Below are 57,671 nucleotides of genomic sequence, written 5' to 3'. Positions count from 1 at the left end.
CAATATATCCCTTCGCAACTAGTTCATCGAAAGCCATTACAATTGTGCTTCGATTCACACCAAATGTATGGGCCAAATCTCTTTGTGAAGGTAATTTCGTTCCAACGGTCCATTCTCCATTAACGATCCTTTCTTTTATATACGTTTCTATTTGTTTATACAGCGGCGTCGCTAGAGACATATCCGGTTTCCAAACGAATCTTTCCATCATATCACCTTATATTCTTTTTGGTTGGTAACCTCCCCAACCATATGGATGGATACAAATTTTCATTTCTTCTATACAATATACACTATCATAATGAATTAAAATAGGAGGTAATATGATGAGTGAAGCAATTATTCATGGTATCATTCTTGCATTTGGACTTATCATTCCATTAGGTGTACAAAATGTTTTTGTCTTTAACCAAGGTGCGAGCCAACCAAACATTTGGAGGGCAGCCCCTGTAGTATTAACTGCCTCTATATGTGATACGTTACTCATATTGATTGCAGTGCAAGGTGTCTCCCTTGTACTCCTTACTTTTTCTTGGCTAACTAACTCATTATATATAATTGGATTTTTCTTTCTCCTATACATGGGCTTTGTTATTTGGAGAAGTAGCCCTTCCAACGATGTAACACAAGAAAAAAGTATGCCCTTAAAAAAGCAAATCCTTTTCGCAGCATCAGTTTCGTTATTAAATCCACATGCTATTTTAGACACAATCGGTGTAATTGGAACAAATTCTATTCAATACATAGGAAGTGAAAAATGGGCTTTCACACTTGCAACTATTATCGTTTCTTGGATTTGGTTTATAAGCTTAGCTTTAGCGGGGAAATTTCTAAAAAGACTAGACTCAACCGGAAAGACAATTTTATTATTAAATAAATTTTCTGGTCTCATCATATGGGGTGTCGCACTTTATATGTTAAAACAAGTTATTTATTCTTAATGAACGAAAGAGAATTGCATGTTACTCAAAACATCATGCAATTCTCTTACAAATTATGAAGTAGGTTCCGGTTTCTGTTTTACCGCCTTTGCATCCTTTGCTGGTTTAATCCAAATGATTGCTATGGCAGCACCAATGGCAGCGAAAATACTAGTCAAATAAAACACTTCATGGTCCGCCCCTTTCATGAAAAAAGAATATAAAGGTGGTCCAGCTGCTACACCGATAAATCGCATTGAACTGTAAAATGACGTAACTGTTCCCCTTTGCTCCTTTTCAATTCCTTGTGTAATGAGGGCATCTAAACATGGGAGTGCCATACCAATCCCTATCCCCATAATAACGAGACAAAGAAGTAGTAAATAAATCCCTTTTATAAATAAAGGAATAATGACTGATGCAGCTGCCATTAAAAAACCAATATAGATACACTTCTTCATAACATTTTGATTATCTCCAATTTTTTTACCGGCCATATATGAACTAAGTGACAGTACAAGTAACGGGATAGCAAGCACACACCCTTTCCATATACCATGAATGTCATACTTTGATTCCAGTATAGTCGACAAATAAAAGAGAATTCCGAATAAAATAAGCATAATAATTGCACCTAATGCAAAAATGGCAATTAACCATCTTCCTTTTTCTCGAAACGTAGACAGAATAGATTTTATAAACTCTTTAAGTGGTGGTACTTCTCCTTCTTGTTTCTTTGCCTTTACTAGAACAAGTAATAAAACAATTGATACTACGCATAAAATTGGAATCGCCCAAAATGGTAAGAACCATACAACGGCAGCAAGAGCAGACCCTAAAATAGGGCTCAGCACTTTCCCAAATGTATTGGATGTTTCTATGATTCCTAAACCTGTACTAACTTGTTTTTCGTCTTTGTATAAATCACCAACACACGGTATAACAACTGGCATTGCACCAGCAGCACCAATACCTTGAATCGCTCTACCAATCAATATCCAATTGTAGGGATTATCAACTTTCCAAGATACCCAACCAGTTATCGCTCCTCCTATAGCTGCAATCAGCAAACTCGGAACCATTACCATCTTTCGTCCCCATCTATCTGATAAATAACCAGCAATCGGTATAAGTAGAATGGCTACGATAGAGTAAATTGTAATAATCATGGATACTTGAAACGATGAAATATGTAATTTCTTTTCAATAGTCGGCAGAATTGGGATGAGCATTGAATTCCCTAATGTCATAACAAGTGGAACTGATGCAAGCGCAATTAAACAACAGTTTTCTTTTTTTAACATGTTGGCTTCGAAACCTTTCATCATATATTTCTTACCATATAATAGCCCCGCTGGAACGTAACTTTTCATTCCACCAGGGCTATTACATCTTTACTACTTCCCATTCACAACAAAAGAAATTGGGGAAATTATAGTATTATTCCTATTCTTTGAATCCAGTTCACAATATATCCATACCAATTAATTGAAAAAAAAAGAAAGGAAGAATCCTTCCTTTCTCCTATAACCTTCTACAATTAGCGAGTATATCCGCCACCAAGTTGTTGTTCTGCCATCGCTACAAGGCGTTTTGTAATTTCACCGCCTACAGAACCGTTTGCACGTGAAGAAGTATCAGCGCCAAGTTGTACACCAAACTCTTGTGCAATTTCATATTTCATTTGATCTAAAGCTGCTTGTGCTCCATGTGATGCTAATTGATTAGAATTACGATTTCTAGCCATTACCAATCACCTCCTTATTTATATATAAATTGTGTTAAATTCAAATTAAAATACATGGAAATTTTTGGTTATTTTTTACCATAAAAAAAGAGCCTCTAAAACGAGACTCTCACATCATTTCACATTACGAAGTTACTACTTCTAATTTTCTATTTATTAATACTTTCATTTCTTCTTTTAATATCTCTTTTGCATTATGTCCAAACCATTCTAAGGAAGCAAAAAGATCCGTACCTCTCACTTCCTGAATAATCTCATCATAATTTACAATACCTTCAAATAACGGAACCATACCAATACGACTTCCTGCTGCAGCATATACATTGTTAGGTTCAAACACATGCAAATAATCCGCTGAAGATATATTCTTAAAATGGTAATGTAGTGTCCACGGCTTTAATCGATGGAAACTGTCTATTGGATCTGCGCCAGACTCCCATATATGAAGAAAATCAAGATTTATTTTTAAATTCGGATGATTTACTTCTTCTAATAGTTCTATAGTAGAAGGCAATGTGTCCGTTAGTGTATTGGGATGTGTTTCTAACAGCACATACATATTGTGCTGAGCAAACACATCACAAATCTTACGTATTCGCTTCACATACTCTTTTCTCTCTTGTTCCGAGAAGTCCTTGCTCCCTTTTTGCCCAGCAAACGTGCGAATTTTATTCGTATTAAACCAATTAGCTAGTACTACAAGTTGTTCACTTTTCTCTATCGTTTTTTCAAAATCTGCTGATAATGATATATTTAAGTAATCACTTATCATCGTAATTTCTAAGTTTTTATCCTTTAGAAAAGTCAATTCTCGTTCTGTCGTTTCGCGTTCTTGTATATACAAATTTTGTGCATGAGTCCCCCACAATTCAATTCCTTCAAAACCGTTTTCATATGCAAATTGAACAATATCAGTAAATGAAATTAATTGATGACGAAATGAAATGGTACATAGCGAATATTTCATAGCATTAAACTCCCCTATCTTAAATTCAGTTAGCTTATTAAAAAGTTGCGACAGACTGATTTGTTTTCATACCTTTCCATGATAGAAACTGTCTCTCTAATTCCTTCTTAATTTGCAGTTCAATTGCATTCATTTCATCCAGTTTTTCAATAATCGATACTAGCATACCTTTATTATTCGTCATTGCCATTTTAATTGCACGATACTGTACATTTGTAAATCCTTGTACAATATCCTCTACCCGATCACACCAATAATCAAATTCTTGCTCCGAATATTGCAACGTTTCACGGAAGTATGCAAAGGCATGCTCATAACTATATTTACGAATTGCAAGTACTGGTATTTGTTTTACTGCTGCTACAAGACCAGAAAGCGCATATCCTTCTTCCTCATTTGCCATTTTTACAATTAAATTTTTCAGTTCCATAGTCAGTTCATTGTCGTTCTTTTTGAATGTTTCTGTGAAATAACTAGCTACTGTTTCTTGCGTTGGCTCCCCAATTCCTTCTATATCAATGAAATAACCTCCACCAAATGGGTTATCTTGAATAGAGTGAAGTACTTTTTCTCTTTCCATATTTCCTTCCCAACGAAAATCAGGATCTAGCATGAACCACTCTTCTTCTTTCTCTGTTTTTGATATCATTAAATAATGTGGAAACGGTTTTTGATGAAATTTATTTTCCCTCTCTGGTAATAGAGACATATCAACCATTACAATGACATAACGATTTCCCGGCTTGTTTTCTACTAATTCTAAAAACGTTTCTACATTGCTATCTTTATCTTTTGCATGATCATACCATTCGTTTACTTTAATACCGTACAATTTTTCAAACCAAAGTAAATAATGATCATGGTTAATGTTTTCAGAGTGATATGAAATAATTCCGCCTTCTGTTATATCAAAATCTCCATCCCATAGTCCAAAATAAAATGGACGAAAATCAATGTCGCTACGCCTTTTTATAATTTCACAAAAACAACTCACTAAACAGTGCACTTTTATTGAAGTCATACTCTCATCCACTTTCCTAAAGGTTAGTTATTCACATTTACTTCTTGTAACTCCTCCATAAAATCAAGCAAAGATCCTACAGTAAGAAATGCCTTTGGATCTACCTCATCCTCTGGAACGCATAGCTTTATATCCATTTCTATGTATACAATAAGCTGTAACATCATTACCGAATCTATATATAAATCTTGATTTAAGCGCATCGTTTCTTCTAAATGCGTTACATTTTTCAGTTCCATTTTTTCTATCATAATTTTTAACACGGCATTCTTTAACGCTTCCCGTCTCATGTTGTAACCTCTCCCATCTCTAGTAACTTTCTACTTACTTTTCCAGTTTTATTTTTAGGAATTTCATTTACACTTTCAATTTCATGGGGAACTTTATAAGAAGGTAAGTGCTGAATACACCATTCTCTTATTTGTACTGGATCAACATGAGAGATCACTTTCGCTTTAACTATTTCGCCCATGACAGGATGTTTCCCTCGATATACAATTGCCTCTTGAACACCTTCCAATCGAAGCATCGTTTCTTCTACCTCTATAGGAAAGACTTTTAATCCCGAAACATTAATTACATCGTCCATACGCCCCATAAAATGAATGCCACGCTCAGATTTATACCCTAAATCTTTCGTGAAGATTTCCTTATCATTCATTTTCACGACGATTTCTTCCGGTGCATTTTCATCTGAACCTATGCTTATACTCGCATGAGGTAAAGGGTTTCCTAAATCTAAATGGCTCTTCATATCATGACATATACTAATACAACCTGCTTCAGAACAACCGTATTGCTGCATCATATATGTTGTCATTTCTTTTAGTTTATAAAATAGTGCTTCTGGCAAAGGCGATCCTGATGTCATAATTTTATGAAACTGGAACGTTCCTAATGGAAAACTCCCCATAATGTGTAACATAAGTGGTACTGCATATATAATATGTTTCTCTGTATTGCGAACTATATTTAATGCGAATTTAGGATTTTTATTCGTAATGATTACAGGCTGGCTCCCCCTCTTAATTGCTGATAAAGTACCACATATTAGTCCGTATGAATGTGAAACAGGAGCCATAACGATTGGCACTTCATCTACTTCACAGTTTAAAGCTTCATTATAAGCGGTAATTTCCGTATCAACTTCCGTCCATGCTCTACGAATTAGTTTCGGTTCCCCTGTAGTTCCAGAACTATATTGCAATAAAGAAGGCTCTTCTAGTAAAAAGTTCCCTACTTCTAATTTTGTAAAATCGCCATATTCTCCATATAAAATTCCTACACAATTTGCACGCTTTGCCATTTCAATAGCTGTTTCTTTTGGTGTATCTTCATGTATAAGTAATACTGATGATTTCTTTTCTTTTAAGAAAAACACAATCGTAATAATATCGAATGGATCTTTCAGACAAAGTGCAAATCTATTTCCTTCTGCTTCTTTAAATTGTTCCATTTCCTCATAAACTTGTAATCTCGATTCAAAATCACTTTTGCTATACTCTTGTTTATTAACGATTAGCATAATTTCCCCCTGTAACAGCTGATTTTTGTTTCATAAGTTGTCTTACTCTATACAATGGATTTGGAACTTCATGAACAAGCCATTCCAGATCCATATATAATCGACGTTTCGTTAATTGTTCAGCATAGAATGTAGGTGCATATAATTGAATATTTTCAAATCTACCTTTCAAATGTGGATATATTCTTAAATGATTTTCAATTTCTTCAACAACCATCATCCAAAAATGTTCTTCTTTCAATCCATATTCATCCGCAAGTACGAATGCTAATTCTCCTAAATTAAACAGGAATAGTGCATCTAACACCATCTCTTGCAAACATTCAATGCGATCCATTTCAAAGAAATCATTCATTTTTCCATTCGCATATGTTTTATGCATTTTAGTAAAGTCGGGACATTTGTCAACCGTTTTCAAATATGGACGATAAAACTCAAGCCCTTCATGAAAATCCTTTAACGCAATACGAACAGGCACCCCTTCTTTATGGACTAGAATCATATTTTGTCCATGTGATTCCAGTGCGATGCCATGCTCTACAACAAGATGTATAACTGGTATTATCGCTTTTTGAATAAGTAATTGTAGCCAATCCTTCATTCCATATTTATTCAACCACGCATCAATAATTGGTGTACCATTTTTCTCTTTAGCGTATAAACCATTAAAAGGAATTGCATCTTCTTGTGCATCTAAATACTTATGAATGCTTTCGCGCCAAATACATCCTAATGAACCATATATAGCTTTTTTATTCGTGTCATACGTTACACTGGAAAACTCATTTAACAAGATTAAACGTGCTTCATCCATTAAATAGGCGTCATTACTTACAACATCATTTAACCAATTTGATATTGCTGGTGCACTCACAACAGAGTATGGTTTCAGCGTACGAAGTGTTGAAGTGTTGAGTAAATTCATCGATAATTTAACGTACGGTTTCTTTGGACTCGTAATATTTCTTAATGTTCTCATTGACTGTTGCGCGCAATAATCGTCCTCAGATGTTCCTAAATAAATAATAAATTTCCCCTGTATATGATCCGCATAATTTGAAATGATGAAATTCACCCACTGCCATGGGTGAACAGGTATAAACACGTACTGTTTTGGATTACATCCCTTATTACGAATTCGTTCCATAAACTCTTCTAATTTACGATCGCCAATCTCCTCTTTTAAAAGGTTGTTATACATCACTTCATTCTCATAACCTACAGTCGCATAATTCTTATGCGCTGCAATCCATATGAGTTTTATTGGCTGCATAAATTCATAACCATATTGAAAATTGTCACGATATTGAAATCCAACACGTGCTTTATAACTAGGATGATATGGATGGCCGTCTATTAAATGGCTTTCAAACTCATCGTAAGATTTTTGAGTATATTCTCTCTTATTATTTCTTTCATATTGTGCAATCGTGTCTTTAAATATTGTTTGTTCTAATTCGTGTATAAAAGAATCTAATTTAGCTTGTTCTACACTAGTAACCCGAAAAACTTCTTCTAGAAATTGCGAGACAGATTGTATTTCTTGCTGTTCATCTTGAACTCTTACTATTAATGAGTCTAACGAAATACGTCCAAATGTCATCCGTTTCCTGCCATAGCATTTGTACGTGACACTTTTGCCTTCTTCATCAAGTCCTTGTATTAGAAAAAGAAGTTGTTCTTCTTTTTCTATGCGAACCGGTGTAATAATCCCCTCATAAATTAACGATTCTACTAATTGACGTAGCACTCTTCTTCGTACTGAAATGTAATCTTCTGATTCGAGCGCCTTCAATACTTTCGTATGATACATGTCCACTCTCATAAAACCCTCCACCTTATGACAAAATACCATTATTTGTATTACGTGAAATTTTAACGTTATTTATGAACGAACAGCCACTTCTCTAACGAGTGGATTATGTACTTGCACATAAATAGCTTGCTCCAATGGATTACTTAACTCATCGACATCGAAAAATCTCGTTAGTAAATTTGCTTTACACGCTAACTTATCTTCGTCCAATAATTCTCTTAAAAATGTAGAAGGTTCCCGGTTATATGGAAGGAATGATTCAAGTACAGACCTTAATTCCGAGAGAAGAATTTCCTCCTTAATTAATCCTGCTGTGCCAAAACCATTAATGAGGCCAAACATATGATTGAAAATTAAGTAGTAACGAAATCTCTCATCCACAATATAGTCGTCATATAAATTTCCAGTACGTTCTCCAATACCAGCTAATTCATTATTAAGCATCTCTTTCATTGAATTACAGAAATAAAATCCTTGATTATCACGGAAATAATATTTGACCGGATAACCATCTTTTAGCTGAACAACGCTATTTTGCTGATGAGCTTCTAATGCAACACCATACTGTAAATACATCCATACCATTGGCTTTAAAGAAATATTCATATATCGTCTAAACCACTCTAAGCTTACTTCTTCACAGCTTTTACTTTCTAAATCTGCTAGGCGATGAATAATATTCGATAACCGCGTACGCTCCCCAGGTATAGCGTCTTGAACTAGCCCAGCAATTAATGTTGCGTCGTTTGCATGTTCACTATAAAAAGGATTCTCACGAATAATCACTTCAAATCCAGATTCTTGTGTTCCATAATTTAATGTAATAAAGGCTGGATCACAAATAAAATCAAATCCTGGAAATCTTTCTCGTACTTCACCAATAGCCGTATTTAACATTTCCTTCCCTTCAAGACCACTCTCAAGTTCTTTCAGTTTATTAATACGCATTGAATTCGTTACTTTCACCGGAAATGAAAACTTAAGCATATACTTCGAATTGGGATGATATAGCGTCCTTAGTGATGATGTTGCCATATAATACTTACCTACAGGACCAATATACTCAAGCAATTCTTGAATTATCCAATCTTGTACGTAAGCTTGATGCAAGAGCCATTCTGCCTGAAGCGGATGAATTGGAATTAATGCATATTGATCTTCCTTACAGTACTTCGCTATAAATTCCTTACTAACCATCTCATCATTACTTAATTCTTCTTTTATAATCGTTGTTGTAGAATCTGATAATAATGATTTTTCATTTACTATACTTTTATGTGCCCGAAAATAATGAAGCTGACATTCCCCTTTTAATTCTGGAGAATACATTGCACTTTTCCAATCCAATATCCCCTGTCTACTCTTTGGTGTAGGATGAGTTAAATGCCCAAATAATAAAGACTGCTCCGCTTCTATAAAAGTTGTATGGAAACCGTATAATGCGGATGTATCTTCTATTCTCTCTTTTGTAAATTCCTCAATATTTTGACAACTACGGATAACTCGAAGCATAAGTTCCGCAGGATTCGTTCCTTCTCCGTAGTTGATCGACATCTCTTTTATTAAAAACGTAATAACTGTAACGTAATCTGCTGTAATAACGGAATTACTATCTCCAATTTGATAATAAAATTGTTCTCCAAACAAATGGCGATCTGTTGATGATTTATATATAACTTCTCCATACAAAGTAACGTTCTGTGCCGATAGCCGACAACATAAATATGTGGGGACTGTATCTTTATTCAACGTATTACTGAAGATACTTTTCATTCTTTCATCCTCTGTAATCCATTCTCCACTCCCTGTTTCTCTTAAATAACAGTTTAAAAAGCTTTGTAATGTTGCATGTTCTGCGATTTGTTTCGCATGCTGCATACTGGTCCTCCTCTTTATATTAAAGCTATCGAAATTTTATATAATAAACGATAATTGAATATCGTTATCAATTATGATTCTAATTGATAATGATATTCAATTCAAGAGTATATTTCAGAATTTTTTTATCAAATTAAATTTTTATTTTTTTCTTTCTTTTCTTTAATCTAGTTAAAAGTACACTAGAAAATTTCTTGCTTTCAAACTAATTACCTACTATTTTTTATTAATCCATTTTTTGATGGATTAATAAAAAGGTACACCAAATGAGGTATACCTTTCCCTATGATATGTTTACATAATATTATTATATGTATAAATCTATATAGCTGTTTGTTTTTGTAACAAATTTAAATCTCTCCAATAATACGCTGTTTCTTCTACCCTTACTCTCTCTAAAAATTTCGTATCAATTTTTTCAGGGTTAAATTTTTCATAAAACTTTTTAGAAGGATTATTCGTAACAACCCAAACTAAAAGTGATTGCATATCACTGTTTATACAATCCGATAATAAAGCTTGAAATAACTTTTGTCCTATTTTCATTCCTTGATACTGTTGTAAAAGGTAGATTGCATATAATTCTCCATCACAATTATATGTACCAGTTCTTTCTACTCCCCCATCGATGAATCCAACTATTTCTCCATTTAAATTCTCTGCTACAAATCTAAATTGATGATTACCTTCTTTTTGAAAAATATCTTCCCATTGTTTTTCTCGTTTCTCATATGCTATATTATCTAGAATTTCGTCAGCAAATATCCCTTTATACGCTGTCTTCCAACTATCAACATGCACCTTTGCTATACCTGGTATATCATCCTTTATTGCTCTTCTAATATGTATTCCCATCATTTCTCCCCCCTTATTACTCATCATTATATCAATTTCATTCCTTAAAAATCCAAATAAAAAAGAGTGAATTTGAACTTCACTCTTTTTTATCACAATTATCTACTTTCCACTTCAACTGAAACTACTCGATCAATCTCTTTCAGGGAACTATATAACTCTGTTGTATATAAATCTTCTGGAGCTAAAATAACCATCTCCAGTTGCTGAAATGCTCCACTATCTATATCTTTAATTTTCACGCGTTTCACATGCATGCCTAAATTTTTAATTTGCTTAAATATGCCATCTAACTCATGATGCTCTTTAACAGTAATTTTTATAGATAAATCCTTTTGTCTTAATGAATACGGTCCTGCAATTTTCACAAGTTGCGGAAGTACATTAATCGCTAAAATAATTAAAACCATAGCAACTGTCGCTTGTAAATAAAATCCTGCACCAATTGCGATCCCTAAAGCTGAAGCAGCCCACACCATAGAAGCTGTTGTTAATCCAGAAATAACGTCATTACTTCTTCGTAAAATGACACCTGCGCCAAGAAAACCAATTCCACTAACAATTTGAGCGGCCAGTCGCATCGGATCCATATTTGTATGTCCTGGAACAGAATATACATGCACAGATTCAATTGAAACCATCGTAATTAAACAACTTGCTACAGAAATAACCATACTTGTTTTCACACCCAGTGGTTTATTCTTTAGCTGCCTATCTATCCCGATGAATAATCCTAAAAAGAGTGCTAAACCTAATTTGAGTAAAAATTCATATGACATATTCCCATTCTCCTTACTTTACAATGTTTCCCTTAGAATAACTCACTATAACTCTTTTATGATATCAATTCCAGTCTTTTCTATTCATTTAACGTAAAAAACCGAAAAAACATTTATAACGATGTTTCTCCGGCTTTTTATTACACTTTAGATTCTTCTTTATTTCTGATCTTTAATCTTAATTTCTGCATCTTTGTAGAATGCTAATTTACTGTCATTATACTCTTTTGTAAATTTGTTAAACTGCTCTTTCGACTTTTGTGCTTCCACATTTAATTCATTAACAGTTTTAACTTTTTCACCGATTTCTTTTAATTTCGTTTCTTTTACTTTTAATTTTTCATACAGTTCTTTTTCAGTCGCTAACACTTTCGTGTAATTTTCATTCATCTTTTGGAATGCATCATAACGATTCTTATACGACTCTTCTACTGCTTTTGCTTGTTTTTGTAACTTCTTATCTTCAATCTTCTCTATATTACTTTGAACAGATTTCGTTTCCTTCTGTGCTTTTTCTAGCATTTCTTTCTCACTTTTCAATACTTTTTCACGATCATCTACATTTGCAGTAGCTTGCTCTATTTTCTTCACAACTGCTTCATTATGATCTTTACCTTCTTGCAAAATTTGAGCATATAATTCTTGCCCTTGTTTCTCTAACTGCTCTAATTTTTTTGCTTCATCCACTAAAGATTTTTCTTGTGTTGCTGCTGTTTCAAAAGCTGTATATAGATTTTCTTCTGGCTTTTCACCGAAACAACCTGTTAAAAGTCCTACTGATAATGCTCCAACTACTGCTACTTTTCCATACTTCAACGTTCATTCCTCCATTACATACGGTTATCATGCCAGAAGTTCACTGGGAAGTGACTTTCTTCATGATAAGCTTCGAACTCATAACCTTTTTCTTTTAGCCCTTTTAAAATTGCTGGCACAGCAGCAACTGATTGCGGGTGAATATCATGCATTAAAATTACTTCTTGTGGTTTTGTTGCGTTTGTTAATACATTTTGAGCAATTTGTGCTGCAGCTGCATCAACTGGCATTTTATTGTATTTCCAATCTAATGAATCAATTGTCCAATCCCATACTTTAAATCCGCCTTCTACCACTTTATTTCGAAGACCTTCATTTAATCCAGGCATCGAACCATATGGAGGACGTGTTAATTTAGGTGATTTCCCAATAATATTAGCGATTAAACCTTGATCTTCTTTCATCTCATTTACATACTCGCCATTTTTATATAACTTTGCGAAATTATGTGTCATACTATGCATGCCTACATAATGACCCTCAGCATTTTCACGTTTCACTAAATCAGGAAATTCTTTTACATTCGCTCCAATTAAAAAGAACGTCGCCTTCGCATCATGTTGTTTTAGCGTATTTAATAATTCAGCCGTATATTTCCCTGGCCCATCGTCAAATGTAAGATAAGCAACTTTTCTTTCTTTTCCATTAAAACGACTTGGTGCCGTTTTATTCATTTCAACTTTCGGCTGTTCACTTGCAAGCTGCACTACATTTTCTTGTTTCGCAACAGCTTTTGCTGGTGAAGTAATTGATTGAAACATGTAATACCCAATAGCTACTGCGGCAATCGCTATTAAAACGACTACTATTTGTTTAATTTTTAAAGCTTTTTCCATTCTATCGAATTCCTCTCCCTATTAATCTTATATATAAATCGCCCAATATAATTATACATCTATTTATTTTTATTTCACCATATAAATAGATTTTATTTGTATTATAATGGGAGTTTTATCAAAATTGTTGTTCCTATTCCTTCTTTGCTTGTAACACTAAGCGCACCGCCATGAAGCTCTACCATTTTTTTAACGATAGCTAAACCAATACCTGCACCTGCAGCATGATTATTAATTTGGTAAAATGATTGCTCAATATATGGTAAATGTTCTTTAGTAATTCCAATACCTTCGTCTCTTACCTTAATCACTGCTTGTCCTTCTATTTTAGTCGCTTCAATGTGTATTGTGCTTTTTTCATGTGAATACTTAATTGCATTTTGAACAATATTCAAGAAAACTTGCTTTAGCCTATTTCGATCTCCCATCAATTCAATTCGGTCTATAGTAGTAATAAATTGAATTTCCTTCTCTTCCGATTTAGGAGTTAATTGCCAAATCGTCTCCTCTAGTATATCGTACAATTGCACCTTTTGTTTATATAAATTAAAATGATTTGATTGTAATCTTGAAAAATCTAGCAATTCTTCTACTAAATGAATCAACCTATCTGTCTCACCTGAAATAATGCCCATACCTTGCTTTATTTCTTCTTCTGTTAAATGATCTACTGTTTTTAACGTCTCACTCCAACCTTTAATTCCTGTTAAAGGCGTTCGTATTTCGTGCGAAATAGAAGCAATGAATTCATTTTTCATCTGCTCAGCCTTATCTATTTTATAGGCCATATAATTTAAACTATGTGCCAAGTCACCTAATTCTCCAGGATAATCTTCTTTAATTTTTTGCTTTAATGTGCCTTCTGCAATTTGTGAAGAGGCTTGAATAATGGATTCAATTGGCTCAACAAATGAATTTGCCAAACGTCTACTAATTAAGAAGGCAACTCCTGAAATAACAATACCTACAGAAATAGTAAACGTAATAATTTCAATAATCTTTTTATTTACATTTGTTAAAACAGTCGTGTATTTTAAAACACCAATAGTTTGTCCTTGATGTATAAGTGGGCTTAGCACCTCTAGTTGTTTTTTATTACCTTTCGTAGTAACTTGATTATACATTTCACCTTCTAATAATGATTGTGGAATATTCACTTTACCTTCTACCTTTTCACCACTTGAAGATTGTATAACCGAGCCGTGACGATCAATTAACTGTAATTCTGTTCCTTCTAATTGAAAGCTACTAATTATGTCACCACTATATTCTTGTAATCGAATAAAGTATAGTGAATTGTATTCTGAAAAAAAACGTGTACTCGTTTTCGCATGAGACTCTATATATTGCACAATACCATTATAATAGTATCGATAAATTGAAACTGAAAATACAACTTCAAATAATACAAGCATAAGTGTAATGACCGTCATAAAATATAGAGTCACTTTCCGTTTCATCTTATACTTTCCTTCCACACATATCCTTTTCCCCACACCGTAAGAATAAATTCAGGTTCTGATGGATTACATTCTATTTTTTGACGTAACCGTCTCATATTTACATCTACTACTTTCGTTTCACCTACGTAATTGGTTCCCCAAATCATATTTAAAATTTCATCACGCGAAACTGGCTTTGAAGCCTGATTCATTAAATACTGTAATATCATATACTCTGTAGGTGTTAAATCGACTAATTGTCCATCTTTATACAATCTTTCTTCTATAATATTTAACGAAAATGGACCTGACGTAACAATATTCGTTTTTTCTTCATGTACTTCTATTCTTCTTAATAAAGACTGTATACGTGCAGTTAATACTACTGGACTAAACGGTTTTGCAATATAATCATCTGCACCTATTCCTAGTCCTTGCACCTTATCTTCATCTTGTACACGTGCGGTTAACATAATAATACCCATTTTTTTATTTTCTTTCCTGATAGCCTTACAAACTTCTAAACCATCAATCCCCGGTAACATTACATCCAGCAGTGCTATATCAACAGTTTGTTCACTCAAAATCTGTAACGCTTCTTCTCCAGTAGTAGCTTCTATTACATAAAATCCAGCACGTTTTAAATTTAAAACAATAAAGCTACGGATTGTTAATTCATCTTCTAAAACTAAAATTTTTGACATAATTCCCACCTCCTACTCTTGTTGATAATCCGCTAGCGGTTTTATATATGCTTTCACTTTTTCAAATTTCGATTGCTTCGGTACTGCATATACGTGAGAAGCTGTTTTAATTGCTGCGCTGTAGCCTTTTATATTGAACCATTCTTTCCGCTTAAAAATATGAACTTCAAGCCATATTTCATTTGTTCTTGTATCCAAAAACTTTTGAGAATTTGATTCTTTTTGCTGATCTGGTATTGTAATTTTCCCTATTAACTCTTTAGGAATTTTCACATAATACCCTTTTTCTATATCTATATATCGTTCTTCAATTGGTTTAATTCCAGATTCACTCCACTGTATGTAACGTTCAAAAAGCGGACTATCACCATGTGATTTATCTTCCCAACCTTTTGGACGTACAGTACGAACAAATTCAATAATGCCGTCTTCATTAACATCTTTACTTTCTACAACATATTCATTAAATAAATCTTCTTTCTCATCTATAGGTAATACTTCATAATGATCCTGATCAAATTTTGCTACATAAGTTATACCTGAATGAGCGCCAACTCCTGCATCAATTACTACCGCCTTTAGTGATTTAGATATACGACCCATTTGTATTCTTTGAATACTATTTATAAATGGATCGTATGACACTTCAGATAAAGTCTTAAATTGTTCCATGAACTCAACTGTCAGCTTCTCATCTTTTTCAAATGTAACAAGGCTTATATCTTTCAGTCCATTTTCATTTAGATCCTCTATGAATAACTTCGTATAACTTCGATTATATATTTCCTTCATATCTTCATTTTCTTCCGAAAAAACATACATAACATGTTCTAACGATTCACGATTTACAGAGATTCCGATTAACAACTCTCTCTTCCCGTTCCCTGTAAAATCACCGACTTCAACGATATCTACATCTCCACCATCAAATTTATGTGTGGACTTTATTCTCCAGCCATTTCCGATTTCTTCATATACGGCTAAATATACGCTATGATCTTCATTCGGCAATTTATAAAATAAGATGGCTTCTTTCTTATTATCTTGTTTAAAATTCATTGACCAAATCATCTGTTTATCTTTGTTAGACATTGGAGTAAGTAAGCGATAATTAACAGGTAAATCTTTATCAATTTGTTCCTTTAATTCATTAATCCATTTTTCATTTGTAGGAGCTTCCATTAGACTTGTTGGAGCCTCAGACATTTTACATCCAGTCAATATAAAGATAATTCCCATCATGCTTAACCATTTCTGCATATGATATCTTTCCTTACCACAAATTTTGAATATGTCCTTTTACTTTTTTACCTATCCATTATACTCATACATATGAGTATAATTTTTCTAAACTAAAAAATCGTTACAGAAAAGTTACAAATACATTCCCATAAAAAAAGATTGGCAAAAGCCAATCTTTTTTTATTATTCGTTTCGGACTGATTTTGGCGTTACACCTAAATGATCATTTAATTTTTTGGAAATGTCTTTTACATTTTTTTCATTTGGAATGTAATAATAAATACCACCGATACGTTTATCTGTACCTTCTATTTGCATTTTTTCCATTTCCAAATTAGATCCTGCCATATTTTTTGTAATGGCCAGCATATCGTCAAATGTTAAGTTCGTTTTCATATTTTTATCAACCGCATCCAGTAAAGAGCCCATTTTGCTAATTGATTGAACAGACATCGCTTTTTTAGCAATTGCTTCTATTACAAGTTGCTGTCTCTGTCCACGCATTGCGTCACTATCAATTTTACGCGTTCTTGCAAGTGCAAGTGCTTGTTCTCCATTTAAATGTTGGTAACCTTTTTCTAAATGGATCATACCAGCTTGGTCTTTACTATCTTGTTCAGTGAAAGTAACTGGTACATCAATATCAATACCACCAATTGAATCGACAATTTGTACGAATGATTCAAAGTTAAACTTCACATAATAATCAACAGGGACATTTAAAAATCTTTCCACCGTATCACGTGTGCTTTCTACGCCACCAAATACGTGAGCATGAGTAATTTTATCTAATTTTTTTCTAGTTGGAATGTAAACACGTGAATCACGTGGAATACTTACTAGCTTAACAGACTTATCATCTTTATTAATTGTTGCTAATAAAAGTGCATCTGTTCGAACTGCTTCGCCATATTGGCTTTTTCTCATTTCACTTCCATCTACACCCATGATTAATATTGAAATATTATCCTTTAAAGGTTCAACTTCTTTATCACGCTTTGATGACTTATCAATTTTTGCATACGCATCATTTACAACAGCTTTTGCTTTATTATATATAAACGAACCATATCCTACTCCTCCAAAAATAAGTAGGAAAAATGGAATTAATATGAACCATTTTATTGACTTTCTTTTAGAACGCTTTTTATTACTTCTCGTATTTTGTTCTAATTCAGAGCTCATACCCATTCGCCTCTCTTTCTCTTTACCAAGTATAATGTAAGTCTATTTATCTTCATATTGAATTTCCTTTCACTAACCTTACAATTTTGTAAGGTTACTACTTAAACCCAATACGTATTCCATTTCACATTATACTCTCGTACTTATTTTTGGCAAGTCACTATTTACCAATTTCAAAAATTTAGCACTTCGCAACATATGAATTTACAAATTTATTAACTCTTTCATTTTAAATTAGGATGTCTTTTTCTTAACAAACGATATGAATAAAGAATCCAGCTAATTATAAAATCTCTATGAATACAGTATATTTGACGTTATTATTTCTCAAACGGCGTATACACGCTTTTCTTCCCCTGATTATCAATGTAAGCCGACTTTGCTTTTATTTTCGTTTTTTCTACTTCCATGTCTTCATTTGAGAAGTTCACAATGATTTTAATATCTTTTCCATAAGAAACAGATTGTACTAGCTTATCTTCTGACAAATACGCAAAATTCGTCATCTCTTCTTTTACTGCTTTTTCATGAACTTCATTCCAAACTTTTAGATGCTCTGTAATTTCTTTTTTATGCTTATTCCACTCTACTTCATCTAAATGGTACAACGGAGGAACATTATACAATAATTCAGACAGCATTCGATTTCCAACTTCATCTTTTACCTTTAAACTTCCCCATTCCCAATGATGCGTTGTAATAACGGAATCATTGTATACTAATTTATATAATGGTACCGAATATACTGGGTTTAAATATACTTGTTTATATTCTTCTTTCAATGGTACTTGTTTTGCATATTTTTCAGGCACATTTTGATTTGGTGACCAATATCCACCTACATAATACGGACTTGTTTTATTTTTCCGCATATCTTCATCGTCCCATTTAATAACAGGTGTTTCAATTCCATGTGCAAATGCAATCGTACTACTAGCAAAATCATTTCCGCCTTCAGAACCAACGACCATACCCTTTTCTTGCGCAATGTAGTCCATTCGTTTTAAACGTGCTTTTAAATCTTGCTCTTGTGTCGTTATATGTTTCGCTGAATAGTCATCGTAAATTTCACCTGTCGCATCACAATCAATAAACCATGAATTATATTTAGGACCATTTTGTAATATATCATTCATGCGTTCCTTTACACTAGGCAGCGATAAAGTCGGATTTAACTTGCGACCTCTTCCTAAAAAGCCTTGCACCTTTTCTCCGTTTTTCTTCGTTACAGTAGCCTCTTCGTATAATGACGGGTCATTAAAGGATGCTGTGTTCCAATTTTTATCACTTTTTTCGTGAATGGAATGATACGAATCATACGGACCAACTAAATACCCCATTTCCTTAGCTTTTGTCACGAAATTAGGTTGCATAAATCCTTGTTCCCAGTTCGGCAGACCAATCCACGCTTTTTCTATTCCTGCCTCTTTCATTTCCTTTAATATATCCGTTCCATCTGCATTACCCCATTTACTTACCTCTTCAACCGCATCACCAAGTAGCGACTTTAATAAATGCTTATTTAAGCTATACAATTCTGTATTCGTTAAGTGACCTACACCTTTCTTTAATAGCACACTAGCTTCCTGATTAACGTTTTGAAAAATATCCTCTTTATAAAATTCCTTCATCGATAATACTTCGTTTATATAACGTAAAATAACATTTTTTTGATACTTATCAATGAAATCTTGTTTACTTACTTGATCCAATACATTCAGTTCCCCAGGCTCGGAACTATTCTTTTGAATAAGTTCTTTTATATGACTAAACAGCGGGCTATTTATTTGCTCCCTTAGTTTTGGCCAATTTATATTATTTTCTAATAAACCATTTTGATTCCAAAAATAAAAATGCGCCGCTCCATATAACTTTTCGATTTCTTTATTTTTTCTAGCCTTTTCTTGTAATGTTTTAAATTCACCTTTTCGAACAATATCATCCTTATACAGTTTAGCAATGCTTACCGCATCATTATTTGTCACATATAATTGAAATCCATATGTTTTATTTTTATTTATGCTCGGAAATTCATGTGTAAAATCAAATCCTATTTTCGGATCCGAATGAAATTTCAATTCATTATTAAACATATTCGTTGCAATATATACAATTGAATATCTCGAACCATTTAATGCGAAAAACTTCATAGAAAATGATTCAGCAAATGAATATGCATCATCCTTTAAAAACTTCTTCCAATTCTCATCATTGCTCGGAATTTGCTTACCCTCCCATAACGGAAGTGTATAATTTTCAGCTTCTACTTTCGGCCATGTAAAGCTTTCTGCACCAGTCGATTCCACTTCAATGTTTAAGTGGTCTTTTTTCTTTTCTAATTTTATTTTTACTTTTTGATCTGGATATTCCCACGATGTACGATCCTTTTCTTTTTTTACATTCGATACCTTCATTTTCGGTAGGGGGTGTGATGCCTGTTCCTTTGCCCCCTCATGTTCTACAGTTAATGTGAATGTTTCTGGATTTACATCATAAGTAAAATCTTTATACGTCGCTTTCTTTATTTTAGACTCTTGTACAGCATTACTACCTTTTACGTCACAACCGACTAAAGTTGAAAACGACATAGTTGTAAGAAGACATATCGCTATCGTTTTTTTCATCCTCTGCACCTCCACCAATGAATATACAGATGCTTTGTTACAGGAATGTGGCAAAAAATAATAGAGCTAGCATTTTGCTAGCTCTGTTTGGAGTATTAAAAGTTGATATGAACAACTATAATTCGCTTAGAAGATATGTAATACAGTAACTGCATTTTTTCTCAACAATTATGAAACTAAACAAATCAAAATTTTAACAAGCATTCTTCAACTGAAAAAATAAGTGTATACAATGTATCCTAAAAGTAGTACTAAAATGATTATTCCTGTACCTTTCCAATTCATACCGCCCGCTATATCAACTGGACTACCCGTTTCCGCTCTATTGAATCCGTCACGTAAAGAACCCGTAGGATTACTTTTTAATTCACTTTGTCTCATACGCTCTCTTTTTTCTTCTGGTGACTCTTTATTCATTTAATCACCTCCAAAATGAATGCACTCTTTACTTACATTATTCAAAATCAACATTTGTTTTATATTTTTTCCAAAAAAACCTAATTTAAAATAGGTTTGCAACGTAAAGAAAGCTAGCCATGCCAGCTTTCTTTACGATCCAATATGCTCTTCCTTATTTACAATAATACCTTTATGGTCGATTTCAAGCTCACATACTTTCATATCTGTAAATACTCTCGCTAATTGCTCAGCGATTTCTTGACGTTTCTCATATGGCGTTAATATAAAAATAGATGGCCCTGCACCGCTAAGTGCTGTGCCGTACGCACCAAATTCTTTTGCGCATTTACGAATAGATGGTAATAATGGTACGAGTTCTAAACGATATGGTTCGTGAAAATGGTCTCTCTCCATCATTTCACCTACAACTTCCCACCGCTTTTGACATAATGCAGCTACTAATACGTTACTTATCGCACTAGCTTTAACTGCCTCATGAAACGGAAACATCTTTGGTAATACAGATCGACTTTCATCTGTATTTAATTCTGCATTCGGAATGAGAGAAATTACACCCAATTCCTTGCTCTCAATTCTTACAACGGAAACATCCTTTCCATCAAGTGCTCCAATTACAGTTCCACCTAATATAGAAGCAGCAACATTATCAGGATGTCCTTCAAAATTTGTAGCAATTTGAACTTTTTGATCAGCAGTTAAATTCAAATTGCCTAGTTGATTCGCAAGCTCTATCCCAGCTACAATCGCTGATGCACTACTTCCTAACCCTCTCGTTAATGGGATATTACTAGTAACTTCTATTATATGGGGTGATATAGAAGGACATACTTTACATGCCGTGCTAACGATTAAATTTTTATCGTCTGTCGGAATTGATTCTTCAAAGGAATGGATTACTTGCCATTTATCAGCTTTTTCTTTAACCACCACACCTAAATACAATGACAAAGCTATTCCAACTGAATCAAATCCAGGACCAACATTCGCCGTACTAGCAGGGACACGAACGCTAAATGGTATCACGCCATAATCACCCCTTTAATATGATCTTTAATTTGTTCTATATCATTTGACACACTTGCGATGTCTAGTTGATTTGAAGAAATAGCGATATCAGGATCCTTCAAACCATTTCCAGTTAATACCGCAACAACTGTTTCTCCCTTTTTGATTTTCCCAGATTGAACATGTTTAATTACGCCGGCTAATGAAGCATTTGATCCTGGTTCAGCGAAAACTCCTTCAGTTTTTGCTAATAACCTATACGCATGTAAAATTTCTTCATCTGATACCATATCTATTTCACCACGAGACTGCTCGGCAGCCTCTACTGCATACGACCAACTTGCTGGGTTACCGATGCGAATCGCTGTTGCAATTGTTTCAGGCTCTTCAATTACATGTCCTTTTACAATTGCAGCTGCTCCTTCCGCTTCAAAGCCATGAATTCTTGGCTTTTTATAACCTTTTTCTTTCTCATATTCACAGAAGCCTTTCCAATACGCTGTAATATTCCCTGCATTCCCAACAGGGATAGCTAGAACATCTGGTGCATTTTGCAATTGGTCACAAATTTCAAACGCTGCTGTTTTTTGCCCTTCAATTCGATAAGGATTTACTGAGTTTACTAACGTAATCGGCTCTTCTGCAGCAATATTTCTTACAGCCTTAAGCGCATCATCGAAATTCCCTTCTATTGAAATAATTTCGGCTCCATAAGCAACCGCTTGCGCTAATTTTCCATGTGCAATCTTTCCTTCTGGTATTACGATAATGCATTTCATCCCAAGACGTGCCGCATATGCTGCAGCTGATGCTGATGTATTACCTGTTGATGCACAAATGATTGCTTCTGAACCTTCTTCTTTCGCCTTAGCAACTGCCATGACCATACCACGATCTTTAAAAGAACCTGTCGGATTCGCTCCTTCGTACTTACCATATAGCTGAATCCCTAATTGTTTTGATATATTTAATAATGGAATAAGTGGTGTGTTTCCTTCCATTAAGCTGACATCAGGTGTATTTTCATTCACCGGTAAATAAGACGCATATTGTTTTAATAGTCCTTTATACATATTGTTTTTCCTCCTCAATAATGTAGTAACTGTTTATTTCACTTGCGACAGCTTCTATCGCTTCTAAAACTCGTTCAAATTGATACTTGGAAGTTCGATGTGTCACAACAACGACTTCTGCCAGTTCACGGTTTAAAGGTAATTGAATAACCTCTTTTAAACTTACAGAATAATTAACGAAACATTCTGTTATTTTTTGTAACATCCCAGGCTCATCTTGTAATGAAATGCGTAAGAAATATTTCGAAACTACTTCTTCATCACCTTGTAATTCATAAGGAACTGGTTCTTTTAACGCACTTTTATTTTTCGGAACTTGATTCATATTTTTAACGATTGAAATAATATCACTTACTACAGCAGAACCAGTCGGTAACTTCCCAGCTCCGGGTCCATAAAACATCACTTCTCCTACCGCTTGGCCATGGACATACACCGCATTAAATTCATTATTCACATTTGATAATGGATGCTGGCTCGGTAAAAGCGTCGGTTCTACACTTAAATGAATGGCTGGTCCTTGTTTTTCAGCTTTACCAATTAACTTCATAGTAAATCCTAACTTTTCAGCCATTTGTAAATCTTCTTTTTCGACCTTTCGAATCCCTCTTACTTGCACATCATCTAATGAAACATTCATCGAAAAACCTAAGTTTGCAAGAATTGCTACTTTTCTCGCCGCATCTAGTCCATCTACATCTGCTGTCGGATCCGATTCTGCAAAGCCTAATTTTTGTGCTTCCTGTAAAGCCTCTTCATAAGACCATCCATTTTGACTCATTTTTGTTAACATATAATTTGTTGTACCATTTACAATTCCCATTATTTTTTCAATTTGATCTGATGCTAACCCATCAGTTAGTCCTCTTAACACTGGAATACCGCCCGCTACACTCGCTTCGTAACATAAATCACAATCATTATCGTTCGCCAGTTGAAGAAGCTCTGCACCATATACAGCCATTAAATCTTTATTTGCTGTTACGACATGTTTTTTATTTCGTAAAGCCTTAACAATATGCTGTTTTGCTTCTTCAATTCCGCCCATTACCTCTACTACAATATCAATATTTGAATCATTTAGAACTTCATCTGCATGACTTGTTACTGCAATTCCATCAATACAAACATCGCGTTCTTTTTCCAAATCACGTACAACGACTGTTTTCACTTTCACTTCGTATCCTGTATCAAGTGCGATTTTTTTATAATGTTCTTTCAAAATATGAACAACACCACTTCCGACCGTACCTAAACCTAATACCCCAACATTTATAACGTTATTCATCTTCTAATCTCCTCCTAAAAGTTTAATTGTTACATCTATAAATCACCTTACTCTGCTTTTTTGTCATGCAGGTGGTGGTTATTTCCGTACTTATAAATCGTTTCATATTACCGCACCTCCTTTCAAAGTAAAAAAACACACCCATCCCTAGGAAAGGGACGAATGTGTTTTCGTGGTTCCACCCTTGTTCCAATCTAGACGTATTTCCTCCTAGATTGCTCAAGTTCAGATAACGGCTGATACCGCCAATAATTACTAGATTACTCGTTCACTATTGAAGTTCAAAGGTGGTAAAATCATTTCTCGTGTTAGGAAGCTCACACCCTTGGCTTCCCTCTCTGTAAACCGTAAAAATGATTTCGTGTCCTTATCGTTACTTTTTCGTTCATGTTTATTTGTTAACTCATTATACTCGCATAAAAAACAAAATCAATACTATTTTTTAATTATTTTAAATTTTCAATCTCTTATACCATAAAAAACACACTCATCCCTAGGAAAGGGACGAATGTGTTTTCGTGGTTCCACCCTTGTTCCAATCTAGACGTATCTCCTTCTAGATTGCTCAAGTTCAGATAACGGCTGATACCGCCAATAATTACTAGATTACTCGTTCACTATTGAAGTTCAAAGGTGGTAAAATCATTTCTCGTGTTAGGAAGCTCACACCCTTGGCTTCCCTCTCTGTAAACCGTAAAAATGATTTCGTGTCCTTATCATTACTTTTTCGTTCATGTCTATTTGTTAACTTATTATAGTTATCAAATTTTTAAAAAGCAAGCCTATTTTTACTAACTATTTTCAAAATAATTTTTTATTATATTTCACAATAGCATTATGCAACTGCCACTCAATTTACCTATTTTGTCATTTCTCCAGTTTATAAATCAACGGTTCATATATAAAGTGAAACTTTAATCAGTGAGGATTTTGTTCATCCCCACTGATTATTAGCCTTCACCAATCGGGCTTTTACGGGCAGTTGATCCCCACCTAACTTCTTTGCTTTCGCTGAATTTTGAGGTAGGGGTGTTACTGCCCGTTAATGCGGGATAAATCCCCATTCTAAAACCCGTACATACTCACCTTACAAAATTATATCAATAAAATTTTTAATACAATCTTTTTGTATAACTTTCTTCTAAAGAACGTGCAACATCTTCTTCTGAAGCATTCACTTTCGCATGCTCTAACAACATTTTTGCTGCTGAAGGTAACTCTTTTTTATTTAACCAAGATTCTGGATCCCATATCTTCGAACGAATAAACGCTTTTGCACAATGAATGTAACACTCTTCTATTTCAACAACAATTCCAAGCAACGGATTACGTCCATTCGCCTGCATTTCTTTCAAAATTTCTTCGTCGTTTGTAATATACGCTCGGCCATTTATTCTAAGTGTCTCCCCAAGACCTGGAATAAAAAAGATTAGTCCTACACGTGGATTTGAAATAATATTCAAAATAGAGTCTATACGACGATTTCCTGGCCTTTCTGGAATGATAATTTTATTATTATTGAGTACGTATACAAATCCAGGTGCGTCTCCTCTCGGCGAGGCGTCACACTCCCCCAACTTATTTGCAGTAGATAATACTAGAAAAGGAGATTTAGAAAGGAAATCTACACAATGGTGGTCTAATGATGAAATAACTTTTTTCAATGCTCGCTCACTTGGTTTCCCCAATATTTTCCGTAACTCTTCCTCTGTTGAAATAATCGATTTTATTTCCATACGCTCTATCTCCACTTATAATCGCCCCTTTTTCTTTATTTTCCCAAAATTCAATACGAATATTGTATAATAAAATTTGCAGAAAGGGGAATTAAAATGACAGAGTGGTTAACAATATTTGATTCTGAAAGAAATACACTTGGGAAGAAATTACGCGATGAAGTGCATCGTGACGGTGATTGGCACGAAACATTTCATTGTTGGTTTGTAGAAAAAGATGCTAAAGATATATTCTTATATTTCCAATTACGCTCTAAAAATAAAAAAGAAGCTCCACTTATATGGGATATTACTTCAGCTGGACATATTATGCATGATGAAGATGTACAAATTGGTGGTCTTCGTGAAATCGAAGAAGAATTGGGGCTTTCCTTTCAAACTACTGATTTAGTATACAAAGGAATCTTTAAAATAGATTATGAAATTTCAAATCTTACTGATCGTGAATTTTGTCATATGTATTTTCACAATGTCATCAATCCACTTCCATTCGCACCAGGTGAAGAAGTAGACGATGTGATGAAAGTACATGCAACTTCTTTTCTACAACTATTAAATGGTGAAATTTCATCTTTTACAGCTACTTCTGTTTTGAGCAATAAACCGATAACGATAACTTTTGATGATATTTATCCATATGATCTTGCATACTATGAATTTGTTGTTGAACAAGGAAAAGACTTACTAGAAAATAATAGTTTATAAATAAAATAGGACTCCTAGCATTATATTGCGTGGAGTCCTATTTTTCATTATTGCTCAAGTGCCTTCAATCTTTTCTCTACTCGTATGAATAAGCGAATGATTAGTACTAGCATAAAGATCATTATAGCTAACGTTGTATGGGAGTATCTAAACAGTATACTAATAACACTTCCAATTAACATCATGATGAATCCATTTTGCTTCATCACTTCTGCACTATACCTGTTACCCGCACCCCATAATTCCTTATTTTTCATAGATCGTTTCGTACGATAACCATATGCCGCATTAATATCGGTCGGTGGATTCTTTTGAAGAATAATTGCCGCAAGTACAAAAATAATACCAATCAATATGCTTATTCCTATGTTTACTAGTGCATAAATCAATTATATCCCCCCTAACTTACACTTTCATTATACGACATAAACCTTATTTTCCCAATTCATAACACATTCACTTTCTTTCTTTTGATGTCTGGAACATACTTGGAAGTGTTACAAAACGTGCCCCTTTCGTTTTTAACTGCGGAATGATTTTGTCTAGTGCATCTACAGATCCTTGTAAATGCCCACCTGGTGTTGAATGTTGGAGGATGACACTTCCAGGAAATGAATTCCCTAACACATTATTTGTAATCGTATCAGCACTCACACCTTTCCAATCAACCGTATCAACACTCCACTGTACAATCATAAAATTTTGCTCTGTGGACCATTTTAATTGATTTTCAAGTATTTCACCGTATGGCGGACGTATAAACTTCGGTGCATAACCAGCTAAACGATTTAATATTTCTTCCGTTTTTATAATTTGATTACGATACTCAGCATCATTTACTTTCGCTAAGTTCGGATGACTATACGTATGATTACCAATTACATGCCCTTCATTTGCAATACGCTTTACTACGTTCGGAAATTTTTCTGCGTTTTCACCAAGTAAGAAAAAAGTAGCTTTTACATTATGTTGTTTTAACTTATCTAATATTTTTGGCGTGAATTCTGAATCTGGTCCATCATCAAATGTAAGAGCTACTTCCGCTTTATTATACGGTCCTGAAAATGCGTACGCATATTTTTCAACCCATGAAAATGGTGTCCACGATCCACGATCATCTGCTTTCATTTGTACTTCATAGCTTTGAGGGATATATGCGTATGGCAATGCGCTTATATATTCTCCATAATAAAGTGAGTTATATGGCATATAAGCATACGAAACATCTCGTTCTAGTCCCCATTGATATGGAGTAAACATTTGTGGCGAATAAAAATAATACATGATAAAAAACCTCCCTAAATTTTCATATGTGATTCATCTGCACTTTGTTAGAGAAATTGTTATTCATAAACAAAAATAAGACTGTCCTTAATTAGGACAGTCTTACTGCTTTATATTATTAATAAATTGATGTACTATCTTTTGGCAAAGTTTTCACATGTTTTAAATAGTTCGTCACTTTATCATCATCTTCTTGCGGATATTGATATTCATACGTGTTAGCGATTTCGTTCGCCACTTCCCTAAATAAATCACTCATGACAAAGAATGACTCCCATATGTTTTCATATTCAGCATTAGAAAATGTCCTTTTAAATTGCTCCCACATATCTTCTTCAATATATTGCTCGAAATGCTTTCCAAACTTCCCTGTATTAACTGTAAAGTCTGTTTTCATACCAATATGCCATTCTAGCATTACGATGAACATATCTCGCACTGGTCCTTCAAGCATTCCTTTTGCATAAGAAAGTTCCTCTCTCCATAACCCTTTTGCCACATTTGTACTACACCACCAAAATTCATTACAGCAATCCAAAAACTCTTTTTCTGTAGGCTTTTTTATTAAGTAATCCTTATCGCTTGCTGGCGGGAATCCTTCCATACAATTATCTTTATCAAGAAGCAGTTTACTTAAACTATCTTGTCCAACGAACTTTTTTATTAACTCAACTGGAACTAGCGTTAAATCAATCCGATTCCCATCCATGAACTGCATTAAATATGGAAACTTCCCATCTTCATCTGGTTGAACTAACGACATTTCTTCTGGCATTTGTACTATCATTATTTCTCCAAATCTATGAACCCAATTATGATTAGACGTAAAAGATTGTATATCATTTACAACATACATAATATCATAGTCTTGAAAACAATCTCTTTTCACATTTGGATTTACACGCGATCCATTCATGATAACTGCTCGAATTCTTTCATCCTCTTTTGCTATATTTATAATTACGTCTAACATTTCTTTTTCAGTTCTCATCTACTTATATCCTCCAATTTTTTAATATATAATATAGTGTTATGTATATTGGAGGTCCACGAGCTAATCTCGTTATACACGATACATGTTATAATTTTTGAAACTTCTTTTTCATCCCTTTTTCCTCCTTACATCACTCTTTTACAACTGCCATCCCTTTCAATTTCCCAATGCTTTCTACCATTCACTTTTAATTATACCGAAAATTCTGTCTCGAATACAAAAAATAAAGAAAGGACATCTACCCCTTACAGAATAGATATCCCTTCTTTTAAAGTTAAATTTAATTCCTATGGATTAGTAGACCAAAGCCCAGCAGATTTAATAAATGTACGTTTATTTAATTTCAGCTGCGCTACGATAAATTCTGCAATATCTTCTGCTTGCATTACTTTATCAGGGTTTCCATCAGTTAATCCTAAATCTACAGCCATATCAGTTGCTACTGTACTTGGAGTTAAAGCTGTTACACGAATGTTATGTTTGCGAACTTCCATCGCTAACGATTCTGTTAAGCCAAGGACACCAAATTTAGAAGCACTATATGCACTTGTTACAGGTGCACCTTTTTGTCCTGCTGTAGATGAAATGTTAATGATATCACCAGATTGTTGTTCAATCATGCTCGGTAAAGCTGCACGAGTTGCATAGTATACACCCATTAAGTTTACTTGAATGATTTTTTCCCAATCAGCAACGTCTAGTTCTAAAAACTTACCGAATTTAGAAATACCAGCGTTATTAATTAAAATATCGATAGATCCTAAACCATTTTTTAACGTTTCAATCGCAGTTGTTACTTCTTCGCATGAAGAAACATCAGCAGTTGCAATAACAGCTTTTACACCTTCTGCTTCTACTTCTTTTGCTACAGCTTTTAAGTTTTCTTCTGAACGAGCTAATAAGCCTACATTTACGCCTTCTTTCGCTAATGCGATTGCTACAGCGCGACCAATCCCTCTACCTGCTCCTGTAATTAAAGCATTTTTACCTTGTAATAATTCTGCCAAGTATAACACTCCTTAATCATCTCAGTTATGTATTATATTAAAATTGTATCTATGTTTATGTAAAAAGGCAATGATGCACTTTCATGTGCGTAGGTTACTTGTAGGTAACTATAGAAAATTACTATGCATTCATTACACGTATTTATCATTATTCATGCAAAATAAAGACACCCTCCTCATAAGAGAGTGTCTGCGTATGAAATAAAAAATGGTTCTTTATCACTACACTATTTTTCTTCATAATTAGGAATACGCACAATAAATTCTGTTCCATTCCCTTCCTCACTCTCAACTTTTATTTCCCCATGATGAAGGTCGATTACTTTCTTTACAATAGCTAAACCTAAGCCACTTCCTCCATAGGCACGATTTCGTGAAGAATCCGCTTTATAAAAACGCTCAAAAATATGTTGTTTCTGTTCTTCTGATATACCAATTCCTGAATCACGGATACGCACTTCCACTACTGTCTCATGTTCCTTTAACTGAATAGTAATCGTACCACCGCTTGGAGTAAATTTAATACTATTATGAATTAAATTAATCCACACTTGACTCATACTTTCTTGGTCAGCAATAACATGTACTTTTTCTAAATCTAGTTCTAACTCAATTTCTTTTTCAGCCCAGAGTGGTTCACTATTTAACACAATTTGCTTTAATTGTTGATCTAATCGATAGCTCACTCTTTCTGGTATATATTCTTCTGATTCTAAAAGAGTTAGCTTTAGTAAATTTTGACTTAGTTTAGATAATCTCGTTGTTTCAGTTTCAATAATGGTAAGATAATGCTTTCTTTTTTCCTCAGAAAGATTATCGTCTTGTAGTGCTCTAGCAAATCCTTTTATAGAAGTTAATGGTGACTGTATTTCATGAGAAACATTTGATACAAACTCTTGTCTCATTTTCTCCATCGCATTCAGTTCATCTGTCATATCATTTATACTTTTTACAAGCACGCCAATTTCGCCATCATACTTTTCTTCATTTCGTATTTTTACGGAGAAGTCTCCTTTTGCAATTTTTTGTATCGGTTCAATAATAGTCCAAATCATTGCCTCTCGTTTTGGCCTCATTAATATTCCAATCAATGTCCAAATAAGAATAATAAATACAAAACCGACCATATTACTAATTAGAAAGGCAACAAACGGCGATACGTTTACGTCAAAAGCATTCAATATACTAGTTACTACATAAAATGCGATAGACCAAATTATAGTAAGAAAAGAAAAGAGCGCTAATACCGCTCCAAATACTTTCAGCATCTTCAACTTACTCATTCGTTTTCTTTTTCTCATTTACTTACCTCTAAGCGATACCCTAATCCTCTTATTGTTTTAATACTAAATTTCGACTGCTCTTCTTGAAACTTCTCACGTAACCGATTAATATGAACGTCTAGTGTACGTTCATTCCCTTCAAAATCATATCCCCATATTTCTTCAATTAATTGCTCTCTCGAACAAGTTCTTCCCGATTTAGACCCTAAAGTAAAGAGCAGCTCAAATTCTTTTAACGGTAATGTAACCGTTTGTTCTCCAGATGTAACTTCGAATGTTTTACGATTTAATAATACATTTCCAACTTGAATCGATTGGGAAACTGTAATTTGGTAACGTTTCAATAATGCCTTTACTCTCACTACTAATTCTATAGGGTCAAATGGTTTTACAAGATAATCATCTGTCCCAAGGTGAAATCCTTTTACTTTTTGTGATGTTTCCCCTTTGGCAGTTAGCATCAGAACCGGGATATCATAGTATTTTCTTAATTCAAAACATACATCAAATCCATCCATATTTGGCATCATGATATCAAGAATAACCATATCGACTTTTACGTCATCCATTTTCTGAAGTGCATCTACTCCATCAATTGCCTCATATGTTTGAAAACCTTCTCGTTCTAAAAATACAGAAACGAGTTCTCTAATGTGTGGATCGTCATCTACTATTAAAATTTTAGGTATCAAAGGAACCATTTCCTTTCTACTCAGCATCTAATATATTGTTTAAAAATGAATCATCAGTGGAGTAAACTTCCCACTGATGATTCATTTTATAATGCACCCTCTTTAATTTTCAATTGCTGCGTTGCAAACTCACGATACATATCATGCGTCTGTAATAATTCATCATGCGTACCACTACCTGTAAGATTCCCTTTTTCAATAAAGACAATTTTATCTGCATCTACAACAGTAGAAAGTCTATGCGCAATCACTAACGTTGTTCTGCCTTTCATTAAGTTATTTAACGCTTTTTGAACGACAGACTCAGATTTACTATCTAAGCTTGAAGTCGCCTCATCTAGCATAAGAATTTGCGGATTTCGAAGTAACGCTCGGGCAATGGCAATTCGCTGTCTTTGTCCCCCAGAAAGCTTCACACCGCGTTCTCCAACTTCTGTTGCATAACCGTTTGGTAAGTCATGAATAAATGCATCAACATATGCCATTGCTGCTACTTTTTCAATTTCTTCATCCGTTACTTCGCCCTCGACGCCATAACAAATATTATCACGAATTGTTCCATCAATTAACGGACTATCTTGTGATACGTAACCGATTTGACGTCGCCATGACTGTAATGAATAACTCGTAATTGATTCTTCTCCTAATTTAATGGCGCCACTAGTTGGCTCATAAAAACGTTCCAGTAATGAGAATAACGTTGTTTTCCCACTACCACTTGGTCCTACAATCGCTGTCACTTTTCCAGATTCAATTGTGAAATCAATATTTTTCAAAACTTGCTCTTCTTCGTTATACTCAAAATGTACATTTTCAAGAACGATCGGTTGCTTAGCATTTGTCACTTTCACACCAGTTTCATGATCTTCTACTTCATATTCTAAAATCGTACTAATTCTTTCCGTTGCACCAATTGCCTTTTGGAATTGTGTAAAGAACATAGATAATTGACTCATTGGCATTACAATTTGAACTAAATACAAAATAAACGCTACAAGTTCACCGGTTGTTAATGCACCGCTAGAAACTCGCATCCCGCCATACCCTACGATAATAACAAGTAGTGCCATTAAAACAAACGACATAACTGGCGAAATTAATGCTTGCACTTTTCCTTCTTTTAAACCAAATTGTAATAACTTTTGTATACCTGTATTACCCGTTTCATATTCTCTCTTTTCTGTATTTGAAGATTTCACTAAACGAATTTCTGATAACACTTGCGTTAACACACTTGTAAAAGATGCAGTTTCATCTTGGAGCGCTTTTGAAATCTTATACATTTTTCGTCCAAGTGGAACTAAAATTAACACAGACAACGGAATAACCGTTAAAAGTAACGCAGTCATTTTCCAATCTAAAACAAATAATACAATTAACGATCCAACAATTGAAATACCACCTGTTAATAAGTTTGACAAATGCTCAGAAATTAACGTTTTCACAACACCTGTATCATTCGTCATACGGCTAATCGTATCACCTGTTCTATTTTGATCGTAATAAGATACCGGCAAGATAAGTACCTTTTTCCACAAACGTTCTCTTAGTCCCGCTACAATCTTCTGCCCAATATAATTTAGTAAATATATAGACAACCCTGCCGCAATAGTTTGCATTACAAAGAAAGCAATTAACCCAACAATTTGTCCTGCACTAATTGAAGAAAGCGAAAAATTATCTACTAATCCTTTTGTCAGCATAGGAATAAATAAACTCGCTCCCGTAGAAAGCAAACTCATTAACAACGCAAAAACTAAAATTCCTTTCGGAGGATTTGTATCTTGAATAAGGCGTAAAAACTGCCTCCAACTCCCTTTTTTCTTTATTTCATTTCTAACTTCCATTCCTGTTCATCTCCTCATGTTAAACAAAACTGTTCTTTCTAAAATTAGAATACGATACAAATGTAAACTGAATGTAAACACACTTTTTCTATTTTTACAAAATATACATAAAAACTCATCTTTACAACAGATATAAACATCTGATATTATTACCTGGTACTTAATATTATTCTATGTAAATTATAGATAAATAATTTAAAACACGATATAAATCTCCAGTTAGTGAAAGGAGTATCCTTTTTGCAAACAAATATACATTCTGAAAAGGAAACAATTATTTTTATTCATGGATTAGTTGGTAATCGTCGCGCCTTCAAAAAAGAGCAAAAACGATTTTCTGCCTCCTACAACATTATAACTTATGACTTATTAGGTCACGGTGATGATAAAGGAGAAGCAATCGACTTTTCATTACAGCGCCTCGTAGATCAATTATTAAACTTATATGAACAAGAAGGTATTAAAAAAGCACATATTTGTGCGCTAAGTTACGGCTGTTACATCTCTACAATTTTTGCACAAATGCATCCAGAAAAAGTATTAAGTATTTGTCATATTGGAGGACATTACAATAACCCTTCTCGTTTATATAATGTATTTCAAAATTTTTGGGAGAAGCGAGGAGATGAATACTCTAAATGGCTCTCTCAATACGCAAATACTATTTTTCCAAGCGGTATATTAAAAGCAAATCCGTTCGCAGTCATTTCAAGAAATATTTACTACCGTTTCGGATTACAATTACATTCATCCATAATTGCCCAGTCATTACGACATCGGTTAGAATTCGATTTAAAATCTAAATTAAAATCACTTCCTCACCCTATACTATGGGTAATGGGAGAGCATGATCATCTCTATAAATCTTGTCTATTTGATTTAAAATCTATTTTGCCTAACGTTCTATATAAGGAAATACCGTTAGCGGGACATGCAGCGAACTTATTTCGTCCTAACTATTTCCATGACTTATATGATCGATTTTTAAATGGAAAGTTAAAATAAAAACTATTAAACTTCCAATTTATTCAACTATAAAAAGGCTTCCCAAGTTTCCTTGGAAAGCCTTTTCTCTATACGAAAAGTATATAAAACTACTTTTTCTTAGTATGCTTTTGTGTAACCTAATAGGTGCTTGCTCCAGTAAGAGTTACTTACAGAACTAATACGTACACCAGTTGCATCTGTTTCTGCACTAATGAACTGACCGTTTCCTAAGTAAACACCCATGTGAGAAGGACCTGATTTATAAGTATTTTGGAAGTATACTAAATCACCTGGTTGTGGATTGCTAGTTTTTGTTTTAGAGCTCCAGTATCCAGCAACTGTTTGACGAGCGCCTTTATGACCAGTTTGATTTAATACGTAGTGAATGAATCCACTGCAGTCAAAACCAGCAGGTGTTGTACCAGCAGTTCTGTATGGTGAACCATTTAAAGATCTAGCGAATCCAGCGATTGAAGATGTATCTCCACCTGTTGTTGGTTTTTGTACGTCTTTACCTGGTTGTTGAACGTTATTTGTAACATTATTGTTATTTGTAACGTTGTTTACTCCGCCTTTTACAAACTTAACGAAGTCTGCACTTACGTAACCTGTGCGGCCGTTATGGTTAATTTTGTACCAACCATTTTCAGCACCAGTAACGTTTAATACTTTACCATTTGTTACTCCACCGATTACAGCGTTGTATGTAGCTGGGCCTGTACGTACTTTTAAGGCACCAGTGTTAACAACATAAGAACCACCAGTTTGAACTGTTGTAGTATTGTTGTTTGTAGTTGGTTGTTGTGTTTCGTTAGATACAGCAGAACCACCTTTTGTTACGAAGTCTTTGCTTACGTATCCAGTTCCACCATTGAAGTTGATTTTAAACCAATCTTGTACTTCACCTACAACTTGTACTGTTTTACCTTTGTTTACAGAACCTAATACTGTATGAGATGTACTTGGGCCTGTACGTACGTTAAGTGAAGAAACGTTTACTGTGTAAGTACCTGTTCCTTGTTGAACAGTCGTTCCTGTTTTGCCACCAGTCGTTACGAAGTCACCACTTACATAACCTGTTTGACCATTTACGTTTACTTTGAACCAACCATTTTCTTGTCCAACTACTTGTAGCACTTGGCCTGATTTTACTTTAGAAATAACGTTATGTCCTGTACCAGCACCTGAACGAACATTTAATACATCAGCAGTTACTGTGTATTTTAATTCAGAAGTTGTTTCTACAGTTTTTGTTTCAGTTACAGTCGTTTGAGTTTGAGTTTGAGTTTGAGTTTGTCCATTAATTTCTTTTAGCGCTTCATTTGAAACTTGTGCATGAGCAGAATCCATTCCTGGAACTGCAACGCCAGCTACAGAAGCTGCTGCTAAACCTGCAATTACTTTTTTCATAAGTTGTCTTTACTTCCTTTCCCTACTATCCTCTTAAAAAAAACTAAAACTTTAATACTTTACAATATTATCAAAGTAAAATATTCATCCAGTTCCATTTTTTAGCAAGAGTTTTATTTTTCACACAGAGTTCATTTTAAATGAACAAAGTGAAATCTGTGTGAACTTCATGTGAACTTTATCATTAAACACAGTGTTTTTGCAATGGTTTTTTCAAATTTCTTATATATCGCATGAAAATTCGACATTCTATTTAATATTTTAATATAAAATATCCCTTTTCTATCTATTATAAAAAATTCTATTAACCTAATACAAACTCAAGTATGTATTTCCTTATAAAGCTCCTTACATGAAGTATACTTTCATCATGACAAAAATCACTCTATTTATCAATAGTATAATATTTTTAGAAAACTAAATTTCTATACTATCTACAATTTTGAAATAATTTGACGAATTGTAAGATTTATTTCACAAAAGCCATTTCTCCTTTAAAGAAAACACACACTATATCAACTGTTCTCTTTTTCTTATAATGGAATTTATAGGATATTTATAGTATTATATACATATCTTAATAAACAAGAATTTTAGCGAATTAATTAAAGTTTCATTCCCTTATAAAATGAAACTTTAATCAGGAAGGGTTTTATACATCCTCCGCTAATTATTAACCCTCACCACTCGGGCTGCCCATTAATGCGGAGTTTTATTGGAATAAAAAGAGGAGGCATATTTGTGAGAAATATAATAGATGATCCAATACAAAAAAACATAGAGCTATACTATGCTTTTATTCAATTCGTTTCAATGATAACATTACAAAAAGTATCAGCTATTGAAACACGTAAAAACGAATTAAAAAATCAGATGAAAAATGCCGGACAAAAAAAACCTTATTACGTATAAAAAAAGGTGAACAGGTTATATTCCTGTTCACCTTTTTAAATTATTTATAAATTTTCACACGGTCCTCTAGCGGTTGGAATTCTTTTTCACCAGCATGTACTACCGGTTTACCAAATGGCATTTGCGCAATAAGTTTCCAATTCTCTGGAACATCCCACTCTTTTCTCACTTCTTCATCAATTAGCGGATTGTAATGCTGTAACGTAGCACCAAACCCTTCAATTTCTAAAGCTGTCCAAATTGCAAATTGTAACATTCCTGATGATTGCTGAGACCAAGTTGGGAAATTATCTTTATATAATGCAAAGTTAGCTTGAAGGCTTTCCACTACTTCACTGTCTTCAAAATATAAAACCGTTCCATAACCACTTTTAAATGCATTCATTTTTTCTTCAGTAGGTGCAAAGTTATTTTCAGGTACAATTTTTCGTAACGTTTCTTTCGTAATATCCCATAATTTATCATGTTGTTCTCCTAATAAAACAACAACGCGAGCACTTTGAGAATTAAAAGCTGAAGGTGTATGTTTTACAGCATGATAAATCACTTCTTGAATTTTCTCATCAGAAACTACTTGCTCTTTACTAATTGCATAAATAGATCTTCTGTCTTCAATTGCTGAGTAAAAATCTTTTGCCATCATAATTCCCTCCAATTTTCAATTGAGGCTATTTCATATGTATATATCATATTACGCCCCTCAAACTTATTATTAATAAGCTTATAACTTTATAATATCACAGCAACAAACAAACTCAAATAATAACACTTATATTTAGAAGCTTTTTCCTTTTTAAAATAAAAAGACTGTTTGTTGTTATCTAAAATTAGTAACAACAAACAGTCTTACTTATGTAGCGATCTAGATTCGTATTTTACTTACTTAATTAACTAATCCAAATGCATACGACATTAACTTATTTGTCTCTGTAAAACGTTTTGTTTTACTGGATGTCCCCATGACCACTGTAATAATTCGATTATCACCTTGCTTTGCAGTCCCAGTAAAACAGTATCCTGCACTATCTGTAAATCCAGTCTTTAGTCCGTCCATTCCTTCTATATATAAACTTTTATTATTTTTGTTTAACATGTCGTTTGTGCTTATAACATTAATATTATTAAATGCTAGCTGACTTTGGCGTAAGTGAGTCACTTCTAATATTTCCGGATAATCTTTTATAAGATGATACGCCAATTGTGCTACATCACCAGCCGTCATTTTTGTTTCACTTCCATCTGGCTCTTGTAATCCAGAAGCATTTGCAAATTTAGCATGTTCCGACATTTTTAACTGTTTCGCTTTTGCATCCATAAGCTGAACGAAATCTTTCTCCGATTTTGCCATATGTTCTGCTAAAGCCACAGCCGAATTATTAGCTGACTCAATCATTAATGCATGATATAAATCTTTAACAGTTAATGTGTCATTAACTTGTACTGGGATTCTCGCTCCTTCTGTTTGTGCCGCCTTCGCACTCATTTTTACTGGATCTTCCCAGCGAACTTTCCCGTTATGTATACTCTCTAGTAAGAGATACGCTGTCATCATCTTAGACATACTAGCCGGTGCAAAAGCTTCATTTTCATTATATTGATAAATAATATCTCCATCACTCGCATCGATAATCATAGCTGCTTTTGCGTTAATTTCTGGTGGGATGTACTTTGGCGGGACTACTTTTTCAGTAAATCCTGCTTTAGGTAGTTCTGCCACTTGCAAAGGTTGTCCCTCTACATTCGCTATGCTCTTTTGATTTCCTTGGAATAAGAACCAACATATCCCTAAAATAATAACTAATAGGACTGTCATCCTTCCCCATTTTAACCGATTCATTTCAAAACTCCTTTAGCAAACCTTTTATACACTCACATTTAACCTTAACAACAATTCCTTTATATAGTCAAGGTAAAAGGTATATTTATTCATATACAGCAATGATTATTTTAATTTATTTATGTTAAACTTACAATATTGAAACGTAAGAATATTCAATAATAAAATCTCGTAAATAAATCGAAACTTTAATCAGCCCCACCAATCGGGCTACCCGTCAAATAGCGAGATAAACTATTTAATAGAAGGGATTCATACAAATGCTACTTCCAAAATCATTAAAATACGGAGACACAATTGGGATCTACTCCCCTTCTTCACCAGTAACCTACACTTCTCCAAAAAGATTTGAACGAGCAAAATCTTACTTACAACAGAAAGGGTTTCATATATTAGAAGGTTCATTAACAGGTCGATATGATTTTTATCGTTCTGGTAGTATACAAGAGCGTGCTGAGGAGCTAAATGTCTTAATAAGAAATCCTAATATTTCTTGTATTATGTCAACAATTGGTGGGATGAATTCAAATTCAATATTACCTTATATTGATTATGATGCTTTTCTAAAGAACCCTAAAATAATGATTGGGTATTCAGATGCAACTGCTTTATTACTAGCAATTTACGCCAAAACAGGAATCCCTACATTTTATGGACCAGCTCTCGTCCCTTCCTTTGGCGAATTTGAACCTTTTGTTGATTGCACATACAAATATTTTGCTGAAACTTTACTACATGATCATTCTCTTCCTTATCATATAAAACAACCATTATTTTGGTCAGATGAATTTATTAATTGGGAAGAAAAGACGAAGGAGAAAGAACTTCGACCAAACGATTGGATTTCAGTAATTGATGGAAAAGCTACTGGGCGTATTATTGGCGGGAATTTAAACACGATACAAGGAATTTTGGGTAGCCCCTATATGCCACATATTCAAGAAGGCGACATTCTCTTCATTGAGGACAATTCAAAAGATGCAGCTACTATTGAAAGAAGCTTTTCATTACTTAAAATTAACGGTGTATTCGATAAAATTTCAGGTATCATTCTTGGAAAACATGAGCAATTTGATGATTGTGGTACAAATCGAAAACCTTTTGAAATACTATTAGAAGTACTTCAAAATCAAAGAATTCCTTTTCTAGCTGACTTCGATTGTTGTCATACACATCCCATGATTACCATGCCTATCGGTATTCAAGTAAAGTTGGATGCAACAAATAAAACGATACATGTTGTAGAACCTTGGAAAAAATGAATGCATAGCTTCTATTGTTTTACAATAAAAGCCATGATACTATATAATTTGGAATGTGAAAGATTAAACAAAATACGTTCCAATATCTATTATTAGGAAAAGATAGATATATATTTATATGTAAAAGAGAGTGAATAAATGAAACCAACTATTAAAAATTACGTATTTTTACATGTAGCTTTTTTGATATATTCTATCATTGTGGTTTACATGAAATGGGCAGCTAAGTTTCCCATTGCTTCCATCTCATTTTTTATTGCTTATTTCGGACTAGTTGTACTTTTATTCGGATATGCAATTTTATGGCAACAAGTAATTAAGCATTTCGAAATATCGAAAGCATATTCACATCGCGGAATTATTATACTGTGGTCAATGCTTTGGTCAGTAGTTCTATTTGGAGATACGATACAGTGGAATCATTTACTTGGTGCGGCTATTATTATCGTCGGAATTGTGGTGGTGACAAAAGATGAATAGTTATATGTTGTTATTGATCTTTGGAATCGTATTGGCCAATTACTCACAAATTTTATTAAAAAAGGCTACTTTACAGCAATATGATTCTAAATTAAAAGAATATGTAAATCCATATGTAATCATCGGTTACTCTTTATTTGTACTTAACGCAGGATTCAATATTATCGCCTTAAAGGGACTGACAATAAATCAAGTCTCTGCATTAGAATCATTAAGTTATATCATCATATTAATTTTCGGTTGGTATTTTTTAGGTGAAAAAGTAACGAAAAGAAAAGTAATTGGGAATACTATCATTTTAATGGGTGTTGTGGTGTATTTTATTAAGTAATCACTTATACAAAAAGCTCCGTTTATCACAAACGGAGCTTTTTACTATTGACCTAAATTTTGCACTTTATCTTTCAAATCTCGAACTTGATCTACCGTCTGCATAAGCTCAGAGTTTTTAAATTGCTCTACATCCACTTTGCCTTCTTCTATCTTTGTCTTCGCCGTATCAATTAACGTATTTAACTTTTCGTTATATCCGACGATTTGTTGATGAAGATCCTTTGCTACATCAGGTGGCGTTAATTCATTGAATGCGGGTATATCTTGTTTAATTTCACTAAGCTTCGTTTCTAATTCTTTTCGAGCCTCGCTATCATTAACGGCCTTTTCTGCTAATGCTGGTGCATCATTTGCAAATGCACTTATTTCATTTACATAGTCTGTCGCCTTTTGAGCATAATCTATGGAGTTCTTTCCTTCTTCCACTATTGAACATCCCATTAAACCAATTGAAACTATGAATACTAATACAATTGATTTTATTTTCATTTTAGACCCCCTTCGTCCTTATAATTGTCTGTAATTTTCTCTATACATAACTTCTAGCTAAATTGTTTATAACCTTTTTCAAATAGCTATTTACCCTCTTACATGCCCTATTATCGTTACAACATCTATTTCTATATGCACGCTGATAATATCTTCAATTATATCCATATACCCTTGTCCTATAGCTGTTCCATAGTGTAATGTAAGCCCCTTCTTTTCATACACTGACTTTGGCACTGAAAAAATAAATCTCCTCAAGTTTCTTTCATCAGCTGGTTCCATAATTAAAACAATCCCATCCTCATCAAACATATACGCTCGCCCTCCAACTTTACATTCACTATGGCTCAGTATTGCCTTGGTCAGCAAAATTTAAAACATAATAAGTTAAGATACACTCTGCTCTATCATAAAGTGAAACTTTAATTAGCCCTCACCAGTCGACTCTTTATCGGTAAATAGCGGGATAAAAATAAAAAGCATTCATTCTTTTTTGTTAAGAATAAATGCTTTTTAAAAAATCAATTTCTAACTCTAGCATCTTTTTTTGACGAGGTTTTACTTTCCTTACGGGAACTCCAGCGTAAATATACCAATCATCTAAACTCTCTTTTACCATACTCATCGCGCCGACTGCCGTACCTTCTCCTACAATTACATTTGGAAAAATAATAGAATTAGCACCAATAATCACATGTTTTTTTAAAATAACTTTTTCTGCTTTCACATTCCTATATTGATTCGGGACGGTTGGCCCCATTAATGTATTTCCACTGAAATCATCAAGTACTGCATATACGATTGTTTTAGCTGAGATGTTTGCAAAATCATGCATTTCAATCCCAACTTCCCCTCCATATAACGCTGTATACGCTGATATGTGCGAATAACTTCCAATTGTGATTTTACCACTTAAAATGCAAAAATCATCAATTCTTACATGATTGCCAACTGATATAGCACTCGGATTATATATACTTGCTTTTTTACTAACCAATACATTTTTCCCAACAGATAAAAATCCAATTTTCTTTAGTTCTTCTTGACTATAAAAACTATTCATCTACCGACACCACCTTCTGCTCTAAACAGATTACAATTTGCTCTACTAGTTCTTTCGTCATTCCTTCCCATAAAGGTAAACTTACGATTCGTTTTGCTATTTTATTCGTTTTTGTTAAATCTGTCGACTTATAGTTTTTAAAAAGAACTTGTTGGTGGCAAGATGGTGAAAAGTATAATCTAGCTTCTATTTTCTGTTTTTTCAGTTCTTCAATTACTTGTATGTTGCGAACTTCTTCTGGACAAATGATAGGCATAAATTGGTGAATAACTGCTTCTGTCTTTTGGACTTTCCACCCTTTTTTCATTAACCCAGTATTTTGTAACAACTGTTTATACCATTCAGAAATACGGGTACGTTCTTTTAATTTTTGATCCCACTTTTTTATAGTCGCAATCCCAATAGCTGCTGCGTATTCAGACATTTTACAATTAAACCCCATCATCGTACATTCACGATTTTTATCAAATCCGAAATTCCCCATTCTTTTAATACGTTGTATATCTTCTTCGTTTTTACTATATATGAGCCCTCCTTCACCAATTCCGAATGGCTTTGTTGCATGAAAGCTATATACGATCATTCCACTAAAATCTTGACCGTAATGCATCCCTCCATTCATTAATCCAAATCCCGGCGCCGCATCTACGACAACCGGAATCCCCTTCTTCTCTAATTCTTCATATTCTTCTAAGTTCATCCATGATCCAAAAGTGGCGTACGGGACAACAATCGCAACCTCTTCTTTTAATTCTTCTATCTTATCCAAAAGTACGGTTTTATCCATATACCAATCATCTATTGAAATATCAATAAAGTAAGGTTCCAATCCACACCAAATAGCGGCTAAGGCAGTCGCAGGGAATGTAAAGCTAGGCATGAGAGCATACTTTCCCTTTCTTCTTTTCTTTAGTTGAATAGCCGCCATTAACCCTAACGTTGCGTTTGCTACTGTTGTAACAGCTCCCCTGTTTTGAAAAAATGACGACATAATTGTTTCCTCAAAACGTTGATTTATAGGTCCATAATTCGTATATATGTGAGATGTATCAATTTCCTTCAATTCGTCCAAATACTCACTTACAGGTACAGTTGAAGCACGTAAAAAAGGAATATTCTCCATATCTATCTATTCCTTCCTATCATTTTCGGACAATATAGAGCATATCTGTTTCAGATAATCCAAATTTCCTAGCACTTTTCATTCCTTGTTTTTCCGCTATGTTATATAATTCTACCTTAAATCCTGCATTCATTAATCGTTGAATAAATCCCGATTGATTGTAAATTCTCACATGATCTTCTTGACCAAAAGCTAATTTCCTCAATTGTGGTGTTACAATTAATTCATTCTCTATAATAAAATCTACATTCATTACGATTGGTACTTGAATAATTCCCCATCCATTTGGCTTTAACACTCTATATAACTCTCGCATTGCTTTGTCATCATCAGGAACGTGTTCTAATACATGGCTACATAATATTACATCAAAAGTATTACTATCATATGTAATTCTTGTAACATCAATTTCCTTCATTAATGGATCCTTTGGTTCTAAGTCACCACATACATACGTAATATTTTTATACTCGTTAAACCAATCTCTTAACTTTGCTTCAGGTGCAATATGAAGCATTGTATAGTTTCTATTTAACAAGTCCGTTTCCGTTTCAATGTACGCACGGTACAATCTTTCACGATCCATCGAATTACAAACTGGACATATTCCTGTATCTTTATTCCACATTTCAAATTTATATTTCGGAAAATCATAATGTGCTGGCCAAGGTGAAAATTTTTCAAATTGTTGATTGCAATATTGACAATAACAACATTCTTTCTCGAACATATGAGCAACTAACTTGTTTAAGCCTTTTTTTATCTTTTCATTATAAATTTGATCTAGTTCGCCATTTCTTACTGCATCCTTAACTATAAATCCCGCATTTTCTAAACAATAAGATAAACTCTCTTTATACTCACTTTCGGAGCTTAAAAACCCACTATTATATGCATCTATAATTAATTCAATCCACTCTTCAATTGTCATTAAAATAAAATGCATTTGTTTTTGATTTTGTCCACTATGCTGTCTAAAATAACTAAGAGGTTCATGTATATAAACTACTTTTCCTTTCCTCATCATATCTAGCCAAGTTGCAATGTCATTAATAGCAGAATAAGCCTTTCCTTTAAAATATCCAAACTTCCCGTCAAACAAATTCCGATTAAACAAAACAGTTGTCGGCTCACCAACTACATTTTTCAAGTTTTTTAACATATAATTCCCTAATTCTTTTCCTTCAAAAAGTGTAGTTTCTTTCGCGATTTTCATATTTAATGTTGAAGGTGGTAATATCTCTCCATTCTCATCAATCAGTTCACGATATGACGTCACAAATGAAATATTTTCTAACGCCAAAAAGTATTTCATCATTCTCTCGATCTTTTCATGATGAAATAAATCATCATCTAATAAAAAGTTTATATAGTCCCCATTCGCAAGTTCTACACACTTATTAAAGTTTTCGGCAACTAACGGCGTTTCATTTTTTACATATGTAATACACTCATATTCACGTAAGTACAGTTGAATCATAGCATTGACTTCATCATTTGTACTGTCGTCAGAAATAATAATTTCAATATTTTCATATGTTTGATTCAAAGCGCTGTTGAGTGCTAATTCCAAGTAATAAGGTCTATTGTATGCAGGAATAAGTATACTTACTTTCGGTAAAGAAGAATTATTATTTATATGTTGTTTTTTCTTTTCTATGTTTATTTTCTTCGCTCTAATTTTTTGGTAATAGTCTAATGTATATAATATTGATGATGGAACTATCCTTCTTGCATAATCTAGAAAATTAGTTATCGCTTTGTCTAACTCTTTTTCAGTGGATAAGAAACCATATTGTTCTCCTGCTATAATACTGTGTGAAAAATCTTCTAACCCATCCATCATTTTATTAGATTCATTTAACTGTTGATCTGGATGTAATCGAAAGTAACTAAGTGTCTCTGCTATATATACAGCTTTTCCTTTACTTAATAAAGATAACCATGAAGCTATATCTACGTTACATAAATACCGCCTCTTATCAAAAATCCCAAACGGTTCTTGTAAATCATTTTTACGAAATAAAACTGTTGTCGGTTCTCCAATATAATTTTTTTGATCCACAATTACCTTATTTCCTAATTCTGTTCCCGCTATAATGGTATCCTCTTCAAATAAACGGACAGTCGAATAAATATGTCGTAGCTCTTTCCCTTTATCATCAATGACTTGACGATGAGATGTTACAAGCTTAATTTCATTATCTAAATCATCGAAAAAATACTTCATCATTTTTTCAATTTTATTCACATGAAATACATCATCATCCATTAAAAAATTTATATATTCACCGTTCGCTTCATTAAATAACATTAGCGCATTTTCAAATTGTCCGAGAGTTGATCTATTTTTTATATAAATAATATTTGAATGATCACATAAGTATTTTTGTAACACTTTTTCTGTTTCATCATTCGTGCTGTCATCTCCAACTATAATTTCTATATTAGGGTACGTTTGTTCTAACACACTACATAGCGCCTTTTCAAAGTAACGAGGACGATTATACGTAGGAATTAATACACTTACCAACGGAAGTTGCTCTACCACCTCTTCAGTTCTTTCAATACGAGTTCTCATTTTAACTCTCTCACCTCTTCGCATATTATTTATATACGCGACACAAAAATCACATTACTTTAACTGTATGGAGCCTATATACTTTTATGCAAACATGAAACAAATTATCATACTTTTCGTTCCTGAATAAACATATTTAATAATGCGGACATTTTATTTGCACCTTTTTTATTCATATGATCACTATCATAAAAATCATCATCACAAAATAATGGTGAATCAAATAGATCTATAATTTGAAAAGAATATTGAGTTTGAAAATCATTTATAACTTTATAAAAATCTTCTTTTAATTTCTTACTACTACAATTGAAATAATGTGAAGTAACTGGGAATACAACAATTAATGGTTTTATATCATTTTTTAACAGTAATTCTAAATATTTTTTAAAAATTATTTTATTTTCAACTAAAGTTTGAGGATACGCCAATTTAGCATGTGAAGCTGCTCTTATTTTCCCGTGTTCTTCAAAAGGAATATGAAGAGGAGTAGTATTCCATTCAGCATTTACCCAAGGCAGTATCAATGATTCATCTTTTAGTTCATCTAATAAAATATATTCAAAATGCAAATTAAAAATAGAAAGAAGTGGTTTCGGAGTATTTAGATGGGAGAATCCATCAGTGGGTAGAGGAGAGTGAACTACAGTATGATGACCATCTTGAAACAATGGATAATATACTTTGTGAATTCTATATGATTCGGAGGATAACGACATATCAAAGTAAAACGAGAAATAGGCTATTCCTATTAAACAATATTGAAATGAATGATTGTTTGATAAAAGTTGTGACGCTATTAAATAATCATAGTATAGATCTTGCGATGGAAGTGTTAATTTTATTGACTTTTTTGAGAGAAGCTCCGTACTTATGCCACAATGCGGATAAGACAAACCGGTAGCAAACAATTCATACGTCGGATCACTCTTTGCTTTTTTCATAGAAATGTATAAAGACATAAGATCCGGATTTATTTGATAGATAGAAATTAATTTATCCTTCCATTCATACATGTATTTTGTTAAATTAATAATTTTTGAACTTTGCACGCCCCTATTTATCAAATCATTTGTAAGTTTTTCTGCGTCCCCTCTCCAAATGACTATATATTGAAAAGAACTTTCTATACGAACAACATCTGAAACGTCCACAACATGAACTATTGTTTTACATTTATTTTTGTCTAACGTATTTCGAATCCTATCCCCTGATAATTCATCACTTAAAACAATGATTTTATATTGTTCCTTCATGTACATCCCCTCCATTATATGTATAATATGAAATTCATTTTTAATTCGTAACAATCATATACACCTGCAATCTAACAAAAAAAATAGCTCCACCATTAGGCGTAGCTATTTTTGCAATTATTGCTTATTCAAATTATATTCCTTTATCTAACTCATAAAGTTTACGATACTTTTCATTTTCTTTCAGAAGTTGTTTATGACTACCTTGCATGACAATTTGGCCACGATCAAGGAATATAACTTCGTCTACATGTTCTATTCCTACAAGATGGTGCGTAATCCAAATAACAGTCTTTTCTTCCGTTGCAGAAAACATTGTTTCAATTAAAGACAATTCTGTTTTTGGATCTAAACCGATAGTCGGTTCATCAAGTACAATAATTGGTGTTTCTTGCATAAGAGTTCTAGCAAAAGCAACCCTTTGTCTTTCCCCACCAGAAAACCGCTTTCCCATTTCATGCATTTTTGTTTGTAATCCGTCTGGAAGAGAAGTAACATGTGAAGCTAATTGTGCTTTCTCTAAAGCTTTCCATATCTCTTCATCCGTCGCCTCTGGTTTGCCAATTCGTACATTATTTCCAATTGTCGTATCAAACAAATGCGGCTTTTGATTTAATACAGAAATATATTTAGATAAAAGATTCGTATTAGCTCGTTCACCATTTAGTACAACTTGGCCATTTACTGGGCTTAACGCCCCTGTTAACAATTTTAGTAAAGTAGATTTCCCTGTCCCACTTCTCCCTAAAATAGCAATTTTCTTCCCTGCTTTTATTTGTAATGATACATCTTTTAATACAATCTCATTACTATCTGGATAACTATACGATACGTGATTCAGTTCAATATCTACATGTTTTGGTTCAATATAATCTTTCTCTCCATGCAAATCCGTTTCATCATGTAAAACACTATCACTTTCTACGCCATTAAGACGATGGGTAGATTCTACATACGACGGTATTCGATCGATGGCATCTGCAATAGGAATAAGCGCGTTCGTTACAGATAAAGTCATTAATACGAAAGCTGCGATAACTGTAGGAGCAATTTGTTCACTTGCCGCTTCATTCCCAGTCCATATGATCATCGAAATAACTACAATACCTACTACTAATTGAATGATACTGTCCCGAATATGATACCAGCGTTTCACTCTCTTTTCGATTTTTAACAACTGATCATTTTGTTTTACATACTCATTAATAAATTCATCTTTACGACCACTTGCTTGCCAATCGGATAATCCAAAAACAGCATCTGTCAGTTGTTGATACAAACGGTTTCTTCCTTGCTTTAAAGTAACATGATGTTTCTTCATCAAAAGTAATGATACAAACGGAAGAAGAAAAACGATAATAGCTAACATACAACCTACAATAAGTGCAAAAACAAAATCAAATGCACCGATAACAAGTACGAAGATACTATAAACAACTAGCGCTAATATGCTAGGAAATATTGTACGTAAATATAGGTTTTGCAAATGCTCTATATCTTCGGTTAACACTCCTAACATATCACCCGTTTGAAATCGAGAACGGAAAAATAACGCCTGTGGTTCTACTATTCTATATAGCCTCGTTCTCATTTTTTCTAATATACGTAGTACGACATCATGTCCGACTAAGCGCTCTATATAATGAAATACAGCTTGCCCTATACTAAACGCTCTTGTTGCAACAATAGGAACATATACAGCCATTACATTTTCTGGTCTAAGGGCAGATTTTGAGATCAAATAACCTGAAATAAAAAGTAACATCGCTCCTGAACTAACTCCAAGAAGACCAAGGAAAATAGTTAAAGTCATTCTACCTTTATTTTGTTTTATATAAGGTTTAACCCAGTTACTCATTTCTCTCCCCTCTCTTCCCTATGAAAATGTAATGTCTCATTCTCTAAAAGTTCTTCATACGTCCCACTTTCTTTCATTTCCCCTTTATTTAAAATAAGAATATGGTCCATTTGTTTCATCCAATGTAGACGGTGGGTTGCTAAAAATACTAACTTTCCATTAAATAGACGTAACATCGCTTGCTTTATTTCAAATTCGGTTTCAATATCAAGATGTGCCGTAGGCTCATCTAATAAAATGATTGGTTTTTTACTTAAAAGCGCACGCGCCATAGCAACACGCTGTTCTTGTCCGCCACTTAGCATACGTCCACCTTCTCCAATTCTTTCGTGTATCTCATTTGGAAGTGATGTAACGAGTGAACGAAGGCCGACTTCATTAATAACTCTTTCAACTTCTTCATCTGTTGCATTTGTTTCATAAAAACGAATGTTATCCTTTAATGAAAGCGGAAAAATATAAGGTTGCTGCGGAATATAAGCGATATTTTTTTGCCAATCTTCACGAGTAGATCCATCAACTTCTACACCATTTACTAACATCTTTCCACTCGAAGGAGATAAAAAACCTGCTAATACGTCGATTAACGTCGATTTGCCTGCACCACTTTCACCAATAACACCAATAGCACCGTTACCTTCACAAGTAAAATTAATTCCTTCTAATATAGCCTTTTCAGATTCAGTATTATTAACTTTGATGTCTTGTAATTTCAAGCTACTAGAGGCATTCCATACTATATCTTCATTTAAATCTTTCTTTTGTATTCTTTTTTGTTGTTGCAAAATCTCTTCTATTTGCTCCATCGCAATTTGTCCATCTAATGTTGCATGATAATTTGCTCCCACTTGTTTAATCGGCAGAAAATATTCCGGAGCTAAAATCAAAATTGTAAGGGCTGGTAATAGTATAATCGTTCCATCTATTAAACGTATCCCTAATCCAACTGCCACAAACGCGATTGATAAACTCGTAAAGAAATCTAATGCAAAAGAAGAAAGAAAAGCAACTCGCAAAGTACGCATCGTTGCTTTTCTATACCTTTTACTTACTTTTTCAATCTTTCCTTCGTGCTGTTCACTTTTCCCTAAATACTTTAATGTTTCTAAACCTTTTAACGTATCTACAAAATGGTTCGAAAGTACACGATATATCTCGTACTGACTATCTGCCATTTTTTGCGCTGCTAATCCGAGAAGAATCATAAATATGATCACGATAGGAATCGTTACAACTAAAATGATTCCAGACTCAATATCTAGCGTAAAAACGTATAGTACAATTAGACCTGGAACGATGCTACTTCTAATCATTTTAGGAATCGTTAATTCAATATATGTTTTAAATTTCTCAATCCCTTCAATTGATAAGGTAACCAGATGACCAGTTCCAACAGTTTGAACATACCTTGGACCTAATGTGAAATATGCCTCTATTAGTTGTTTTCTTAGTAACGACCCTGTTTTTTCAGCAAAACGTTCCACTAATATTTGTGATGTTCGAACTACTATGTGACGCGTTGCAAACGCGATACCAAAATAAACAATTTCACTTAATATTGTTTGTACTGTCTCTCCATGAAATAAAAACGTAATAGCTCGTGCTAAAAAGATTGTTTGCGCAATAATACTAAAAGCTTCTAAAATACTAATAATCGTTAACGCTACATATAAAATACGGCTACCGGGATAAGACGGAAGTCCTCTTTTTCTTTTCATTAGTACTCCAAATCGTTGTCTGACTTAACAGGTTGTCTAAATACATAATAACTCCATATTTGACTTCCGATAACGAAAGGCAAAATAGCAATCGCAAAGTAAGTCATAAGTTTTAATGCATAAGCTCCTGATGCTGCGTTGTAAATTGTCAAATCATTCATTGCTCCTAAAGAGCTAATCATAACACGTGGGAACATACCGATAAATACACTCGCACTTAGTAAAATGATTGTTAAACTCGTCATAAAGAAAGCCCAACCATCTCTTCTTCTTTTATTTAATAAAGTGGACACTAATAGTGCTACAAAAGCTCCGATTGGCACCATAATCCATTCTGTTCCATGAGCAGTGAAAATGTCGGTTTTCCATAACCCCACACCAGCAAAAACAAGAAGTGTAATTAATGAAAATGGTGCAATTTTTATTGCAGCAATTCGTGCACGTTCTCTCAATTTACCAGTTGTACGTATCGTAAGAAATTGTAATCCGTGAACAATACATAGTAGGAGAAACATTACTCCTCCAAGTAACGCAAATGGATGAAGTAATTGCAGGAATCCACCTACAACATTTTTACTCTCATCAATAGGTACACCTACCATAAAGTTTGCAATCGCAACTCCCCAAAGGATAGGAGGTAACATACTTCCAATAAACATCCCCCAATCCCATGCACTCTTCCACTTATGATTATCTATTTTCGCACGAAATTTAAAGGAAACACCTCGTAAAATTAAAGCAAGAAGCATAAATACAAACGGAATATAAAAACCACTAAATAAAGTTGCATACCAGTGCGGAAATGCCGCAAACATGGCTCCACCAGCACAAACAAGCCATACTTCATTCGCGTGCCAGAACGGTCCTATTGTATTTAAGTAAACTCGTTTTTCAAAATCATTCTTTCCTAAAAACCTCGAAACCATTCCTACCCCAAAGTCGAAACCTTCCAGTACGAAGAATCCAACAAATAAGATTGCAATAACTAAAAACCATAACTCATTAAGAGATAACATACTCTTCCTCCTTATCAAATGGATCATGGCTTTGATAATCCTTTTTCGTTTTCTTATTCTTGTGGCCCTTAATGGTACGAACAAATAAGTACACACAAATTCCACCCATAATTAAATACATTGATGTGAATGAAATAAGTGAGAATAATACTTCACCGAATGTTACATTTGGTGATACAGCATCTTCTGTTTTCATTACACCAAATACAACCCAAGGTTGACGACCCATTTCAGTCATAATCCACCCTACTGTATTACCGATGAATGGAAGAGAAATTGCATACACCATTAATTTTAAATACCACGTTTTTTCCGCTAAACGATCTTTTCTTGATAAGAACCATCCGTAAGCTCCTAGAAGAAGCATGAATGTTCCACTCATTACCATCGCTCTAAAACTCCAAAACATTGTATGCACTGGAGGAATATAATCTCCAGGTCCATATTTTTCCTCATATTGTTTTTGAATTTGATTCATCCCTTCAACTTGACCGCTAAACTTATCATACGATAATAGACTTAGCATATAAGGGATTTGAATTTCAAACGAATTTTCTTTCTTCTCTGTATCAATTTTCGAAAATACTGTAAATGGTGCTGGATCCTCACTTGTATTCCATAGCGCTTCAGCTGCCGCCATCTTCATTGGATGTGTCTTAATTAATTGTTGCGCTTGTGCATGACCGAAGAATAATACAAGCGCCGTTGTAATTGTTCCAACAATGATAGAAATTCGGAAAGATTTTTTAAATACTACAGTTTCTTGTCCTTTTGTAATTTTCCATGCACTTACACCAGCAATAAAGAATGCACCTGTTGCAATTGCCGCTGTAATTGTATGCGGGAATTGTACCCATAGTTGTGGGTTTTGAATAATGGCTAAGAAATCATTCATTTGCGCACGACCATCAGCTGCCATTTCATACCCGACAGGTGACTGCATAAATGCACTTGCAGTTAAAATCCAGAATGCTGATAACATCGTTCCAATTGAAAGGAGCCAAATACACATTAAGTGAATTCGCTTCGGTAATTTATCCTCACCGAATACCCATAAACCCAGGAATGTAGACTCAATGAAAAATGCCAGTAATCCTTCAATCGCAAGTGATGGACCAAATACATCACCTACAAAACGTGAATACGTTGACCAGTTCATACCAAACTGGAATTCTTGTAAAATACCTGTTACTACACCTACTGCAAAGTTAATAAGGAATAATTGCGTCCAAAACTTTGCCATCTTCTTATATACTTCTTGCCCTTTTACCACATACAACGTTTGCATGATCGCAATAATAAAAGCTAAACCAATTGACAGCGGAACAAAAAAGTAATGGAAAATCGTTGTTGATGCGAACTGTATTCGTGCCAATTCGAGCGTTTCCATACTAAAATCACTTCCTTCATAGTTTTTATAATAAAAGTTAATTGAGCAATCTTATCAAACTCAATTATTAAGAAATACGAAAAGACAAAAACATTTTGTATGTATTGTCGAAAAATATGAAGTTTCAGTTTTTCAAACTATTGTAATGCTATTTTTTACCTTTTCACTATTTCTGTAGTGTTTTATTCGTTAATCGAATTGTATAATATACCTGCATAGTAAATTCAGGTTATTTTTGACGTATTATTGACATCATTTTGTCTGAAATATGTCTTTTGTCATTTTTTTGAATCAGGTTTTTCTCATTAGCAAAATGTGTTTTTTCAATATACTTCTTACTTTTATATCTATAAAACAATCGTTTTCCTCTTCATACACTTGACTTTCACCCGAAAAAATGTCCTCGAAACCACCCTCGATAAACGCTTGTTTTTTGTCAAGAGAAAAATGTATTTTTAAAATTCAAACTCGAAATAATGTTATTCAAAAATAGAAAATAACTTCCCTCTTCCTCGACTAAAAGTTCATTTTTTTGTCATTTTTCCAGAACAAATAAAAAAAACTGAAAGTCGATTAGACTCTCAGTTTTTTTATTTATTTTGCTGTATGTTTTCTAACGGCTGGTAAAATTTCAGTAGCAATTAATTCAATATTTTTCTCAATTTTATCAAATGGTACACCGCCAAAATCAATTTGTGCCATAAAGCGTTGTTGGCCAAACAATTCATATTGGTAAAGCATTTTCTCAATGATTTGTTGTGGGCTACCAACCATTAAAGCATCACGGTAATCTATTGCATTTGTAAATTGCTGTTTCGGATACCCACCACCGCGCAGTGTAAGCATACCAGCATTAATGTGAGGGTAATATTCACTAAGTGCATCTTGTGAATTTTTTGCCGTATAAAATAAACTCGTTGTCGCAACTGGTAAACTAGCTGGATCAAATCCACTTTGTACAGCCGCCTCGCGGTAAGCATCTACTGACACTTTAAAGTTAATTGCTGGACCACCAAGTGTTGTTATCATCATTGGTACACCCGCGCGTCCCGCTTTAATTGCACTAGCTGGTGGACCTCCAACCGCACGCCAAATTGGTAAGTTATTATTTTTCGCTCTCGGAATAACCGATGCATGTGCGAGCGGTGCTCTGAACTGTCCATTCCATGTTACATGTTCCTCGTTATTAATTTTTAATAAAAGATCCATCTTCTCTTCGAATAATTCTTCATAATCATTCACGTCATAACCAAGTAAACTATATCCCCCAATACGAGATCCACGACCAGCCACAATTTCTGCACGTCCATTAGAAATCAAGTCAATTGTAGCGAAATCCTCATATACTCGAACTGGGTCAGATGTACTTAATATCGTTGCTGAACTTGCAATTTTTATATTTTTCGTAGCTTGTGCAATAGCTCCTAAAATAACTGTATGAGCTTGTGTTGTAAAATGCGTTTGATGACTTTCACCGACAGCAAACACATCAAGTCCTGCCTCATCTGCTAACTTAGCTGTATCAATTAGTTCGTGAATTCTTTTCTCTGGCGTAATTTTCTCCCCATTATGTGGATTTAAAACATGATCACCAATTGAATATAATCCAAACTCAATTCCTTTTCTTATATCTATACGGTATTTTTCCATAGTTACTCTCCCCTTTAATAAAGTAGTATTAGTTTTTTTCTAAAAACGTTGGTAAGTCAGGTATATCTCCGTATTACCTACACCTTCACTTGATTAGTCAATTGATAGTGTAAAAAAAATTACTCTTGCGGTAATTCTTTTTTTTCACTATGCTTATGAACTTTCGTCATCAGCTCATATAATATTTTCTGCTCTTCTTCATTTAAGACATCATCAAAAAACGAAGATTGAAATGCAAGTTGCTCTGGCAATGCTCTCTCTAAAGCTGCTTCTCCTTGCTCTGTAAGACTAATTGTTTTCGTTTTCCAATCTTGTTTTCGTACAATATATCCTTCTTTCTCAAGACGAGTTAACATTCGAGAAATGCCACCTTGTGTAACAGTTACCTTTTCAGCTAACTCCATTTGTGTTAGTGGTTGATACGTACGTATTTGCAAAAGCACATCAAATTGAGCTGTCGTTAAATCAAAACGTTTTAAAAACTCATTTGACATTTGATTACTTTGGTTCGTAAATCGTATTAAACGTAACCATATTAATGATCCTATCGTATTATCACGCATGTTTTGTCACTTCCTAGCGTTCATCTTACTATCACTTTATTACGCAAGTGATAAAAAAGCAAGAAAAAATGTAATAAATATATCGATAGAGTATTGCATAAATAATGATAAGTAAGAATTCATATAAACATGAATTCTTACTTATCATTATTCTTAACTTTTCCTTTCATTCATTACTATATTTAAAGCTGCCATAGCTTTTGGCCAACCAACGTAAAAAGCCATATGTGTTATTAATGCAACCAATTCATTCTCCATAACCCCATTTTGTTTAGCTAGCTTCAGATGAAATTGTAATTGTTCTGTATTACCGAGACTGATTAGTGCTGACACAGTACACAAACTTCTTTCTCTTAATGTTAAAGTGGCATCCCGCCACACTTCCTCAAATAATATCTTTTCACTATAATGAGCAAATGCAGGTGCCATTTCTCTCATTTTCTTTTTAATATGTACTTCAATAAGTTCATTTTTCATTTTTTTCTCCCTTTATTTTCACCATTTGTGCTATTCCTTGACCAAATGAACAGTTTTCAGCAGCTGTCTCATTTAGTGTAATAAAAATATCCGAGGTTTTAACGCCGGAATATTCCGTAATTTTTAAGGATACCGATTGATACAAATCTTTTTTCTGTTGCACCGTTCTTCCCGGTCCACATGTAATAGAAACCTAAATCATATTCTCTGTTCTCTTTTCTCCTCTTTCCAACAAATAATATGGATTATATAAAAATTTGTTTTGTTGGTAGGGTAAGAACATTTGAAAATAATCATTTTCAGGGATGTTAAAATGTTCAATTAATGAAAGATGGATACATTCACCCATTTTTTCCAACTCTTCTTCATTTAATATGTTTTCAGGATAATAAATCTTCACAAAAGGCATAGATTTTCATTCCTTTTCTTATTTTTTTATATGCAACAAAATTTCATCGTGAAATGTGTAAAATCTCATATACTGTAACACCTTTATTCACTGCAATTTCAGGCTTCTCTTCATAAAAATTAAACCTACTATACCCCCATTTATCCGGATTATAAACGATTACATTCCCTAAACACTTTTCGTTGTTTTGTACATTTTCATTCATCGTTTTTAATTGAGTCCCAATCAGTGTTTTACTTTGAGAAATACTTCCTGCATATTCAACAACATATCTACTTTTCTTAAATCCATCACTTAGATTAACCACTAATGGAACACCTATATTTATTTGTTGCCATCCAAAAGATTGTAAAATGTTATCGTAATACCCTTCAAAGATAAATTTATTCATCCCTTCATGACCATTCCAAATATATAAAGGTGCATAGCAGTTATAAAAATTCCCGTCTTTCTCCGTTTCCGTAATTAAATAAGCTTTAAAATTTAGTGCTTGGAAACCATCAGTTTTATAACCATTATCCTTTACCCTTTTCTTAATAATTTCCATGTCATAATCCTTTGGCAAAATGACCTTATATTGCATTCCAATCATGTTTATCACTCGCTTTCAATCTTATATACATTATGATAAATCGATAAATAGCTAACGTAAAATAGGTATAAATTATGTTTGGTATCATTTATAATGATAGTACATAAGGGGCTGAGATATATGGAAATAAATGATCTTATTATATTCAAAACTGTGGCCAGTGAGGGTTCTATTAGTAAAGCTGCTAAAGAGTTAGGATATGTTCAACCGAACGTAACTGAGCGAATCAAAAAATTAGAACAAGAATTAGAAACGCCTTTACTACATAGAGATAACAAAGGTGTTTCCTTGTTACCTGCTGGTGACATTTTATTAGATTACACGAATCAAATATTAACTCTATTAGAAGAAGCGAAAGATAAAATTAAAACAAGTGGGTCTTCTTATATAATCGCGACGTCACAATCGATTTTGACTAATTATTTAAGTAAGCGTATTAAAGAAAATTTCATGAATTATCAAATATATGTAGAAAATAGTAGTCATTTGCCAAAATTACTGCAGCACCAAAAAGTTGATATGGTCATCACTTATGAGGATGATTCTGGTGCAGGTTTTAAAAAAGTATTTACTA

The 57,671-nt window shown here is 33.7% G+C and carries 55 protein-coding genes, 1 pseudogene and 2 other annotated features (2 of these 58 running past the window's edge); of the genes and pseudogenes, 8 read left to right on the top strand and 48 right to left on the bottom strand.

All coding sequences use genetic code 11. The features are described from left to right. Window positions 1-208: the 5' portion of an aminotransferase-like domain-containing protein gene (locus QO049_RS12300; protein ID WP_000439399.1), read on the bottom strand. Its footprint begins 1,235 nt before the window's first position; only the first 208 of its 1,443 coding nucleotides appear in the window; its start codon is at window positions 206-208; the stop codon falls past the left edge of the window. Window positions 209-326: 118 nt separating this feature from the next. Here QO049_RS12300 and QO049_RS12295 point away from each other — a divergent pair, with 118 nt between their 5' ends. After that, window positions 327-941 carry a LysE/ArgO family amino acid transporter gene (locus QO049_RS12295; protein ID WP_001287305.1) on the top strand — a complete coding sequence of 205 codons (615 nt, stop codon included), beginning with the start codon at window positions 327-329 and terminating at the stop codon, window positions 939-941. Between the two features lie 53 nt (window positions 942-994). Here the strand turns inward: QO049_RS12295 and bcbE are convergent, their stop codons facing one another. The 22 genes from bcbE to QO049_RS12185 all read right to left on the bottom strand — a co-directional run bounded on the left by bcbE (window position 995) and on the right by QO049_RS12185 (window position 25,894). After that, window positions 995-2,224, bottom strand: coding sequence for a bacillibactin exporter BcbE (gene bcbE, locus QO049_RS12290; protein WP_033693874.1), 1,230 nt, complete (start codon window positions 2,222-2,224; stop codon window positions 995-997). Window positions 2,225-2,460: 236 nt separating this feature from the next. After that, complete coding sequence (locus tag QO049_RS12285; protein ID WP_000113545.1) at window positions 2,461-2,667, bottom strand: alpha/beta-type small acid-soluble spore protein; 207 nt, start codon at window positions 2,665-2,667, stop codon at window positions 2,461-2,463. Window positions 2,668-2,791: 124 nt separating this feature from the next. Continuing rightward, entirely contained in the window at window positions 2,792-3,634 is an 843-nt protein-coding gene (locus tag QO049_RS12280; protein WP_246962582.1) for a sugar phosphate isomerase/epimerase family protein, read from the bottom strand. 37 nt (window positions 3,635-3,671) lie between these two features. After that, window positions 3,672-4,655: a DUF6005 family protein gene (locus QO049_RS12275; RefSeq protein WP_000200708.1), complete on the bottom strand. Its 984-nt coding sequence runs from the start codon at window positions 4,653-4,655 to the stop codon at window positions 3,672-3,674. Window positions 4,656-4,678: 23 nt separating this feature from the next. Then, window positions 4,679-4,945, bottom strand: a complete 267-nt coding sequence (gene asbD, locus QO049_RS12270) for a petrobactin biosynthesis protein AsbD (RefSeq protein ID WP_001250558.1) — start codon at window positions 4,943-4,945, stop codon at window positions 4,679-4,681. Further along, the gene (locus QO049_RS12265) at window positions 4,942-6,180 is read right to left on the bottom strand and encodes an AMP-binding protein (protein ID WP_000909579.1); all 1,239 of its coding nucleotides are present in this window, start codon (window positions 6,178-6,180) and stop codon (window positions 4,942-4,944) included. The genes asbD and QO049_RS12265 overlap by 4 nt, the downstream gene beginning before the upstream one ends. After that, the gene (locus QO049_RS12260; protein ID WP_246962580.1) at window positions 6,167-8,005 is read right to left on the bottom strand and encodes an IucA/IucC family protein; all 1,839 of its coding nucleotides are present in this window, start codon (window positions 8,003-8,005) and stop codon (window positions 6,167-6,169) included. The genes QO049_RS12265 and QO049_RS12260 overlap by 14 nt, the downstream gene beginning before the upstream one ends. A gap of 60 nt (window positions 8,006-8,065) precedes the next feature. Next, a complete protein-coding gene (locus QO049_RS12255; RefSeq protein WP_246962571.1) occupies window positions 8,066-9,874 on the bottom strand; it encodes an IucA/IucC family protein in 1,809 nt (602 codons plus the stop codon). 321 nt (window positions 9,875-10,195) lie between these two features. Further along, a complete protein-coding gene (locus QO049_RS12250) occupies window positions 10,196-10,732 on the bottom strand; it encodes a GNAT family N-acetyltransferase (RefSeq protein ID WP_246962569.1) in 537 nt (178 codons plus the stop codon). Between the two features lie 95 nt (window positions 10,733-10,827). Beyond that, window positions 10,828-11,508 carry an MgtC/SapB family protein gene (locus QO049_RS12245; protein WP_000119510.1) on the bottom strand — a complete coding sequence of 227 codons (681 nt, stop codon included), beginning with the start codon at window positions 11,506-11,508 and terminating at the stop codon, window positions 10,828-10,830. Between the two features lie 159 nt (window positions 11,509-11,667). Next, window positions 11,668-12,324 carry a YkyA family protein gene (locus QO049_RS12240; protein WP_000873565.1) on the bottom strand — a complete coding sequence of 219 codons (657 nt, stop codon included), beginning with the start codon at window positions 12,322-12,324 and terminating at the stop codon, window positions 11,668-11,670. Between the two features lie 14 nt (window positions 12,325-12,338). Further along, entirely contained in the window at window positions 12,339-13,160 is an 822-nt protein-coding gene (locus tag QO049_RS12235; RefSeq protein WP_000409482.1) for a peptidoglycan-N-acetylglucosamine deacetylase, read from the bottom strand. 101 nt (window positions 13,161-13,261) lie between these two features. After that, window positions 13,262-14,620 carry a sensor histidine kinase gene (locus QO049_RS12230; protein WP_246962567.1) on the bottom strand — a complete coding sequence of 453 codons (1,359 nt, stop codon included), beginning with the start codon at window positions 14,618-14,620 and terminating at the stop codon, window positions 13,262-13,264. Continuing rightward, complete coding sequence (locus QO049_RS12225) at window positions 14,617-15,306, bottom strand: response regulator transcription factor (protein ID WP_000036070.1); 690 nt, start codon at window positions 15,304-15,306, stop codon at window positions 14,617-14,619. Before QO049_RS12225 ends, QO049_RS12230 begins: the two co-directional genes overlap by 4 nt. Window positions 15,307-15,318: 12 nt before the next feature. After that, a complete protein-coding gene (locus QO049_RS12220; RefSeq protein WP_246962565.1) occupies window positions 15,319-16,566 on the bottom strand; it encodes a hypothetical protein in 1,248 nt (415 codons plus the stop codon). Window positions 16,567-16,731: 165 nt separating this feature from the next. Then, window positions 16,732-17,733 (bottom strand): LCP family protein, encoded by a 1,002-nt coding sequence (locus tag QO049_RS12215; protein WP_001987131.1) that lies wholly within the window; start codon window positions 17,731-17,733, stop codon window positions 16,732-16,734. 320 nt (window positions 17,734-18,053) lie between these two features. Beyond that, entirely contained in the window at window positions 18,054-20,357 is a 2,304-nt protein-coding gene (locus QO049_RS12210; protein WP_246962563.1) for a glycoside hydrolase, read from the bottom strand. Window positions 20,358-20,564: 207 nt separating this feature from the next. Beyond that, window positions 20,565-20,774 carry a DUF6366 family protein gene (locus QO049_RS12205; RefSeq protein WP_098963026.1) on the bottom strand — a complete coding sequence of 70 codons (210 nt, stop codon included), beginning with the start codon at window positions 20,772-20,774 and terminating at the stop codon, window positions 20,565-20,567. Between the two features lie 132 nt (window positions 20,775-20,906). After that, window positions 20,907-21,800, bottom strand: coding sequence for a homoserine kinase (gene thrB / locus QO049_RS12200; protein ID WP_000612105.1), 894 nt, complete (start codon window positions 21,798-21,800; stop codon window positions 20,907-20,909). Continuing rightward, on the bottom strand, window positions 21,797-22,855 hold the full coding sequence (thrC, locus tag QO049_RS12195) for a threonine synthase (RefSeq protein WP_134995289.1): 1,059 nt from the start codon (window positions 22,853-22,855) through the stop codon (window positions 21,797-21,799). The genes thrB and thrC overlap by 4 nt, the downstream gene beginning before the upstream one ends. After that, window positions 22,848-24,143, bottom strand: a complete 1,296-nt coding sequence (locus tag QO049_RS12190) for a homoserine dehydrogenase (RefSeq protein ID WP_001066899.1) — start codon at window positions 24,141-24,143, stop codon at window positions 22,848-22,850. Before QO049_RS12190 ends, thrC begins: the two co-directional genes overlap by 8 nt. Before the next feature lie 151 nt (window positions 24,144-24,294). Continuing rightward, window positions 24,295-24,526, bottom strand: a binding site (T-box leader). A gap of 114 nt (window positions 24,527-24,640) precedes the next feature. Further along, window positions 24,641-24,872: a binding site (T-box leader), on the bottom strand. Between the two features lie 383 nt (window positions 24,873-25,255). Continuing rightward, the gene (locus QO049_RS12185) at window positions 25,256-25,894 is read right to left on the bottom strand and encodes a pyridoxamine 5'-phosphate oxidase family protein (RefSeq protein ID WP_061457078.1); all 639 of its coding nucleotides are present in this window, start codon (window positions 25,892-25,894) and stop codon (window positions 25,256-25,258) included. Window positions 25,895-25,975: 81 nt separating this feature from the next. Here QO049_RS12185 and QO049_RS12180 point away from each other — a divergent pair, with 81 nt between their 5' ends. Continuing rightward, window positions 25,976-26,584 (top strand): NUDIX hydrolase, encoded by a 609-nt coding sequence (locus QO049_RS12180; RefSeq protein ID WP_000141384.1) that lies wholly within the window; start codon window positions 25,976-25,978, stop codon window positions 26,582-26,584. A gap of 47 nt (window positions 26,585-26,631) precedes the next feature. Here QO049_RS12180 and QO049_RS12175 read toward each other — a convergent pair whose 3' ends face one another. From QO049_RS12175 to QO049_RS12145, 7 genes are all read right to left on the bottom strand, one after another. After that, window positions 26,632-26,970, bottom strand: coding sequence for an SdpI family protein (locus QO049_RS12175; RefSeq protein ID WP_033667343.1), 339 nt, complete (start codon window positions 26,968-26,970; stop codon window positions 26,632-26,634). 70 nt (window positions 26,971-27,040) lie between these two features. Continuing rightward, complete coding sequence (locus QO049_RS12170) at window positions 27,041-27,868, bottom strand: peptidoglycan-N-acetylglucosamine deacetylase (RefSeq protein WP_098877175.1); 828 nt, start codon at window positions 27,866-27,868, stop codon at window positions 27,041-27,043. Between the two features lie 118 nt (window positions 27,869-27,986). Further along, window positions 27,987-28,859, bottom strand: coding sequence for an aminoglycoside 6-adenylyltransferase (locus tag QO049_RS12165; RefSeq protein ID WP_001258541.1), 873 nt, complete (start codon window positions 28,857-28,859; stop codon window positions 27,987-27,989). 290 nt (window positions 28,860-29,149) lie between these two features. Then, window positions 29,150-29,869 carry a 3-ketoacyl-ACP reductase gene (locus QO049_RS12160; protein WP_000818979.1) on the bottom strand — a complete coding sequence of 240 codons (720 nt, stop codon included), beginning with the start codon at window positions 29,867-29,869 and terminating at the stop codon, window positions 29,150-29,152. A gap of 227 nt (window positions 29,870-30,096) precedes the next feature. After that, window positions 30,097-31,170, bottom strand: a complete 1,074-nt coding sequence (gene hitS, locus QO049_RS12155) for an envelope stress sensor histidine kinase HitS (RefSeq protein WP_142338752.1) — start codon at window positions 31,168-31,170, stop codon at window positions 30,097-30,099. Further along, window positions 31,167-31,844 carry an envelope stress response regulator transcription factor HitR gene (hitR, locus tag QO049_RS12150; protein ID WP_000612414.1) on the bottom strand — a complete coding sequence of 226 codons (678 nt, stop codon included), beginning with the start codon at window positions 31,842-31,844 and terminating at the stop codon, window positions 31,167-31,169. The genes hitS and hitR overlap by 4 nt, the downstream gene beginning before the upstream one ends. 86 nt (window positions 31,845-31,930) lie before the next feature. Then, window positions 31,931-33,691, bottom strand: a complete 1,761-nt coding sequence (locus QO049_RS12145; RefSeq protein ID WP_000453861.1) for an ABC transporter ATP-binding protein — start codon at window positions 33,689-33,691, stop codon at window positions 31,931-31,933. 240 nt (window positions 33,692-33,931) lie between these two features. On the opposite strand from QO049_RS12145, the gene QO049_RS12140 reads away from it, so the two are divergent. Continuing rightward, the gene (locus QO049_RS12140; RefSeq protein WP_001194306.1) at window positions 33,932-34,696 is read left to right on the top strand and encodes an alpha/beta fold hydrolase; all 765 of its coding nucleotides are present in this window, start codon (window positions 33,932-33,934) and stop codon (window positions 34,694-34,696) included. A gap of 99 nt (window positions 34,697-34,795) precedes the next feature. Here QO049_RS12140 and entFM read toward each other — a convergent pair whose 3' ends face one another. Continuing rightward, window positions 34,796-36,088 carry an enterotoxin EntFM gene (gene entFM, locus QO049_RS12135; protein WP_000755498.1) on the bottom strand — a complete coding sequence of 431 codons (1,293 nt, stop codon included), beginning with the start codon at window positions 36,086-36,088 and terminating at the stop codon, window positions 34,796-34,798. 741 nt (window positions 36,089-36,829) lie between these two features. Here entFM and QO049_RS12130 point away from each other — a divergent pair. Beyond that, on the top strand, window positions 36,830-37,000 hold the full coding sequence (locus QO049_RS12130) for a hypothetical protein (RefSeq protein ID WP_001244278.1): 171 nt from the start codon (window positions 36,830-36,832) through the stop codon (window positions 36,998-37,000). A gap of 40 nt (window positions 37,001-37,040) precedes the next feature. Here QO049_RS12130 and QO049_RS12125 read toward each other — a convergent pair whose 3' ends face one another. Beyond that, window positions 37,041-37,643 (bottom strand): nitroreductase family protein, encoded by a 603-nt coding sequence (locus QO049_RS12125; protein WP_001987122.1) that lies wholly within the window; start codon window positions 37,641-37,643, stop codon window positions 37,041-37,043. 240 nt (window positions 37,644-37,883) lie between these two features. Then, entirely contained in the window at window positions 37,884-38,837 is a 954-nt protein-coding gene (locus tag QO049_RS12120) for a D-alanyl-D-alanine carboxypeptidase family protein (protein WP_001080871.1), read from the bottom strand. A gap of 260 nt (window positions 38,838-39,097) precedes the next feature. Between QO049_RS12120 and QO049_RS12115 the strand changes: the two genes are divergently transcribed. The 3 genes from QO049_RS12115 to QO049_RS12105 all read left to right on the top strand — a co-directional run bounded on the left by QO049_RS12115 (window position 39,098) and on the right by QO049_RS12105 (window position 40,910). Continuing rightward, on the top strand, window positions 39,098-40,099 hold the full coding sequence (locus tag QO049_RS12115) for a S66 family peptidase (protein WP_000926314.1): 1,002 nt from the start codon (window positions 39,098-39,100) through the stop codon (window positions 40,097-40,099). Between the two features lie 138 nt (window positions 40,100-40,237). Then, window positions 40,238-40,579 (top strand): EamA family transporter, encoded by a 342-nt coding sequence (locus tag QO049_RS12110; RefSeq protein WP_000805132.1) that lies wholly within the window; start codon window positions 40,238-40,240, stop codon window positions 40,577-40,579. Beyond that, window positions 40,572-40,910: an EamA family transporter gene (locus QO049_RS12105; protein WP_001089876.1), complete on the top strand. Its 339-nt coding sequence runs from the start codon at window positions 40,572-40,574 to the stop codon at window positions 40,908-40,910. Before QO049_RS12110 ends, QO049_RS12105 begins: the two co-directional genes overlap by 8 nt. Before the next feature lie 44 nt (window positions 40,911-40,954). On the opposite strand, the gene QO049_RS12100 is transcribed toward QO049_RS12105, so the two are convergent. From QO049_RS12100 to QO049_RS12030, 15 genes and pseudogenes are all read right to left on the bottom strand, one after another. Next, the gene (locus QO049_RS12100) at window positions 40,955-41,401 is read right to left on the bottom strand and encodes a DUF6376 family protein (protein ID WP_000695229.1); all 447 of its coding nucleotides are present in this window, start codon (window positions 41,399-41,401) and stop codon (window positions 40,955-40,957) included. A gap of 90 nt (window positions 41,402-41,491) precedes the next feature. After that, the gene (locus QO049_RS12095) at window positions 41,492-41,713 is read right to left on the bottom strand and encodes a hypothetical protein (RefSeq protein WP_000459099.1); all 222 of its coding nucleotides are present in this window, start codon (window positions 41,711-41,713) and stop codon (window positions 41,492-41,494) included. A gap of 184 nt (window positions 41,714-41,897) precedes the next feature. Further along, a complete protein-coding gene (locus QO049_RS12090) occupies window positions 41,898-42,464 on the bottom strand; it encodes an acyltransferase (protein ID WP_001084184.1) in 567 nt (188 codons plus the stop codon). Then, window positions 42,457-43,587: a DegT/DnrJ/EryC1/StrS aminotransferase family protein gene (locus QO049_RS12085; RefSeq protein WP_000427968.1), complete on the bottom strand. Its 1,131-nt coding sequence runs from the start codon at window positions 43,585-43,587 to the stop codon at window positions 42,457-42,459. Before QO049_RS12085 ends, QO049_RS12090 begins: the two co-directional genes overlap by 8 nt. Before the next feature lie 19 nt (window positions 43,588-43,606). Continuing rightward, on the bottom strand, window positions 43,607-46,168 hold the full coding sequence (locus QO049_RS12080; RefSeq protein ID WP_246962559.1) for a glycosyltransferase: 2,562 nt from the start codon (window positions 46,166-46,168) through the stop codon (window positions 43,607-43,609). Between the two features lie 107 nt (window positions 46,169-46,275). Next, window positions 46,276-47,424, bottom strand: coding sequence for a hypothetical protein (locus QO049_RS12075; protein ID WP_000664251.1), 1,149 nt, complete (start codon window positions 47,422-47,424; stop codon window positions 46,276-46,278). Between the two features lie 133 nt (window positions 47,425-47,557). Next, a complete protein-coding gene (gene cydC, locus QO049_RS12070) occupies window positions 47,558-49,282 on the bottom strand; it encodes a thiol reductant ABC exporter subunit CydC (RefSeq protein ID WP_246962557.1) in 1,725 nt (574 codons plus the stop codon). Beyond that, window positions 49,279-51,000: a thiol reductant ABC exporter subunit CydD gene (cydD, locus tag QO049_RS12065; protein WP_246962555.1), complete on the bottom strand. Its 1,722-nt coding sequence runs from the start codon at window positions 50,998-51,000 to the stop codon at window positions 49,279-49,281. Before cydD ends, cydC begins: the two co-directional genes overlap by 4 nt. Further along, window positions 51,000-52,016 (bottom strand): cytochrome d ubiquinol oxidase subunit II, encoded by a 1,017-nt coding sequence (gene cydB / locus QO049_RS12060; protein WP_000950083.1) that lies wholly within the window; start codon window positions 52,014-52,016, stop codon window positions 51,000-51,002. Before cydB ends, cydD begins: the two co-directional genes overlap by 1 nt. Continuing rightward, window positions 52,003-53,406: a cytochrome ubiquinol oxidase subunit I gene (cydA, locus tag QO049_RS12055; RefSeq protein WP_000448869.1), complete on the bottom strand. Its 1,404-nt coding sequence runs from the start codon at window positions 53,404-53,406 to the stop codon at window positions 52,003-52,005. Before cydA ends, cydB begins: the two co-directional genes overlap by 14 nt. A gap of 594 nt (window positions 53,407-54,000) precedes the next feature. After that, window positions 54,001-55,056 (bottom strand): LLM class flavin-dependent oxidoreductase, encoded by a 1,056-nt coding sequence (locus QO049_RS12050; RefSeq protein ID WP_246962553.1) that lies wholly within the window; start codon window positions 55,054-55,056, stop codon window positions 54,001-54,003. Between the two features lie 119 nt (window positions 55,057-55,175). Then, on the bottom strand, window positions 55,176-55,619 hold the full coding sequence (locus QO049_RS12045) for a MarR family winged helix-turn-helix transcriptional regulator (RefSeq protein ID WP_001205523.1): 444 nt from the start codon (window positions 55,617-55,619) through the stop codon (window positions 55,176-55,178). A gap of 153 nt (window positions 55,620-55,772) precedes the next feature. Beyond that, a complete protein-coding gene (locus tag QO049_RS12040) occupies window positions 55,773-56,096 on the bottom strand; it encodes a carboxymuconolactone decarboxylase family protein (RefSeq protein WP_000787197.1) in 324 nt (107 codons plus the stop codon). After that, window positions 56,086-56,505, bottom strand: a pseudogene (locus QO049_RS12035) (tautomerase family protein). The gene QO049_RS12040 and the pseudogene QO049_RS12035 overlap by 11 nt, the downstream one beginning before the upstream one ends. 43 nt (window positions 56,506-56,548) lie before the next feature. Then, complete coding sequence (locus tag QO049_RS12030; RefSeq protein WP_000579895.1) at window positions 56,549-57,097, bottom strand: DUF4865 family protein; 549 nt, start codon at window positions 57,095-57,097, stop codon at window positions 56,549-56,551. 120 nt (window positions 57,098-57,217) lie between these two features. Here QO049_RS12030 and QO049_RS12025 point away from each other — a divergent pair, with 120 nt between their 5' ends. Then, a protein-coding gene (locus tag QO049_RS12025) for a LysR family transcriptional regulator (protein WP_246962551.1) crosses the window boundary here: on the top strand, window positions 57,218-57,671 show its 5' portion. It continues 335 nt past the right edge of the window; only the first 454 of its 789 coding nucleotides appear in the window; it begins with the start codon at window positions 57,218-57,220; its stop codon lies off the right edge, out of view.

Source organism: Bacillus sp. RB3, assembly GCF_030164735.1.
Lineage (GTDB): Bacteria > Bacillota > Bacilli > Bacillales > Bacillaceae_G > Bacillus_A > Bacillus_A cereus.
This window is presented reverse-complemented; position numbering and strand designations above follow the sequence as displayed.

Excerpts from the sequence above, each read along its gene's own strand:
- QO049_RS12280 (WP_246962582.1), bottom strand. The coding sequence starts at position 3,634 with ATGAAATATTCGCTATGTACCATTTCATTTCGTCATCAATTAATTTCA.
- cydB (WP_000950083.1), bottom strand. The coding sequence starts at position 52,016 with ATGTTATCTCTTAATGAGTTATGGTTTTTAGTTATTGCAATCTTATTT.
- QO049_RS12105 (WP_001089876.1), top strand. The coding sequence starts at position 40,572 with ATGAATAGTTATATGTTGTTATTGATCTTTGGAATCGTATTGGCCAAT.
- QO049_RS12230 (WP_246962567.1), bottom strand. The coding sequence starts at position 14,620 with ATGAAACGGAAAGTGACTCTATATTTTATGACGGTCATTACACTTATG.
- QO049_RS12190 (WP_001066899.1), bottom strand. The coding sequence starts at position 24,143 with ATGAATAACGTTATAAATGTTGGGGTATTAGGTTTAGGTACGGTCGGA.
- QO049_RS12260 (WP_246962580.1), bottom strand. The coding sequence starts at position 8,005 with ATGAGAGTGGACATGTATCATACGAAAGTATTGAAGGCGCTCGAATCA.
- QO049_RS12275 (WP_000200708.1), bottom strand. The coding sequence starts at position 4,655 with ATGACTTCAATAAAAGTGCACTGTTTAGTGAGTTGTTTTTGTGAAATT.
- QO049_RS12255 (WP_246962571.1), bottom strand. The coding sequence starts at position 9,874 with ATGCAGCATGCGAAACAAATCGCAGAACATGCAACATTACAAAGCTTT.
- QO049_RS12235 (WP_000409482.1), bottom strand. The coding sequence starts at position 13,160 with ATGGAAAAAGCTTTAAAAATTAAACAAATAGTAGTCGTTTTAATAGCG.
- QO049_RS12285 (WP_000113545.1), bottom strand. The coding sequence starts at position 2,667 with ATGGCTAGAAATCGTAATTCTAATCAATTAGCATCACATGGAGCACAA.
- QO049_RS12170 (WP_098877175.1), bottom strand. The coding sequence starts at position 27,868 with ATGTATTATTTTTATTCGCCACAAATGTTTACTCCATATCAATGGGGA.
- QO049_RS12095 (WP_000459099.1), bottom strand. The coding sequence starts at position 41,713 with ATGTTTGATGAGGATGGGATTGTTTTAATTATGGAACCAGCTGATGAA.
- QO049_RS12215 (WP_001987131.1), bottom strand. The coding sequence starts at position 17,733 with ATGAGCTCTGAATTAGAACAAAATACGAGAAGTAATAAAAAGCGTTCT.
- QO049_RS12030 (WP_000579895.1), bottom strand. The coding sequence starts at position 57,097 with ATGATTGGAATGCAATATAAGGTCATTTTGCCAAAGGATTATGACATG.
- cydC (WP_246962557.1), bottom strand. The coding sequence starts at position 49,282 with ATGAGTAACTGGGTTAAACCTTATATAAAACAAAATAAAGGTAGAATG.
- QO049_RS12050 (WP_246962553.1), bottom strand. The coding sequence starts at position 55,056 with ATGGAAAAATACCGTATAGATATAAGAAAAGGAATTGAGTTTGGATTA.
- entFM (WP_000755498.1), bottom strand. The coding sequence starts at position 36,088 with ATGAAAAAAGTAATTGCAGGTTTAGCAGCAGCTTCTGTAGCTGGCGTT.
- thrC (WP_134995289.1), bottom strand. The coding sequence starts at position 22,855 with ATGTATAAAGGACTATTAAAACAATATGCGTCTTATTTACCGGTGAAT.
- QO049_RS12265 (WP_000909579.1), bottom strand. The coding sequence starts at position 6,180 with ATGCTAATCGTTAATAAACAAGAGTATAGCAAAAGTGATTTTGAATCG.
- QO049_RS12075 (WP_000664251.1), bottom strand. The coding sequence starts at position 47,424 with ATGAAGGAACAATATAAAATCATTGTTTTAAGTGATGAATTATCAGGG.
- QO049_RS12180 (WP_000141384.1), top strand. The coding sequence starts at position 25,976 with ATGACAGAGTGGTTAACAATATTTGATTCTGAAAGAAATACACTTGGG.
- QO049_RS12080 (WP_246962559.1), bottom strand. The coding sequence starts at position 46,168 with ATGAGAACTCGTATTGAAAGAACTGAAGAGGTGGTAGAGCAACTTCCG.
- QO049_RS12085 (WP_000427968.1), bottom strand. The coding sequence starts at position 43,587 with ATGGAGAATATTCCTTTTTTACGTGCTTCAACTGTACCTGTAAGTGAG.
- QO049_RS12225 (WP_000036070.1), bottom strand. The coding sequence starts at position 15,306 with ATGTCAAAAATTTTAGTTTTAGAAGATGAATTAACAATCCGTAGCTTT.
- QO049_RS12165 (WP_001258541.1), bottom strand. The coding sequence starts at position 28,859 with ATGAGAACTGAAAAAGAAATGTTAGACGTAATTATAAATATAGCAAAA.
- QO049_RS12040 (WP_000787197.1), bottom strand. The coding sequence starts at position 56,096 with ATGAAAAATGAACTTATTGAAGTACATATTAAAAAGAAAATGAGAGAA.
- QO049_RS12210 (WP_246962563.1), bottom strand. The coding sequence starts at position 20,357 with ATGAAAAAAACGATAGCGATATGTCTTCTTACAACTATGTCGTTTTCA.
- QO049_RS12125 (WP_001987122.1), bottom strand. The coding sequence starts at position 37,643 with ATGATGGCAAAAGATTTTTACTCAGCAATTGAAGACAGAAGATCTATT.
- bcbE (WP_033693874.1), bottom strand. The coding sequence starts at position 2,224 with ATGTTAAAAAAAGAAAACTGTTGTTTAATTGCGCTTGCATCAGTTCCA.
- QO049_RS12115 (WP_000926314.1), top strand. The coding sequence starts at position 39,098 with ATGCTACTTCCAAAATCATTAAAATACGGAGACACAATTGGGATCTAC.
- hitS (WP_142338752.1), bottom strand. The coding sequence starts at position 31,170 with ATGAGAAAAAGAAAACGAATGAGTAAGTTGAAGATGCTGAAAGTATTT.
- QO049_RS12100 (WP_000695229.1), bottom strand. The coding sequence starts at position 41,401 with ATGAAAATAAAATCAATTGTATTAGTATTCATAGTTTCAATTGGTTTA.
- QO049_RS12145 (WP_000453861.1), bottom strand. The coding sequence starts at position 33,691 with ATGGAAGTTAGAAATGAAATAAAGAAAAAAGGGAGTTGGAGGCAGTTT.
- QO049_RS12220 (WP_246962565.1), bottom strand. The coding sequence starts at position 16,566 with ATGCAGAAATGGTTAAGCATGATGGGAATTATCTTTATATTGACTGGA.
- QO049_RS12045 (WP_001205523.1), bottom strand. The coding sequence starts at position 55,619 with ATGCGTGATAATACGATAGGATCATTAATATGGTTACGTTTAATACGA.
- QO049_RS12250 (WP_246962569.1), bottom strand. The coding sequence starts at position 10,732 with ATGATGGGAATACATATTAGAAGAGCAATAAAGGATGATATACCAGGT.
- QO049_RS12245 (WP_000119510.1), bottom strand. The coding sequence starts at position 11,508 with ATGTCATATGAATTTTTACTCAAATTAGGTTTAGCACTCTTTTTAGGA.
- QO049_RS12205 (WP_098963026.1), bottom strand. The coding sequence starts at position 20,774 with ATGAATAAAGAGTCACCAGAAGAAAAAAGAGAGCGTATGAGACAAAGT.
- QO049_RS12110 (WP_000805132.1), top strand. The coding sequence starts at position 40,238 with ATGAAACCAACTATTAAAAATTACGTATTTTTACATGTAGCTTTTTTG.
- QO049_RS12295 (WP_001287305.1), top strand. The coding sequence starts at position 327 with ATGAGTGAAGCAATTATTCATGGTATCATTCTTGCATTTGGACTTATC.
- QO049_RS12120 (WP_001080871.1), bottom strand. The coding sequence starts at position 38,837 with ATGAATCGGTTAAAATGGGGAAGGATGACAGTCCTATTAGTTATTATT.
- asbD (WP_001250558.1), bottom strand. The coding sequence starts at position 4,945 with ATGAGACGGGAAGCGTTAAAGAATGCCGTGTTAAAAATTATGATAGAA.
- cydA (WP_000448869.1), bottom strand. The coding sequence starts at position 53,406 with ATGGAAACGCTCGAATTGGCACGAATACAGTTCGCATCAACAACGATT.
- QO049_RS12090 (WP_001084184.1), bottom strand. The coding sequence starts at position 42,464 with ATGAATAGTTTTTATAGTCAAGAAGAACTAAAGAAAATTGGATTTTTA.
- cydD (WP_246962555.1), bottom strand. The coding sequence starts at position 51,000 with ATGAAAAGAAAAAGAGGACTTCCGTCTTATCCCGGTAGCCGTATTTTA.